Origin of the sequence: Streptomyces sp. ISL-99, assembly GCF_018614005.1 — a bacterium.
GTDB classification, from domain to species: domain Bacteria; phylum Actinomycetota; class Actinomycetes; order Streptomycetales; family Streptomycetaceae; genus Streptomyces; species Streptomyces flavidovirens.
The window spans coordinates 1-57671 of the sequence record NZ_JAGGPC010000024.1 but is presented as its reverse complement, the minus strand read 5'-3'; the positions used below and the strand labels follow the sequence as shown (position 1 = coordinate 57671).

Sequence of the window (57671 nt, the reverse complement as noted above, 5' to 3'; positions counted from 1 at the left end):
CGGCCCCGCGATGGCCGTCGCCCTGCTCCTCCCGGTCACGTACGGCCTGGAGCCCACCGGCGCCTTCATCATGTTCGCGGGCATCTACTACGGCGCGATGTTCGGCGGCTCGACCACCTCGATCCTGCTCAACACCCCTGGTGAGAGCGCGGCCGTCGTGGCGGCGATCGAAGGCAATCCGATGGCGAAGGCGGGGCGCGGCGCGCAGGCGCTGGCGGCCGCCGCCATCGGCCACTTCGCGGGCGGCATGATCGGCACGATCCTGCTCGTGGCCCTGGCCCCGACCGTCGCGTCCCTGGCCGTGGACATCGGCGCGCCCGACTACTTCGCCATCATGGTGCTGGCCTTCATCGCCGTGACGTCCGTACTCGGATCGTCCCGCATCAGGGGCGCGGCGTCGTTGCTGATCGGCCTGACCATCGGCCTGGTCGGCCTCGACCAGATGACCGGTCAGCAGCGCCTCACCTTCGGCTCGCTCCAGCTCGCCGACGGCATCGACGTGGTGATCGTCGCGGTCGGCCTCTTCGCGATCGGCGAGGCGCTGTGGGTCGCCGCGCACCTGCGGCGCGCGGTGGCCGAGCCCATTCCGGTCGGCCGCCCGTGGCTAGGCAAGGCGGACGTCAGGCGCACCTGGAAGTCCTGGCTGCGCGGTCCGCTGATCGGTTTCCCGTTCGGGGCGATCCCGGCCGGCGGCGCGGAGATCCCGACGTTCCTCTCGTACGTCACCGAGAAGCGCCTCTCGCGGCACAAGGAGGAGTTCGGGAAGGGCGCCATCGAGGGCGTGGCCGGCCCGGAATCGGCAGCCTCGGCCTCCGCCGCGGGCACCCTCGTCTCGATGCTGACGCTGGGCCTGCCGACGACGGCCGTCGCCGCCGTCATGCTGGCCGCGTTCCAGCAGTACGGCATCCAGCCGGGACCGCTGCTCTTCGAGCGCGAACCCGACCTGGTGTGGGGCCTGATCGCCTCGCTCTTCGTCGGCATGGTGCTGCTGCTCCTGCTCAACCTGCCGCTGGCGCCGCTCTGGGCGAAGCTGCTGCGCATCCCGCGTCCGTACCTCTACGCGGGGATCCTCTTCTTCGCGGCGGTCGGCGCGTACGCGGTGGGCGGTGAGGCACTGGACCTGGTGATCCTGTTCGTCATCGGCCTGATCGGGTTCGGCATGCGGCGGTACGGGCTGCCGGTGCTGCCGGCGGTGATCGGCGTGATCCTCGGCCCGGCGGCGGAGCAGCAGTTGCGGCGGGCGCTCCAGATCAGCGACGGAAGCGTGACGGGCCTGGTCAACACCCCCTTCTCGGTGACGGTTTACGCCGTGATCGTGATCCTGCTGGCCTGGCCCTGGCTGAAGAAAGTGGTGATGCGCGGCCGTCGTAACGTGTCGGTATGACAGACGCGACCATCCGCCCCGCCGCCTCCGCCGACGTACCGAGGGTGAAGGCCGTGACCGACGCGGCCTACCACCACTACATCGAACGGATCGGCGTCGTACCGGCCCCGATGGAGGCCGATCACGGCGCGAACGTCGCGGCGGGGCGGGTGGTCGTCACGGGCGACCCGGTCGTGGGTGTCCTGGTCCTCGTCCCGCACGAGGACCACCTCTGGCTGGACTCCATCGCGGTCCACCCCGACGCCCAGGGCACGGGGACGGGCCGCCGCCTGCTCGCCTTCGTCGAGGCGTACGCCCTCTCGCTCGGTCTGAACGAGGTGCGGCTGCTGACGAACGCGAAGATGTGGGAGAACCAGAAGCTGTACGAGCGGTACGGCTACGAGATGGTGGAGCGGCGGGTGGAGGGCGTGTACGACCGCTTCCACTACCGCAAGCCGCTGTCGGCGTGACTTTGAATGTGACTGTGAGCTTGATTGTCAGTGGTGGCTGCCAGGATCGGATGCATGACGACGAGGATTGACTGGAACGCGACCGCGGACTCCTTCGACGAGGAGGCGGACCACGGCCTGCTCGACCCCGCTGTGCGCGAGGCATGGGCGGCGAGGATGAGGACGTGGCTGCCGGCGGCCGGGCGCCCGGCCGATGTCCTCGATCTCGGCTGCGGCACGGGGAGCCTGTCGCTGCTGGCGGCGGAGCAGGGGCACCGGGTGACGGGGGTCGACCGCTCGCCCCGCATGGTGGACCTCGCCCGGATCAAGCTGGCGGGTGCGGAGGCCGAGATCCTCGTCGGGGACGCGTTCCGGCCGCCGGTCGGGGAGCGGAGGTTCGACGTGGTGATGGCCCGTCATGTGCTGTGGCTCCTGCCGGACGCGGGCGCCGCGCTGCGTCACTGGTGCTCGCTGCTGAGGCCCGGCGGGCGGCTGCTGCTGATCGAGGGCGTCTGGGCCGGAGACGGCATCCCGGCGGCCGAGGTGATGGAAGCACTGGCCCCGCTCACCTCGCACGTACGGCACGAACCGCTGTCCGCCGACGCGTCCTTGTGGGGCCGTACGGTCGACGACGACCGGTACGCGCTGCTCGCCCGCCCCGCGCCGCGACCCCGCCACACCGAAGTGGTCGACGTGCACCTCCTCCTGCGCCGGGGAGACGATGTACTGCTCGCCCGCCGGGCCGGCACCGGGTATGCGGACGGTCTGCTGCACGCGCCCTCCGGGCACGTCGAGGACGGCGAGGACGTACGGGTGGCGATGATCCGTGAGGCGGAGGAGGAGACCGGCATCACGCTGAGCCCGGACGACCTGCGCGTGGCCCTGGTCATGCAGCACCGGGGGCCGGGCGGCGACCCGAGAACGGGCTGGTTCTTCGAGGCGGAGTGCGGGGCGGGCTGCGAACCGTACAACCGGGAACCGGACAAGTGCTCCGAGCTCACCTGGCACCCCTTGAACGCCCTCCCCGCGGACATGGTCGCCTACTGCCGTGCGGGCCTCGACGCGTATCGGGCAGGGGAGCGCTTCGTCGTCCACTGGCACGAGGACGGCGATTCGATCGCCTACGACGGCAAGGGGGAGCGGCGAGCGATTCACCTACCGGCGACGGACACCCCAGTATGAGTACGGGCATGGGCATGGGCATGGGCGTGGGAAGGCGTACGCGTCAGCGCTGACGCGAACCTCGTGGACCGTGCCACCCTGCGGCGCGCCGCCGAGAAGGCGCACCGGGCCGACAACGAGGAGCTGGACGAGGTGCTCCCGCCGGCCGGTGAGGGCGTCGGCACCGGCACCGGCGCTGGTGCCGACGCCGACGAGATGCCCGAGCGCGGCGACCTGCCCCCGGTGGGGGACGGTGCCCCCAACAACGTGTGGGGGCTTCCGGCTGAGCCCGGCCTCGGGCTGCTTCCTTCAGTGGCTGAGCAGCTCGGCGAAGCCCGCCCCGCGGGCGCGGAGTTCGAGGGCGTCGAGGGCGCGGACGGCCTCGGCCGCCGCCTCCGGGTCGCGCGTCGCGAGCCCACTCGCCTCGAACTCGTCCTCGTCAAGACGCAGGACGGTGGCGCCGTCCGCCGACACCCACAGGTCGAGGTCCAGGTCCTCGACCTCCACCCGGCCACCGGCGACCACCGCCGGGCGCGTCACGTCGCAGTACCAGCCCTTCAGCGTGCCGTCGCCCGTCCTGACCTCCTTCACGGCGTACCACCGGTCCCGCCAGAAGTGCTCCGTGAAAACGTCGCCGGGCTCGAACCGTACGAAGCCGAAGTCCCGTACACCCGGCGCCGCCCACGGGGCGCGCACCACCAGGTGAGTACCGTCGTCGCAGAGCACCGACGCCGGGTAGCGGATCTTCGTACGGCCGGCCTTGATGAGGGCGATCTCGATTTCGCCGGCGACCTCAGCCGAGTTCGCGGACATGGCGTACCTCCGAGGCACAGATCTCGTATCCGAAACACTTGTTGACGGCGAGCATGGGCCGGTTGTCCGCGTCGTTGCTCGTGTACGCGTCCGTATAACCGGCGGCGCGGGCGCGGTACAGGGAGTCCGTCTTGGCGAGCTTCGCGAAGCCGCGGTTGCGGTGGGCGCGCACGGTGCCTGTCATGCCGGACCAGTAGCGGGTGAGGCCGTCCGTGTGGGCCGCCGTGAACGCCGCGACCTGACCGTCGGCCATCACCACCGTGGAGAGGCGGTGGTCAAGGAGCGGGTGGTTCCAGGTGTGGTTGAGCCAGTCGTCGTAGTCGGTGAAGTCCGTGCTGATGTCGCTCGGCTCGTCGGCGGTGGTCTCCGCGTCGGCCTTGAACATCGGCCTCGGGTCGTCCATGAAGTCCGCCGCGGTACGGAGCTCGACCCCGGCGGGAAGCGGCTGCCGCTGCGGGAGCGGGGCGTTCGCCAGGTCGAGGTGCTGGAAGTGCAGCGAGCGGGTCGGCCGGTAGCCGCGCTTCCCGGCGAACGCGCGGGACTCGGGTGTGTCCAGTACCCAGGCGTACACGGCCGTGGCGCCCTCGGCGGCCAGATGTTCCTCTGCTGCGCGCAGCAACAGCGAACCCGCGCCGCGGCCGCGACGGCGGGGGCTGATGTACGCCGTGACCGAGGACTGGCCCGGCTCCGTGCTGTCGTACGCGATGCCCGCGAAGGCCGTGCCGATGACTTCGCCGTCCTCCTCGGCCACCAGCATGCGCATCTTCTTGTCCGGGTGCGCGGTCTCCCGCTCGAAGGCCACGGACTCCCGGGTCGTCACCATGAAGGGAACCGCCGCGCGGCGCACCCGGACCCACGCATCGGTGTCGGCGGGCGTGAACTCACGAACGATCAGCGTCATGTGCGGCACGTTACGTGCGGGGTGTGTTCCGCTGCCTCCTAATTTTCTTCGGTGGGGGACAATCGGGCGGTGACCTTGAAGATCGCCATTGACGTGGACGCCGGTATCGCGCCGTACGAGCAACTGCGCGCCCAGATCTCGGAGCAGGCCCGCGCCGGTGCGCTGCCGGTGGGCTACAAACTCCCGACCGTACGCGGCCTCGCGGAGGAACTCGGTCTCGCCGCGAACACCGTCGCGAAGGCGTACCGCGCGCTGGAGAGCGACGGGGTGATCGAGACGCGGGGGCGGAACGGGACGTTCGTCGCGGCGGCGGGGAGTGCGGCGGAGCGGCAAGTGGCCGCGGCGGCGCGGACGTACGCGGAGCGGGCGCAGCGGCTTGGCCTCGGGCGGGGGGAAGCGCTGGCGGCGGTGGAGGATGCGGTGCGGGCGGCGTACGGGGGGTAGCGCGGCGAGGGGTGCGGTGCGGGTGGTGCGGGTTGCCTGCGGCGCTGTTCCCCTACCCGCCCCTTCCCGGCTGTGACATTTGCGGCTTCGCCGCGGGGGCGCTGCCCCAGTTCGGGAAGGGGCGGGGTGGGGAAAACCGCCGGAGGCCGCTACAGGTACAGGCCCGCGTCCGGGCCGGCCGGCTGGGGCGGGACCGACGCCGGGCCGGTGCCGCGGCGCAGCGCGTACAGCTCCGCCAGGGTCGCGCCGTCGCGCCCGACGCCCTCCTCCGTGCCCAGCCAGCTCACCGCCTCCGCCCGCGTCAGCGACCCCACCTCGATGCGCGCCATGCACCGCCCCGGCCGCACCACCGCCGGATGCAGGCGCTCCAGGTCCTCGTTGGTGGTGACGCCGACCAGGACATTGCGGCCCTGCCCCAGCAGACCGTCCGTCAGGTTCAGGAGGCGGGAGAGTGCCTGGCCCGCCGTGTGCTTGGCCTCGCCCCTGATCAGCTCGTCGCAGTCCTCAAGCAGGAGCAGCCGCCACCGGCCCTTCGCCGAGCCGTCGTCCTCGCCGATCGCGATGTCCATCAGATAGCCGACGTCGTTGAAGAGCCGCTCCGGGTCCAGTACGCAGTCGACCTGGCACCAGTCCCGCCAGGAGCGGGCCAGCGTGCGCAGCGCGGACGTCTTGCCCGTACCCGGCGGGCCGTGCAGCAGGAGCAGCCGGCCCGCGATGTCGTCCGGGGTCACCTTCATCAGCCGGTCCATGGCGTCGGCCACCGGCGCCGTGTAGTTGGGCCGCACCTCGTCCCACGTACCGGCGGCGATCTGCCGGGTGGTGCGGTGCGGGCCGCGGCGCGGGGAGACGTACCAGAAGCCCATCGTGACGTTCTCGGGCTGTGGTTCGGGCTCGTCCTGCATCCCGTCCGTCGCCTGCTTCAGGATCTTTTCCGCGAGGTCGGAGGTGGTGGCGGTCACGGTGACGTCCGCGCCGCGGGTCCAGCGCGACACGAGCAGCGTCCAGCCCTCGCCCTCGGCGAGCGTCGCGCTGCGGTCGTCGTCGCGGGCGGCGCGCAGGACCTTCGCGGACGGCGGGAGGAGTGAGGCGCCCGGTTTGACGCGGTCGATCGACTTGCTGTGGGAGTACGGCTGCTCGCCCGTCGCGAAGCGGCCGAGAAACAGCGCGTCGACGACGTCCGACGGCGAATCGCTGTCGTCGACGTTCAGCCGGATCGGCAGAGCGGCCTCAGGGTTTGCGGACATGGCGCCCATGATCCGGCACGGGGCCGCCCCGTGCACCCCGGTTTCCCACGTTCATCCGTTCCCGGAGCAGCGTGCCGTTACGTGCCTGTTCCTGCGATACCTGCCGGAATGCGAGCCCCCGCCGATACCCTGACCGGTGATGGGACGCCATGGGTGGGACTCCGGGGCAAGGCGGTGGCGGTTCACCGCACTGATCGGCGTGGGCATCGCCGCGATCGCCCTCGTACTGACGATGTGCGCGACCCTTCCCGACGGGACCGGAAGCGGAAACGACCGCGACGGCAACGCCGGCACCACCACCGACGGCGACAAGGTGCACGGCACCCCCGTACCGCCGCGCGCCGCACCGGAGCCCGAGCTCGGCTGGGGCTTCACGCACACCCAGTACAGCGCCGACGAGGGCGACGCGGGCGCCATGCGCCGGGCCGAGGACACGCTGTCCGCGCAGTCGCTGCCCCAGATCCAGCACATCATGGGATGGGGCGCCGAGAACCCGGAACCCTCTCCCGGCCGGTATCAGTTCGACGAGCTGGACAGCCGCGTCGACCTGATCCGCAGGACGGGCGGCACCCCCGTCATTACGCTGTGCTGCGCGCCCGACTGGATGAAGGGCGGCAAGGCGGGCGCGGACAACACCGACTGGAGCAGGCGGTCCCTGGAGACCGCCCCGAGCCCCGAGCACTACGAGGACTTCGCGAAGCTCGCCGGCACCGTCGCCAAGCGCTATCCCGACGTACGCCACTTCATCGTCTGGAACGAGTTCAAGGGCTTCTTCGACGACGGCAGGGGGCGCTGGAACTACGAGGGCTACACCCGCCTCTACAACCTCGTGTACGCCGAGCTGAAGAAGGTCGGCAAGGAGATCCTGGTCGGCGGTCCCTACCTGGTGATGGACAGTTACGAGCCGCGCGACACGACGTACGCCTCCGCTCTCAAGGGGCCCTGGGGCAGCGTCGACCAGCGCGTCCTCGACGCCTACACCTACTGGAACAAGAACAAGAAGGGCGCCGACTTCGTCGTCGTCGACGGCGCCGGCTACACGCGCGACGACGAGCTGCTGCCCGACGAGTTCCGCGCCACGGACAAGCTGACCGCGGTGAGTGAGTGGATCCGCGACCGGTCGGGCGGGCTGCCGGTGTGGTGGGCGGAGTACTACGTCGAACCGGGCGACGACGATGACGACCGCAACGGCTGGAGCGAACCGCACCGCACCGCCGTGCACGCCGCGGGGCTGATGGCGATGGCCCGAGGCGGCGCGAGCACGGCTTTCTACTGGAACCCGCAGAAGAGGGGCGCCGGCCAGTGCGCCGGATGCCTGTGGAGGCCGACTCAGCGGGCCGACGGCGGCGGGGCGCTGCCGATGATGAAGCTGCTCTCGCGGTTCGCGAAGGAGTTCCCGCCGGGGACCCGGTACGACGAGACCGTGCGGGTCGCCGCCGACGACGTACCCCATCTCCGCGTCCTCGCCGACGACGAGACCGTCCTGGTGGTGAACACCCTCGGCCGCCTCGTCAAGGCCGAGGCCGACGGGAAGTCCTTCGACATGAAGGGGTACGAGGTGAAGTGGCTGGCGCGCTGAAGCCGCGCCGGGCCGCCTCTCACCTCATGACATCGTCCAGAAGCGCTGCACCAGCGAGGCCAGCAGCACGGCCAGCAGCGGCAGCGAGAACCAGAACGTGCTCTGGAGCCACCGCAGCTGCCGCACGCCGGGTGCCACCGCCACCCGTACGACCTCGCGCGTCGCCAGCAGCACGATCAGCGCCAGTGCGGCCAGCGCGCCCACCACGGACCACGGCGTCCAGGTGATCTTCGGTCCCGCCGGGCCCGGTGCCGGCTTCTCGACCGGGCCGTCGGGCTGCTCGCGCAGCGCGTACATCGACACGTCCGCGTTCGACAGGACCTTGCTCAGTTCCGGCCGCTTGTCGAGATTCGCGGTCAGCCGCTTCTCCCAGGTGTCCGAGTAGCCCGCGTCGAGCCGCAGGTAGGTCGACTGGCTCCGGTTGATCATGAGGTACGAGTTCGGGCCCGCGTCCTTGAGCGACTTGACCAGGCCCGCCACCAGCACCGGATCCACGGGTGCGAGTGTCGGTACGTAGGTGACCTTCTCCATGTCCCGTGCGCCCCACGGCATCGCGGGCGTGACTTCGTCAACGGGGTCGTTGCTCATCCACAGCAGCCGCACCGACGGATCGTCGTGCGCGTACACGAACTCCATCGCCGCGACCTCGCCGGTCCTGATCCGTTCGAAGGATTCGTTGCCCCAGCGGGAGACGAGGAAGCCGCCCATCAGGAGCAGGCCCGTCAGCAGCGCGGCCAGCGGCGCGAGGCTCTTGCGGTCGGCCTCCCGCTCGGCCGCCGTGACGCCGGTCCGCGGAAAGAGCGCGAGCCCGGCGAGCAGGGCCGCGCCCGGCAGCGCGAACATGAAGACACGCAGGGCTATTTCACCGCCGTACGACTGCATGCCGAAACCCAGGAACGGCACGAAGGCCAGCACGAGCAGTGAACGCTCGCTGTAGCCGGCGAAGCGCCGCCGCCACCAGCCCCAGCACGCGAAAGCCATCACACCGCCGGCCATCGCCACCCGGACGTACAGCACCAGCTTGTGGGTCGAACTGCCGCCCTCGATACGGCCCGAGACGGACGACGTCACATTGCCGCCCACCCCGCCCACCCCGCCGAACAGCTCGTCGAAGTGCCCCGACCAGTACGGCTCGGCGAAGAAGCCGATCCAGACCGCCACCAGTACGGCGAACAGCATCGGCAGACCACGCAGCGTCGACCGGCCCGCCATCACCAGGACGGCGAGCACCCCGAGCATGACGAACGGCGTGAGCTGGTGGGCGGGGACGGTGGCCGCGAAGAGGCCGACGAGCACCAGCAGCAGCACCGCCTTCTCGCGCCGCCCCGCCGGCCTGACCTCCGCCTCGCCCGGGCGCCGCTTCGTCCCCAGCACGCGTGGCTCACGGAACCAGACCAGCAGCACGGCGACGAAGGCGAGATACATCCCGTACGTGAAGCCCTGCGGCGAGAAGTAGTCCTGTCCGACCCAGCCGCTGAGTACGAAGATCCACGCCCCGGCCCACTTGGCGCGCCAGCTCGCCCGCATCGAGCGCGTCAGGAGGAAGAGCGGCGGCAGATAGAGCAGTTGCATGGCCGTCGGCCACCAGCGGATCACCGACGACATGTCCGAGACGCCGCACGCCTCGGCGACGAAGGTGGCCACGGCGAAGAACCCGGGCCAGCTCCAGCGCGCGTCGAGGTCGGGCACCGCCGTGCCGGTCCTGTCGATGTAGTCCATGAAACCGAGGTGCTGCCAGGCCGTCGGGAAGCGCGGTTCGGCCTCCAGTACGGCGGGCAGCGCGTGCAGCGACACCACCGTGGCGAGCAGCACCGCTGTCAGCAGTACGGTCCGTGGCCGGTCCAGCCACAGCAGCGAGGCGAAGGCCAGCGCGAGCAGGCCCGCGCCGAGCAGCGTCGCCGACGGCAGTACGGAGATCAGCCCGAGGCCGCCCATGCGGTCGAGACCGGCCTCGCCGAGGTCACGCACCGGCAGCCAGTAGAGCGCGAGGGCGGCCAGGAGCAACAGTCCGACGCCGAGTTCGGGGACCTGGAGGCGCAGGGCGCGCAGTGAAGCCGCTCGCCGCTCGCGTTCCTCTCGCTCGTCGCTCGCCTCGCTCGCCTCGGAGGATGGTGTGGCAGCCGGTACGGACGAGGGGGAGCGGGGCGACGGAATCACCCTCGGCAGCGGCGACTTGAGCGCCCACGTCGGCCGGTGGTCACGCTCATCGGCCTTGCCGCCCCCCGGCACCGGCGTCCCGGCGGCCGGAGTCTCCGGCCCCGGCCGCACATCGGGCCGGCGCTCCGGGTGGTCGAAGTCCAGCCGCGCCCCGAGCGGCATCGTGGGCGCGTCGAGCGCCGAGCGCAGCGCCCAGCGCGTCCCGAACTCGCCGCCGGCCGCCGTTTCCGCATCCGTACGGTCGCCACGGGGGGAGCCGGCCGCGTCGCCGCGGTCACCGTCGACCGCCAGGTCCGCCAGGTCGCCGTCCGGGGCCGCCGCGTCCGCGCCCGACGGCCCGGCGGGCGGCGCCGAACGCACGACGCGGTACAGCATCACGCCCGCGACCGAGGCCACGACCGCCAGGCTGGAGATCTCCGCGATTCCCGCCCCGACGAGCCCCATGCGCGGCAGCAGCAGCAGTGTCAGGCCGAGCACCAGAACGCACAGCCCGCCCTGGAGGTAGGCGAGCGGGGAGGTGCGGCTCTGGGCGCGCAGGACCGCGAAGTACACCTCTATGACGACGCGCAGCAGCGCGCCGACGGCGAACCAGCGCAGCAGCGGCGTCGCGGCGTCCGCGTACCCCTCGCCGAACACGCCCAGGATGTACGGGGCGCCGAAGAACAGGATCGCCGCGACCGGCAGCATGATGCGCGCCATGCGGCGCAGCGCGGCGCGGCAGTTCCGGGCGAGTGTGCTGGGGTCGTGCGCGCCTTCCACCGTCAGCGAGGCACCCATGTTGATCGCGAGCAGGTTGACCGTGCCGCTGATGGTGGTGGTGATGTAGAAGTACGCGTTGTCCTCGGAGCTGACCTGCGAGGCGACGATCACCGGCACCGCGTAGACGACGGCCAGCGAGAACAGCGACCCCGTGTAGTCGCCCGCCAGGAACCGGCCCATCTGCCGCAGCGTCGGCGGCTGGGCGCGGTCCTCGGTGGCCGCCACGTGCCGCGGCGCCAGACGCCGGAAGACCAGCCACCCCAGCGGGATCACGGACACGGCGATCGCCGCGACCCATGACACGAAGACGCCCGCAGTGGGGACCGAGGCCGCGATCACGATGAGCAGCACCAGCTTGACGGCGGAGAAAACGGTATTGCCGACGGGCACCCACAGCGCGCTGCGCAGGCCTGTCAGTACCCCGTCCTGGAGCGTGAGCAACGACCAGGCGACGACGGCGAGCACGAAGCCGATGCCGTTCACGGGGCCGTCCAGGAAGCTGTACGAAGGGCCCCACAGGCTGAGCGTGGACAGGAAGACCAGCGCCGCCACCGCGACCACCACGGAGCTTCCCGCGTACGTCTGCCAGACCAACCGCCCGGTCCTGCGCCCCGCCACCGGTATGAAGCGCGCGAGCGCTCCGGTGAGCGTCAGTGCGGTCAGGCCGGCCAGCAGCTTCATCGCGGCGATGGCCGCCGAACCCTGACCGACCGCGGACTCCGAGTAGTAGCGGGCCGCTGCCAGCCAGAAGCTCAGGCCGAGCAGCGCGCTGATGCCCGTATTGAGCATCAGCGCGTAGGCGTTGCGGAAGAGCGGATTCCCGCCGCCCTTCCCCGGCAGCCGCAGGCGGCGCCCGGACGACGGCTGCCGTGTCGCCGGGCTTTCGGCGCTCCCGGCCCGGGCGGTGGTCGTGTCAGACACGGCTCCTGCTTACCTTCCGGCCGGCCGCTCGGACCCTGCGGACCACGGCGTACCCCTTGGTGAGGAGCCGGTCCCCGGCGAAGTCACGGCCGGCCGGCCGGCCCTCCACCAGCCGCTCGAACTCCTCGATACCGGTTCTGCGCCGTACGGTCACCCGCTCCAGGGCGTACGGCCCCTGGCGCCGCTCGGCGAGGGCGTTGCCCACGGCGAGCGACTGCGCGAAACCGGCCTCGCGTACGGTGCGGCGCACGCGCCGGCTGGAGTAGCCGTACGGATAGGCGAAGGAGACGGGCCGGGTGCCCAGCTCCTCCGTGAGGATCTCGCGGCAGCGCACCGTCTCGGACCGCAGCTCGGCGTCGGCGAGCTGGTCCATCTGCGGGTGCGTGTGACTGTGGCCCCCGATCTCGGCCCCAGCGGCCGCGAGTTCCCGTACCTGGTCCCAGTCGAGCATGGTGTCGATCGCGCCCCCGCCGTCGTACGGGCCGCGCAGCCAGCCCGTCGAGACGAAGAGGGTGGACGCGAAACCGTGCTTGGCGAGGGCGGGGAGGGCGTGCCGGTGCACGCCCTCGTAGCCGTCGTCGAAGGTGATCAGCACAGGACGCTCGGGCAGCTTGCCGCCGCCCCGCCAGGCCGCGCCCAGTTGGGCCGTGGTGAGCGGGGTGAAGCCGCGCTCGCCGAGCAGTTCCATCTGCTCGGCGAACGCCTCGGGAGAGACCGAGAGGGCGTACGCCGCCCTGGCGGGCCGGTGCCCCACCGCGTGGTACATCAGAATCGGAACCGACCCGTTCACCGCCCCTCACCTCGCACCTGCGGTCTCCCGGCGGCGAGCCAGGGCGCCGAGCCCTGGCCCGCTACCGGGTCTGTGCCCGGTACTTGCGGGTCTGTGCCCGCTACCGGGGCTGCGCCCGCGACCGGAACAGAGCTCCGGACCGCGTCCCGGGTCGGCGCCGAGGTCGGCTCGGGTACCGAGAACGCGCCCCCGGTCCTGCGGGCGCGGATGCTGCCGAGTACGTATCCACTCGCCGCTGCCGCCACCCCGGCCACAATGGCCCCGGCCCGGCCCGCGCCGCCCGGTCGCCCGAGGGCCGCGTCGCGCAGCCCTCGGGCGACACCGGCGGGAAGCACCCGTGTCGTGTAGCGGCGTTCGGACTCAAGTCCTCTGGCCGCGCCCACACTTCGCGTCACGAGTGCCTTCGACAACCCCTCGGCGTACGCACGCGTACGGAAGTAGCCGAAGCGCTCCCGGACGGCCGGGACCTTGTGGTGGATCACCGAGCGGTCGTCGATCAGCAGCACCGCGTCCGGCAGGACCCGGGTGAGCCTGATGCACAGCTCCGTCTCCTCGCAGCCCAGCGGCCGCTTGTCGCCGTCCCTGCCGATGCCGGTGGCGAAGCCGCCCGCCGCGTCGAACGCCGACTTGCGGAAGGAGGCGTTCCCGCCCAGCACATTGCGGACCCGCACCCGTCCCGGCGGCAGGCCCTTGTACGTACAGCCGACGACCCAGTCGAACTCCTCGGGGAACCAGTCCGGTCTGCGGCCGGACGCCCAGGCGGGCATGGTCCTGCCCCCGACGGCCATCACGCGCGGGTCCTCGTACCCCTCGGCGAAGTGCCGCAGCCAGTCGCGCTCGGCCACGGCGTCGTCGTCGAGGAAGGCGACGATCTCGCCGCGGGCGGCGGCGATACCGGTGTTGCGGCCCGCGGAGAGGCCGCGGGGGCCCGCGTTGGCGAGCACCCGCACCTCCTCGTGTGCCTCTTCGTACTCCTTGCCCAGCCGCTCCAGCAGTGCCGGATTGTGGTCCACGACCAGCAGTGTCTCGGCGGCGGGCCGTGACTGGCGGCGTACCGAGCCGACCGCCGCGAGGATGTCCTCCCAGCGGTCCTCGGTGTACACGCAGATCACCACCGAGATGTCCAGGTGGCTCAAGACACCTCTCCCCGGCCGGCGCCGGGCGCGAAAGCCGGCGGGCGCCGCCGTCCGGTGCGCCGCTTCCCCTGCTCCTTCAGAATCACTCTGAGGACGCGCAGTCCGTCCCGTACGGCACTGAGGTTGCTCATGCCGTGGATGCGGACGTACTCGTGGCTGGGTATCTCCTGGACCCGCAGGCCGGCCTTGACGACCCGGATGTTCATCAGGGTCTCCACCTCGAAGCCCGTGCAGTCGAGGTCGATCTTGTCGAGGCAGTGCCGCCAGAAGGCGTTGTAGCCGTAGCACAGGTCGGTGTAGCGGGCGCCGAACTTGGCGTTGACCACGGCGCACAGCACCCGGTTCCCGAGCTTGCGGATCGGCGTCATGTCGTCCGTGCCGCCGCCGTTGGCGAAGCGCGAGCCCTTGGCGAAATCGGTCCCCGAGACGAGCGCCGACACGTAACTGACGATCTCGTGTCCGTCGGCCGAACCGTCCGCGTCGACCATCACGATGATTTCGCCGGTGCTGGCGGCGAATCCGCTGATCAGTGCGTCGCCCTTGCCTTTCCCGCGCTGTCTGACGACCTTGATTCCGGGCCAGAGATCACGGGCCACCTGGACGGTGTCGTCGGTCGAATTCCCGTCTACCAGGATCACTTCGTAATCCACGCGGGAAGGGTCTTGAAGACGTACGGGAGATTCTCCGCCTCGTTCATGGCGGGTATGACGACGCTCACCGGTGGTGCTATGGCGAGATGCGAAGAGATTGGCCGGTAGTGGCCGTACTGGTTGCCGGATATTAAAGGATCTTGCCCCTCGATCGCAGGGCGGAGGAATGAGCTCATGAGTCTTTTCCCTCTCCACCGGTGGACCGCCCGCCCCCGGGCGGTCCGGATGAGTTTCCGGTTCGAAAGGGGGGTTCTCACCCGGCCCATGACGACATGTCACTCCGTACTGGACGGGCAAGCTGGCATTGCTGATCGCGCGGCCCGTGACTCGGCACAGTGGTCGCCGAGCACGGTACCCCCCTACCGCGCCCCCGCCCCGGACACCATCGCGACGCTTGAGCCCTCCCCTGAGCCGCTTTGATGATGGACCGATGCGGGTGGATGTACGACGGTATTGACGATTGGGCCTGTATGGCAAGACCTGGAACGCGACCTTGCTTTTTTGTGCTTTTGTTCTTACGCCGACGGCCGCGTACGGAAGCGTCCGGATCTGAATTCGCCGATCCGCTTCAGCAGTTTATCGGCGGGCTCGAACAGTTCCCGCCGTTCGACAACTGTATTGCGCAGCGCCCGGACCGGGGCGCGGTGCGCCCAGTGTCCGAGAGCGACCGGGTGATGTCGCATCACCCACCCCTCAGAGACCATGATTTCGCGGGTCTTGAGGGAATCCTTGTACTGTTTCTGGCCGCGGCCGAGATCGACGTACGCGATACCGCCGGCGGCCGCCGCTTCGGCAATACGCAGGTGCAGGAGCAGGCCGGGCGAGAATTTCGCGAACTCCGGGTCATAGGCCGGAAACCAGCAACACATGATCCTTTCCGAACGTGGACCGAAATGCGCGGCGATCGGCCGGCCGTCCGCGTAGAGCACCGAGAGCAGGCCGCTGAAGGACGGGCTCCTGGTGTGGAACAGATGCCGCACGAGCCCGACGATCCAGGGCTGGGTGAAGCGGTCGCTGCGCCCGGTCCTGCGGTACTGCGCAGACTTCCAGCGCATCAGCGTGCGCAGCGCCGCCGGGTCGCGCTCGTCGTGCACGTAGGTCAGTTCACCGACCGCCCGGAGCAGCTTGCGCTCCTTGGCGAAGGTCGACTTGAGGAATTTCGGCGAGTTCTTCCGCAGGTGGGCGAGGTACGCCTCGTAACCGTCCTGCGTGTCGATCACGGGGGAAGGGAACGCACCCGTGACGCCTGCCTCGAACGGCCGCTGCCCCTGCGCCAGATGATCGAATTCCCACACCGCGAGCCCGCACCCCCGCAGCAGTTCCCGCGCGTCCCACTCGAAGCCGGGTCTGTGTACGAGCCCCTGACTGTCCGAGACGCCGAGACCGATGGCCCGGCCGACGCCGGTGGCGGATCTGTGGTGCGGGAAGAAGGCCGCGGGCTCACCGCCTTCTTCGCGTACGACGGCTATGCGCACCCCGCGCCGGTACCGGCCCATGGCCAGTGTGAACTCGGGGGAGAGGAAAGGGTTCGCCAGCTCCGGCGAACCGTGGAGGTGGGCCTTCGACTGTATGGCGGTCCAGGCCGCCCGGTCGGCGGCGCTGAGCTCGCCGGGGCGGTGCACGCTGATGTCCATGTCAGGAGGTCCGCCTTCTCGCCGTAGGACTGCCGGGGCGCCGTACCAGTGCCAGGAGGAAGAGCGGGGCGCTGATTGCGGCGACCGCCGCGACCCCGCCCCTGACCGACCAGTTGTGCGTGGCCAGCATCGCCTGGGCCACCAGCAGGTTGAGCGCGACGGCTCCCGCCGCCGATGCGACCATGCGGCCCAGTGGCTCCAGGCCCCGAAGTGCCGCGGCCACGGCCGAAGCCGGCGCCACGATCAGGAAGAAGAGAGTGAACGGCGCGCGCAGTGGCGACGCCAGGTCGGCGAGCGCCAGCACGGCGCCGACCCCCGATACCGCGAGCGCCGCGCCCGCGAGAACGGGCAGCGAGTCCGCGGCAGCTGCTAATGGCTTGTTACCGATGGTCCGCATTGGCGACTTTGCCCCCCGACGCGCCGGATGCCGGGCTTCAATGTCGCTCAGCCCACACGGGTGCGTCAAGGATGCGGAGAGAATGTGCGGAAGATCCCAGGCGAAAGTTCTTGGCATGGACACTTCCGGTGATGTATGGGGGCTGCTACGAAAGTTGAGGCGGAAATCCTGCTAAGGGAGGTTCCATGAAACTGTCCCGAATCGCGGCATTCTCATCCTCACTCCTGCTCACCGCCGCCCTCGCCCTCACCGGGGCGAGCGCGGCGCAGGCGGCCCAAGAGGCCGAATCCCTGGACTATGTGGCCCTCGGCGACTCCTATTCCTCGGGTGTCGGCGCCGGCAACTACGACAGCGCGAGCGGCGCCTGCAAGCGCACCCCGCGCGCCTACCCGGCCCTGTGGGCGGCGTCCAACTCACCCTCGACGTTCGCGTTCACCGCTTGCTCGGGCGCTCGTACGGGTGATGTGACAGCCGGTCAGCTCGGCCCGCTCACCCCCTCGACCGACCTCGTCTCCCTCACCGTCGGCGGCAACGACGCCGGCTTCGCGGACGTCATGACGACGTGCGTCACCCAGTCCGAATCCGCCTGCCTGGCCCGGATCGCCGAAGCACGCGCCTACGTCGACTCCACCCTGCCCGGCAAGCTCGACTCCGTGTACGCGGCGATCAGAGCGAAGGCCACAACGGCGCACGTCGTCGTGCTCGGCTACCCCCGCTTCTACAAGCTGAACGGCGGTTGCGTCGCCGGGCTCACCGAGCGGGAACGCGCCGCGATCAACGACGCCTCCGACTACCTCAACACCGCCACCGCCAAGCGCGCGGCGGACCACGGCTACACCTTCGCGCAGGTCACTCCGGCCTTCACCGGCCACGAGATCTGCTCGTCGGCGCCGTGGCTGCACAGCGTGAAGTGGTCCAACATCGGCGAGTCGTACCACCCGACCGCGGCCGGCCAGTCGGGCGGCTACCTGCCCGTCTTCACCTCCGCCGCCTGATCTGCGTATCCGCCGAATTGCCGGCCGTGTAGGAGGCCTCGTCCGTAGGGCCAGGGGTCTCCTGCTCGCACGTCACCGAGAACGACACGGAGTTGGAAGTGGCCCGCACCGGACTCCTGACCTCCACGCTGATCCCGTCGCGACGGGTCTCGCCCTCCTTGTACGTCAGCTCCGTGTGGTTCACCTGCTTCGACTTCTCCTCGCCCGCGCCGAAGCTCAGCGTCTTCCACCCGGAGTCGGAGGACTCACCGCTCGCGGTCACCCACCGGTAGCCGACCTCGACGGGGACGCGTCCGACCGTGAACGTCGCGGTGAAGGACGGCGCCTCGGCCTCGGGCGGCGGGCAGGTGCCGGAGTAACTGCCGTTCACCGTCGTGAGGGTGACTTTCACGGACTGGTGCGGCGGGGTGGTCGTACCCCCGTTGCCGCCGCCGTGGCCCCCGGTCCCGCCGTTCCCGCCGGTGGCGCCGCCGCTGTTCCCCCCATTCCCGCCGGTCCCGCCGTTGCCTCCGGTGTCCCCGCCCGTGGAGCCGCCGGTACTGGCGCCGTCCGTCCCGCCGTCGTCCGAACCGCCGCCGGACCCGCCGCCGTCATCGCCCCCGCCGGATCCGGTGCTGCCTCCGTCGCCGCCGCCGGTGGTGCCGGACGAGGTGCCGCCCGCAGCCGCACCCGGGTCGTCGTCGGCGTTCATCAGCGCCCACGTGACGCCCCCGACGGCGAGCAGCAGCGCCGTCACCCCCGCCACCAGCACCACGACGCCCCGCCGCCGCGACCCGTCCCGCGTCGTGGTGGAGGCCGTCGCCGCGGGGAGGGGCTCGGGCGGCGGAAGAGGCGTGGGGCTGCCGTACGGGGACGACCCCGAGACCGGCGTGGAGCCCGTGACGGTCGGGCTGTACGGACCGGCCGCGAACGCCGCGGCCCCGGTGCCCGGCGTACCCCCGGACCCCACGGCCCGCAGCATGCGCTCCGCCTCCCCGGCGGACATCCGCTCCGCCGGATCCTTGCGCAGCAGCCCCTCGATCACCGGCGTCAGCGCACCCGCCCGCGCCGGGTACGGCAGTTCCTCGTCGACCACGGCGCGCAGGGTGGAGAGCGGAGTGTCGTGCCGGAACGGCGAATTGCCCTCGACCGCGGCGTACAGCAGCACCCCCAGCGACCACAGGTCCGACTCGGGCCCGGGCGTACGTCCCATCGCACGCTCCGGCGCCAGGAATTCGGGCGACCCGATCAGCTCGCCGGTCATCGTGAGCGCCGAGCTGCCCTCGACCATCGCGATACCGAAGTCCGTCAGTACGACACGGCCGTCATTGGCGATCAGTACGTTGCCGGGCTTCACGTCCCGGTGCAGTACGCCCGCCTCGTGCGCCGCGCGCAGGGCGGCCAGGACCTCGGTGCCGATCCGGGCGGCCCGCTGCGGGGAGAGTCGCCCCTCCCCGTCCAGTACGTCGGAGAGCGACAGCCCGCGCACCAGCTCCATCACGATCCACGGGCGGCCCTCGTCGGTCGCCACGTCGTACACGGTGATCACATTGCGGTGCGAGACACGGGCCGCCGCCCACGCCTCGCGCTCCAGCCGCGCGTACAGCCGCTGTCCGTCGGTGGCGCCGAGCCCGGACGGCGCCCTGACCTCCTTCACGGCGACCTCGCGGCCCAGGACGTCGTCGCGGGCGCGCCACACGACGCCCATTCCGCCCTCGCCCAGCGGTGCCAACAGGCGATACCGGCCCGCGATCACCCGCTGCTCATTGCCCGGCTGTTCACTCACTGGCGAGCCCCCTATCCGCAGCAGAGCGGCATCGCGGTAGAAACCACTCCAAGCTAGCTCAACTCCGGTCCGCTGCCGCCCCCTTGGGCGTCAATCCGCCCGCCGAGAGGATCGCGGCGCGCAAACTGTCCAACTCGCCCTGGAATCGGACGTATGCGATGCGTAATCGCCGAGTGGTCGTCAACCCCCGTACAGGCGTGGTGAATCACACGGGCGGGATACACGAGTGTCTCGACGGGGCGATAGGGTTAACCTGCCCGGGCCGGGTGCCCTCGTACGGGTGGGGAGTGACATGGAACAGATAACGGTGCGCAGGCCTCGAGTGCCTGCGATCACATGCGGGAGCGGTGCGACCAGTTCGCGCCTCGACCGCCATCTCGCGGTGCTCGGTGGACCAGCCGTCCCGCGTGGTGAGGCGGCCGAGGCGACGCTGCTGATGCGCGAGCTCACGTCACGTGATGTCGCGCACTCGCGGACGAGCAGGAGCGCGCGTGTCTCGCTCTTCGCCCCGCTGCGACGGCTGCGTCGATCGCTTTTCGGCAGCCGCCACTGACAGGGCGCGGACCAGAGTTACGGACCGCTCAGGCGACCACACCGTCCCGGCGCAGCGCTGATACCTGTACGTCCGTCATCCCCAGGCCGTGCAGCAGCGCGTCGGTGTGCTCGCCGAGGGCGGGAACCGGGCCCATCAGCGGGTCCGGCCCGCCCGGCATCGTGATCGGCGGCAGCATCGCCCGCAGCGGCCCCGCCGGTGAATCGATCTCCCGCCAGCGGCCGCGCGCCGCCAACTGCGGATGCGCCGCCACATCGGCCACCGTGTTCAGCCGGGCACAGGCGATCCCGGCCGCCTCCAGCGCCGCGATCGCCTCCGGAGCACTCATCACTGCCAGCGCCTCGGCGACGACGGCGTCCGTCTTGACCCGGTTGCCCGTCCGCGCGGTGTTCGTGGCGAAGGCGGGATCGTCGGCCAGTTCCGGCCGCCGGAGCACCTGCCCGGCGAGGCGCCGCCACTCCCGGTCGTTCTGCACCGACAGCAGCACCTGACCGCCGTCCGCCGTCGGGTAGGCGTCGTACGGGCAGATCACGGCGTGCGCGACCCCGGTGCGGGCGGGCGCCTCACCCCCATGCATCCCGTGGTGCAGCGGATGCCCCATCCACTCACCGAGCGCCTCCAGCATCGAGACCTCGACCGGCCCGCCGAGACCGGTGTTCGCGCGCCGCAGCAGAGCGGCAAGCACACCGGAGAACGCGTACATCGCCGCCGCGATGTCGGCCGCCGGGATGCCGGCCTTCACCGGCTGCCCGGGGGTGCCGGTCACGGACACGAGCCCCGCCTCGCACTGGACGAGCATGTCGTACGCCCGCTTGTCGGCGTACGGCCCGTCGGGGCCGTATCCCGAGATGTCGACAGCGACCAGGCGGGGATGCGCCGCGCACAGGGTCGCGGCATCAAGACCGAGCCGTGCCGCCGCCCCGTTGGCGAGGTTCTGCATGAACACGTCCGCCCCCGCGACGAGTTGCCGTACCACGTCGAGCCCGCGCGGGTCCTTCAGATCCACGGCGAGGGACTCCTTGCCCCGGTTGCACCACACGAAGTGCGACGCGAGGCCGCGCGCGGCGGTGTCGTAGCCACGGGCGAAATCGCCGCCGTCCGGGCGCTCGATCTTGATGACACGGGCGCCGAGGTCGGCGAGCTGTCGGGTGGCGAAGGGCGCCGAGACTGCTTGTTCGACCGCGACGACGGTGATCCCGTCCAGGGGCAGGGGCTGAGTGCTCATGAGAGAACTGACTATCGTGTACGTCACACCTTTGTCACCCGGACATGTTGGCGGAGAACCCCGGGGAGCCGGCGTGCGAATCGGCCGCCCCGTACAACAACGGCCCGGCGCCCGGGCCGCCGTTCACCGCCCGCTGTTCGCGTACTTGCGGACGGCGAGCGGCACGAAGACCGCGAGCAGCACCAGCGACCAGGCGATCGTCCCCGCCACGGGGTGGGCGACGGGCCAGGCGGCGTCCACTGCCGGTGCGGCGTTCCCGCAGAGGTCGCGCACGGCCGTGGCCACGGCGCTGATCGGGTTCCACTCGGCGACCGGACGCAGCCAGCCCGGCAGGTTGTCGGTGGGGATGTACGCGCTGGAGATCAGCGGCAGGATGAAGGTGGCGCTGCCGAGCTGGCCGGCCGCCTCCTCGTTGTGGATGAGCAGGCCCAGGTAGCAGCCGAGCCATGCGGTGGCGAAGCGGAACAGTACGAGGAGACCGAAGGCGCCGAGCGCCGCGAGCGCCCCGCCCTCGACGCGCCAGCCGACCGCGAGCCCCACCAGGGCCAGCGGCACCATGCCGGCGGCCGTGATCAGCAGATCGGCGGCGGTCTGGCCGAGCGGCACCGCCGCCCGGCTCATCGGCATCGTACGGAAACGGTCCATCACGCCGCGGTGGGAGTCCTGGGCGGCCTGGAACATGCCGCTCATGATGCCGTTGGCGGCGGTCGCGGCGAGCAGCCCCGGCACCAGGAACGCGCGGTACTCCTGGCCCGGCACGGCGAGCGCGCTGCCGAAGACGTAGCCGAAGAACAGCAGCATGGTGACCGGCATGGTCTGCATGAGGATCGGCACGCCCGGAGCGTGCTTGACGCGCTGGAGGTGACGGCCGAGCATCGCGGTGCCGTCGTACACGATCGTGCTCATGCGGCGTGCTCCTCAGGGGTGTTGCGGCCGGGGCCGGGGGCAGGGCTGCGGTGAGGGCCTCGGTCGGTGAGGCGCAGGAAGACTTCGTCGAGGGTCGGCGGGCGCAGGCTCGCGTCGACGACCGGCACGCCCGCCGCGTCGAGTTCCCGGACGATACGGGGGAGGGTGAGCGAGGGGTCGGCAGCGACGGCCCCCACGGTGCGGCGCTCGTGGTCGAGTACCGGCTCGGCGCCGGTGAGCTGGTCGAGTACGGCGGCCGCGGGGAGCATCGCGGACCCGTCGGCGACGACCACTTCCGCGTACGCGCCGATACGGGCCTTGAGTTCGGCGGGGGTGCCGGTGACGGCTGCCCGGCCCTGGTCGATGAGCACGATGTCGTCGGCGAGCCGGTCCGCCTCCTCCAGGTACTGCGTGGTGAGCAGCACGGTCGTGCCCCGGTCCGCCAGGTCGCGTACGGCGTCCCAGATCTGGTTCCTGCTGTGCGGGTCGAGTCCGGTGGTCGGCTCGTCGAGGAACAGCACCTCGGGCCGGGTGAGCAGGCTGGCCGCGAGGTCGAGGCGGCGGCGCATGCCGCCCGAGTAGGTGCGGGCGGGGCGGTCGGCGGCGTCCGTGAGCTCGAAGCGTTCGAGGAGTTCGTCGGCGCGGGCGGGGCCGGCCGCGCCCCTGATGCGCAGCAGCCGGGCGAACAGCCGCAGGTTCTCGCGGCCGGACAGCTCGCCGTCGACCGACGCGGACTGGCCGGTGACGCCGATCGCGCGGCGCACGGCGCCGGGGGCGTCGCGGACGTCGTGGCCCGCGACGGTGGCCGTGCCGGAGTCGGGGGTGGTGAGCGTGGTCAGGACGCGGACGGCGGTGGTCTTGCCGGCGCCGTTCGGGCCGAGGATGCCGCAGACGGTGCCCTCGGCGACTGCGAGGTCGAGGCCGCGCAGGACGCGGACGGCGCCGAACCGCTTCTCCAGACCCTCACTAAAGTACAGCGTACGTAGTTGTCATGCGCTCACGGTACCGCACTACGTACGCCGTACGTAACTAGGATGGTGGGCGAGGTGATGATCCATGGCAGTCGGCGGGCGTTCCGCGACACCCGAGGTGATCTGGGCCCGCCCCGAACGGGCCGGCCGCGGACCCAGGCCGGCGTACAGCCGCGCCGACATCGCGGCCGCGGCGGTGCGGATCGCGGACGCGGAGGGGCTCGACGCGGTGTCGATGCGCCGAGTGGCGGCGGAGATCGGCTGCGGCACGATGTCGCTCTACAACTACGTGCCGCGCAAGGAGGACTTGTACGAGCTGATGGTCGACGCGGTCGGCGGCGAGTACGAGTTCCCCGAGCGCCCGTCGGGGGACTGGCGCGCCGACATGCTGGCGCTGGCGCACCAGACGCGGGCACTGATGCACCGGCACCCGTGGCTGCCGGGCCTGATGTCGCCGGTGTACGGCTTCGGTCCCCACGTGCTCCGGTACCTGGAGCACTGCCTGACCTGCCTGGACGGGCTGGATGCGGCGCAGGGCACGAAGCTGGAGCTGGTGGCGACGGTCAACGGCATGGTCACGACGTACGTCGGCAACGAGCTCGCCACCGCCGAGCGCGCGCGCTCCCTGCCCTGGTCGCCGGAGCAGGAGAACGCGGCGCGGGCCGCCTATCTCGGGCGCGAGATCGCCACGGGCAAGTACCCGCGGGTGGCGCGGGCGTTCGCGGAGGACTCGGGTCCGGTGGACCTGGACGCGGCTTTCGACCGGATGCTGGGCCGAGTCCTGGACAGCTTCATGTAGCGACCGGCGGTCCCGCAGCCCCTGCGACCCGTAGCCACCGGCGGCCCCGTGGCCCCTGCGACCCGTAGCCACCGGCGGCCCCGTGGCCCCTGCGGGGCATTTCCCCACCCCGCCCCTTCCCGAACTGGGGCGCTGCCCCAGACCCCGGCCCTCAAGCGCCGGGCGGGCTGGAGGGAGCCGGGGGCGGCTGGGGCTCCGCCCCAGGCCCCGCTCCTCAAACGCCGGAGGGGCTGGATGATGCAGCAGCGAAATCCAGCCCGTCCGGCGTTTGAGGACACGCCCGTAGGGCGTCCGGGGGTCTGGGGGCTTGCCCCCAGTTCGGGAAGGGGCGGGGTGGGGAAGGAGCCGCCCGCAGGGCATGTGCCGGTGGCCAGGTTAGAGCAGGGCGAACTGGCCCTCCGGGCCCTCCTCCTGGTGGTCCAGGACCGACGCGGGGCGCCGCGCCGCATCCGGGACCGGCAGCACGCCCGCCTCCGTCAGGTCGTCGCGGGTGATCCCGGCCCCGGCCCCCGCGACCGCCTTCCGCAACTCCTCCCGGCCGGCCTCCAGCTCACCCAGCAGCGCCAGCACCGTGATGAGTTCGAGCAAGTCGGACGTCCACTCCTGCGGCCACTCCGCAGGGCGGATCGCCTCCAACGTGCCCGGCTCACCCCGCGCGGTACGCCGCTCGAACCACATCTCCAGCACCCGCACTCCGCCCACCTGAAAGTCCCAGGCCGCGGCCGGTACGGGCGACACCCGGCCCTCGCCGAGGTGCAGCGCCTCCGTCTCCGCGTCGTACCGCAGCGCGGAAGGCCACGCCGGGACCGCCGCCCGTACGTACGGGCGGCGGCCACCCGGCAACCGGGGTCGCTCTCCGCCCCGTGCCCCCCGCACCTGCACCGCGGTCATCCGCCGCCCGAGCTCCACACCCGCCGCCCAGACGTCCGGCCCCGCGGGCAGCGGCACCACCGCGCCGGCGGGTGAGGGTTCGGCAGCGGCGAGCGCCCAGGCCAGTACGTCGCCGGCAGCGACTGCGTGCCCGTAACGCGCGCTCAGCAGCGGCAGCAGCCCCGGTGCCAGGTTCGGCTCACGGCCGCCGGGGCGGCGGTGCAGCGGGCGGATGCGGCCGGGGCGCCCGGCGGGGGAGCGGCCGTCCGGCAGCAGCGCGCTGACCAGCACACACGGCCCCGGCGTCGCCTGGGGCACGTAACCCGGCTCCACGGCGAAGAGCTGATGCGAGTCGTCGGCCACCCGCCACAGCTCCGGCCGGGCGGCGTCGATCAGCCGGTGGTCGGGGATCAGCCACTGCTCGTCGAACGGGCCGTGCATGACGCGCACCGGCTCCGGGCAGGGGCCGCTCTCGCGCGCCAGGCGGCCCGTGCCGGTGCGCTGCCCCGGCAGCGCGGCCACCGAAGTACGCGTCGTACGCGCCCGCGTGGACGAGAAGAGCTCCTCGCGACGCCCGGCGTCCTCTGCCCGTACCAGCGCCTCCCAGCGGGCCCGTAGCGTACGCCTGTCCGGTGCGAGCACCCAGTCGCGGCCCAGCCGCATGGGCGCCACCGACCAGGGCATGAGTTCGCCGAGCAGCGGGGCTTCGGACCGCGTCGTGCTCATGCGGCCAACCATGCGGGCAACCATGCGGGCAACCATGTCGGCATCGTAACCACGGCGGGCGGCGCGCCGGTCAGTGCGCGTCCACCGTCACCGAGAAGGAGAAGCGGTCGCCCCGGTAACGGATACGCGCCACATCCACCACCCGGCCGTCCCCGTCGTACGTCACACCCGTGTAATGCAGGATCGGGCTGAGCAGCGGGACCTTGAGGAGGTCCGCCGTCTCCGGGTCGGCGAGCCGCGCCTCCACCGTGTCCGTGATCTTGCTGATGCGTACGCCCATCACGTCCCGCAGCACCTTCGTCATCGGCCAGCGTTCGAGATCGGCCACATCGAGCCCGGCGGCGATCTCCGGCCGCACCGCGTTCTGCGCCCAGTTGGTCGGCTCGCCGCTCTCGCCGTCGCAGCGCAGCCGCCGGTAGGTGACGACCTGGTCCGTGTCCGGGAAGTACTCGACGAGTTCGCCGGGGACGGGCGTGGGCCCGTGCCCCAGGATCGTCGTCAGCTCGCCGGACTGCTGGGCCACGATCGCGTCGATCGAGCCGAGCAGCCGGCGCGGGGCTCCGCGCCTGGCGCCCGGCTCGATGAACGTGCCGCGCCGCCGGTGCCTGCTGATCAGGCCCTCGGCCTCCAGCTCCTTGAGGGCCTGGCGCATCGTGAGCACGCTCACGCCGTAGTGCGTGGCGAGCTGCTCCTCGGTGGGCAGCCGCAGCGACGCGTCGGGCGTGCGGCCCAGTATGGAAGCGCGCAGGGACTGCGAGACCTGATACCAGAGCGGCAGCTTCCGGTTCAGGACCAGCGAGTCGGGGGCGAATGCGGTCACGGTCTCATTTCTCCGGTACGTACGTACTACGACCTGAAGTGGCGTTGCAGACCTTGCCACACGTCGTCGTACGACGCCTGAAGGTGGTCGGCGGCAGCCGCCTGCGCGGTCGCCGTGACCGGCCAGCGCGTCTCGAACATAAAGGCCAGGCCGTCGTCGATCTTCTGCGGCTTCAGCTCGGCGGCGCTCGCCTTGTCGAAGGTCTCGCGGTCCGGGCCGTGCGCCGACATCATGTTGTGCAGCGAGCCGCCGCCCGGCACGAAGCCCTCGGCCTTCGCGTCGTACGCGCCCTCGATCAGGCCCATGTACTCGCTCATCACATTGCGGTGGAAGTACGGCGGCCTGAAGGTGTCCTCACCGACCAGCCAGCGCGGCGCGAAGACGACGAAGTCGACGCCCGCCAGGCCCGGTGTGTCGGACGGCGACGTGAGGACCGTGAAGATCGACGGGTCCGGGTGGTCGTAGCTGATGGTGCCCATGACGTTGAAGCGGCGCAGGTCGTAGACGTAGGGGACGTGGTTGCCGTGCCAGGCGACGACGTCGAGGGGCGAGTGGTCGTACGTCGCCGACCAGAGGTTGCCGCAGAACTTGTTGACCACCTCCACCGGGCCCTCGATCTCCTCGTACGCCGCCACCGGAGCCAGGAAATCGCGGGCGTTCGCGAGGCCGTTGGCGCCGATCGGGCCGAGGTCGGGGAGCTGGAACGGCTGCCCGTAGTTCTCGCAGACGTAACCGCGGGCGGTCGCGTCGAGCAGCTCGACGCGGAAACGCACCCCGCGCGGGATCAGCGCGATGTGGCCGGGCTCGCAGCGCAGCAGTCCGAACTCGGTGCGCAGGAGCAGGCCGCCGCGCTCCGGGACGATCAGCAGCTCGCCGTCGGAGTCGCTGAACACCCGGTCCTCCATGGAGGAGTTGGCGTGGTACAGGTGAATCGCCATGCCGGTGCGCTGGGTCGCGTCGCCGTTGCCGCCGACCGTCCACAGACCGGCCAGGAAGTCGGTGCCGGGAGCCGGCTCGGGCAGCGGGTTCCAGCGCAGCCGGTTCGGGTCGGGGACGGTCTCGGTGAAGGGCGCGGTGCGGATGCTGCCGTTGTCGGTGCGTACGAACGGCGGGTGCGCGGCCGACGGCCTGATCCGGTACAGCCACGAGCGCCGGTTGTGGGCGCGTGGCTCGGTGAACGCCGAGCCGCTCAGCTGCTCGGCGTACAGCCCGAGCGGTGCGCGCTGGGGTGAATTGCGGCCGTGCGGCAGGGCGCCCGGAACGGCCTCCGAGCTGTGTTCGTTGCCGAAGCCCGAGGAGTGGGCCAGTCCCTCAGCCGCTTTCCTCGCCTGCTCGATGCCGCTCATCGTCCGCTCCCTGGGGTGCCGAAGAAAACCTACGGTGAATCCTATGGTTGACAGTAGGATTCCAGAGGGTCGCGCGTCAACGGGTGCCATGCCCGTAGGGGGCGTCGGCATGATGGGACCCGTGCCCCCAACGAACTCGCTCCGCCGAGCCCCCGTGCAGCAGCGCAGTGCCGACCGGCTCGCCCGGATACTGGACGCCTGCGCCCAACTCCTCGACGAGACCGGTTACGAGCAGCTGAGCACCCGGGCCGTCGCCGCCCGCGCGGGCGTGCCCATCGGGTCCGTCTACCGCTTCTTCGGCAACAAACGCGCCATGGCCGACGCCCTCGCCCAGCGCAACCTCGACCATTACGCCGAGCGGATCAGCGGCCGCATCGCCGCGATGCCGGGCGAGGACTGGCGCGGCACCATCGACGCCGTGCTCGACGAGTACGTCGCCATGAAGCGCACCGTGCCGGGCTTCCGCCTCGTCGACTTCGGCGTGCAGATCCCGGTGGGGGGCCGGGTGGACGACCCCGGCGCCGAGATCGACTACCGCGTCACCGACCGCCTGACCGACCTCCTCTCGGGTCACCTGGGCCGCACCCCTGACGCGGCGTTGCGCCGGACGGTCCTGGTCGCGGTCGAGGCCGCCGACGCCCTGCTCCAACTTGCCTTCCGCGTGAGCCCGTCGGGCGACCCGGACCTGATCACGGAGACCCGCGCCGTCCTGCACGCCTATCTGGCGCGGATCTTCGACTGACCGGTTCCGCCGCCCAGCTCCGTTGCTAAGGTCACAAGCCGAGGCGGCGGGGAACAGGGGGACGGGGAACCAGTGGCTCGCGTGATCTGCGTTCACGGAATAGGCCAGCAGTTCAGCGGGGAGCGGGACCAGCACCTGCGCTGGTGCGCCGCCATCGCCGACGGACTGACCCGCGCGGGGGTATCGGCCGCCGGCTCCGCTCTCGCCCCCGCAGACGTCTCGTGTGTCTTCTACGGAGACCTGTTCCGTCCGCCGGGGCGCGTACTCGCGGCGCAGGACCCGCCCTGGGACGCCTCCGACGTGGACGACGCAGGGGACGACGCGTACGAGGCCGAGCTCCTGTTCGCGCTGTGGGAGGAGGCGGCCCGTACCGACAGCGCCGTAGTACCGCCACAGGCCCGGACGCTCGCCCGCACCCCGCGCTCCGTACAGATGGCCCTCGACGCGCTCAGCCGGTCGCGGTTCTTCGCCGGTCTGGCCATGCGCGGCCTGATCGCCGACCTCAAGCAGGTGCGCGGCTACCTCTGCGACCAGGACACGTACGCCCGCGTGCAGCAGCGAGTCGCCGCCGCCGTGACCGACCGCACGCAGGTGGTGATCGGCCACTCGCTGGGCAGCGTCGTCGCGTACGAGGCGCTCGCGGCCCACCCCGAATGGTCCGTACGTTCCCTGCTCACCCTCGGCTCACCGCTCGGTATCCGCAATCTCGTGTACGACCGGCTCCGGCTGCCCACCGGCGGCGCGCCCGGTGACTGGCCCGGCCCCGTCACCGACTGGACGAACCTCGCGGACGCGGGAGACGTCGTCGCCCTGGTGAAGGACCTGCGGCCGCTCTTCGGCGACCGCGTCGAAGGACAGCTGGTGCACAACGGATCACGCGCCCACGACGCCACCCGGTACCTGTCCACGGACGGGGCCGGCCGGGCGGTGGCCCGTGGCTGCGGCCTCCTCTGACGGCGGGCCGCGCGGCGCGGCGCGCGGCGGCGTCCCGGCGCGCCGGTACCTGCTGGCCACCGCCGTCCCGCGGATCGCCGGCCACCCCGAACTCGACACCCCGCAGCTCGCCGACGACGTACGGCGCGTCGAGGGGCTCTTCCTCGGCGAACTCGGCTACGAGAAGGCGGCGGCGGTCGGCCTCGGCCCCGGCCGGGACGAACTGACCCGGGCGCTGCGCGCCTTCGCCCGCTCCGGCGAGCGACGCCCCGACGACTACCTCGTCTGCTACATCGCCGCCCACGGAGTCGTCTCCCCGGACAGCGGCGCCCACCACCTGCTGCTGTCCGACAGCGACCCGGACGACCTGCGCGGCTCCGCGCTGCGTACCGAGGACCTGATCGCCCAGGTGTGGGAAGGCACCCCGCTGGAACGGGTCCTGCTGCTCCTCGACGCCTGCCACGCCGAGGCGGGCGGGGACGACGCCCTGCACACCGCGCTCCAGGTACGCCGCTACCGCACGCCCGCCACCGAGTCGACCGGTACGGGCCTGGCCCTCGTCTCCTCGTCCCGGCGCAAGGAGTACACCCGGCCAGGGGCCCTGTCGGCGGCCTTCGACCGCGCGGTGCGCAGCAGGGCCACCGCGGGCAACGCACCCGCGTCGATCAGCCTCGAACACGTCATGGCCGCCATCAGCGATGACCCCGAAGTCCCGGACTGGCAGCGGCCGGTGTGGACCGTCACCCATGTCTCGGCGGCCATCCCCGACTTCCTGCCCAACCCCCGGTACGTCCCCGACACGGCTGATCTCAAGCTCGACGAGATCGACCGCGTCATCTCCCTCAGGAGCCGGGAGCGTACCGCCCGGGAGGCCGAACTCCTCGGTCACTTCCTGCCGCGGGCGCGGGGCACGGACGTACCGGCCGAAGAGGTCTGGGACTTCACCGGCCGGCATCAGGTACTCCGCGACCTGGCCGGGTGGCTGGCCTCCGGCCGGCCCGCCGACCGGCTGTCCGTCGTCACCGGCGATCCCGGCTCCGGCAAGTCCTCGGTGCTCGGCATGGCGGCTCTGCTCGCCGACCCGGTCCGGCGCGCGGCGGTCCCCCTGGACGATCTGCCCGCCGACGCCATCCCGGACCCCGGCGCCATCGACGCGGCCGTACACGCCAGCCACAAGTCCACCCGGCAGGTCCTCGACGCGATCTCCGCGGCCGCCGAGTGCGACGCCGAGTCCGTCGGCGCCCTCATCGCGGCCCTGCAGACCCGGACCGCCCCGCTGGTCGTCCTCGTCGACTCCGTCGACGAGGCCCTCGCCCCGCGCGAGGTCACGGACGAACTCCTGTTGCCGCTCCTCGAACCGGGCCTCGGCCTGCCCCTGCGGCTGCTGGTCGGAGCCCGCCGCCATGTCGCCGACCGGCTGCCGCCCACCGCTCTGCGCATCAATCTCGACGAGCCCCGCTATGCCGACCCGGCGGCGGTCCGCGCGTACACCAGGAAACTGCTGACCGTCCCCGGCTCCGTGCTCGCCCGCGCCGACGGCGCGCGCGTGGACGCCGTCGCGGACGCCGTCGCCACCGCCGCCGGCCGCTCGTTCCTGGTCGCCAGGATCACCGCGCGCACCATCGCCAGGGAGGTCCGCGCACCCGATCCGTACGACCAGCGCTGGCGCGACGCACTGCCCCGGCTGCCCGGTGACGCCATGGAACGCGACCTGAGCCAGCGCCTCGGTGCCCAGGCCGGGCGGGCCCGTGACCTGCTGCTGCCGCTGGCCTACTCCCAGGGCGCCGGGCTGCCCTGGGCGGGCGTCTGGCCGCGGCTCGCGGCGGCGGTGGCGGGGCGGGACTACGGCGACGAGGACATCGTCTGGCTCCGCGAGGCGGCCGGGTCGTACGTGGTGGAGAGCGTCGAGAACGGTGGCTCGGTCTACCGCCTCTACCACCGGGCGCTCATCGAGTACTTACGGGAAGGGCGCGACGCGCGGGCCGTGCAGCGGACCATCACCGGCGTACTGCGGCGGACCGTCGAGGACAGGCCGGACCAGAGCTGGCAGTCGGCCCACCCCTACCTGCGGCGCTACCTCGCGCTGCACGCCGCCGAGGGCGGGGAGCTCGACGCCCTGGTGCAGGACGCGGAGTACGTACTGGCCTCTGATCCCGGTCAACTGATGTCCGCGCTACCGCAGTTGCGCACCCGGCCGGGGCGCCGGGCGGGGCAGGCCGTACGAGAACTGGAGCGCCTGCTGCGGGCCCAGGCCGGCAGCGGCGGCAGCCCCGAGATCCGGGCGAGGCTGCGGCTGGCCGCGCTGTGCCGCGGGGCCCGGACACTGGCCGACTCCTGCGACCGGGCGCGGGACGGGTCGGCGCTGCCGTGGCGGGCGCGGTGGGCGTCGTGGAACCCCAACAAGGGGGAGCGGACGTATCCGGGACTGGTCGCGGGGAACGGGGCGGTGGCGTCGCTGGCGGGGGGCGGGGGAGCGTTCGTCGGGGGGCAGGTACGTGGCAGCGGGGTGGAGAGCTGGGACCTGGAATCGGGGGAACGGACGACGATGCCCGGCTCGCTGTCCGGCGAGCTGTTCCGGCGCTGGACGGCGGTTCCCCAGGTCGGGGCCTGTGCGGCGGTGATGTCGGTGGACCTCTACAAGGACCGGCTGGACCCGGCGCGTCTGCTGTCCGTGTGCGACCGGGACGGCGGGATCACGACCTGGCGGCTGCCGCCGCTGCTGACGGACGACAACTTGCAGTACCCGCGGTGGGACCCCTCGTTGCCGGAGCACGGACTGTTCACTCCGGACCGGATCGCCGTCGGCGGCACGTGGGGCAAGGCCGTCGTCGCCGCTCTGTGTTTCCAGGGGCCCAGGGCCCTGATCTACGCACTCACCGAGGCGCCGGTGCTGCGCGGGCTCACCAGACGCGGGCGCAGGGACGCCTCCGACTACGAACTGGAGCGGTACGCCGAGCGTCAGCGGCAGCGAAGCGGCCAGCTGCTGGCGGTCTACGACGCGGGAGCGCCCATCACGGCATGCGCGGCCCCCGGCGCGTTCCCGGGCGGAGCCTTCCTGTTCGGCTGCGCCGACGGAGACGTGGTCAGGCACTGGGCGCTCGTCGCGGGGAGCGAGAAGCGACTTCGCGCGGTGCATCAGGGAGCGGTGCGTGCGATGGAAGTGGTCGATCCGCATCCGCTCGGCAGGCTCCTGGTGAGCTCGGGTGACGACGGCACGGTACGGCTCACCGCGTTCGACGGCGGGGAACCGGTACGTACGCTCCTCACCGCGCCCGAGCCCGTTGTCTCGCTGGCGGTCCATCAGGCCGACAGCCAGTGGCTGGTCGCCGCCGCGACGCGGAGCGGCACGCTGCACCGGATCGACCTGGACAGCGGGCGGCCCATCGGAACGCCCCTGCGGATCGGCCCGCGCGGCGACGTACGGCTCGCGGCCTTCCGGCTCGGATCGCTGCACTGCGTGTCCGTACAAGGGTCCGAGCGCGGGCTCCAGTTGTACGACCTGGTGTCCGGCGAGCGCGTCGGCGGCAAGGAGTACGCGCACGCGGCGTCCCAGGTGGCCGAGGCGTCGGCCGGGCTCTGCGTGGGCGGTTCCGACGGGATCATCCGGGTCTGGCCGACCGAGCACGCGGCGGACGCGTACGACTTCGACGCCCACGACGGCCCCATCCTCGCGTTGGGCGAGGTACGGGGACCGGGCGGGGCCCCGGCGGTCGTCACGGTGGGGGAGGACCGCGAACTGCGGTGCTGGGATCTGGAACGCCGCCGCGAACTCTGGCGCCGCCGCCTGCCGCCCGCACTGCTCTACCGGGACCGGCTGAGGATGTGCGCGGCCCTCGGTGGGGCGGCGGACGGCCGGGACCTGGTGGTGACGGGCGACGCGGGCGGGCAGTGCCGGGTCCTGGTGCTCGACGGCGGACTCGTCGTGGCGGAACAGGAGTTCAAGGTCCCCGACCTCGTGACCGCGGTGTGCGCGGGCCGGATCGGTGGCCGTGACGTGGTGGTGGCCACCGGCGGATCCGGACGGATCCACTGCTGGGACGTCACGCACGGCCGCTGGTACGCCCAAGGGCCCGGCGGTGCGCGCGAGCCGTCCTGGGCGACGGGCGTCGCGCTCGCGCCCGACGGTTCGGGACGGCTCGCCGTCGCCCGCGACGACGGCACGTTCCGGCTCTGGTCGCTGCCCGCATGCCGGCCGCTCGGTGCCCCGGTCCCCGCTCACCAGGGGCACATCGGTGCTGTGGCGTTCACCCGGACACCGGAAGGGCTCCGGCTCATCACCGCCGGCGACGACCACCGGCTCGCGGTGTGGCGGCTCGGCGGCGACACGCCGGCGCCGTGCTGGGAGCAGCGCATGCCTGTCCCGGTCTGTTCGCTCCGTACCGCGACGGACGGGGTGGTCTGCGGCGACGACGACGGCGACGTGTGGCGGCTGCGCACCGGCCGGGGCAAGTGGGAGGTGGAAGAAGCGGTCCAGGAGGTGCCGCACATCGCCACCGTGGCGATGGCGTCGCACGCCGGGCGGGAGGTGGTCGTCTCCGCGGCGGCGGTCGGACCGCTGTGGGTGCAGGACGCGGCCGACGGCACGCTGCTGCGCAGGCTGCGGTCCGTGTGCGACAGCGGCCTTGAACAGCTGGTGTCGGTCCGGTGGCGCTCGCCGGGGCGCCCGCCGCGCTCGCTGCTCTTCTCGCTGAGCGACCGGGGCGTACTCGAGTACTGGGACGTGGAGGACCCCGACGCGCTGCGGACCTACGGAGTGCCGCTGAGGGTCCCCGTACCGCACGGCCATGGAGAGGACGTGTTCTCGGTGGTGCCGGAGGAGAGCGGGGACGCGGACGCGCTGCTCATGTGCGGCCTGCGCAAGGGGCTCTTCGCCGTCCACGACGTCGCGCACGGCCCGCTGATGAACGACTGGGTGGTGAAACGGACCCGGCGGGAAGCAACCGGTCTCCTCGATGTGGGCGGAGCAGGCGTGGTGCGCTGCGGGAAGCGCAGGCTCGCCGTCGCGGAGGTGGAACCCGGGCGGTTGCGCGTCGTCGACGTCGACAGCGGGGTCTGGTCCCGCAGTTGGATCGCCGCCGGTGAGGTGGTGGAGGTGATGTCCGCGCGGGGGCGGGGCGGGGACCGCCTCGTGGTGGTCTGCCGGAACGGCACCTCGGTGTTCCTGCCGGAGACACTGCGGACCGCCCCGGAGGGAGCGCGGCCGGTCCCCGCGACGGGCCTGCGGCGCCCGGGCCGCGACGGTCCGCCGCCGCCGGGGCGGAAGGCCGGGGTCCTCGTCCACCACACACCGCCCGGCGGAATGACCGTGCGGCACGCCCTCCTGCTGCCCGGCGGCGCCGAGTACGCCGTCGCGGGCGGCCGCGACCTGGCCGTGGTGGGGGTGTTCGGCGGGGAGGTGCTCCGGCGGATCGAGCTGCCGTCGTCCTGCACGGGGCTGGCGGTGGGTCGTCCGGCCGGCGGCCTGGCGGTCGCGACCGTCAACGGTCTGATTGTCTTCGACTGACACTCCCCGCCATGCCTACCGGTCGGTATGCTCGGCTGTGCCCGCGCGCCACCGTCGCCGCCCCTGGAGGGCCCCATGTCCGGTCAAGACGAAGCCACAGCGCCCCGTACCGCCCTGCGCGTCTGCCCCCTCTGCGAAGCCACCTGCGGCCTGACCCTCACCATCGAGGGCACCAAGGTCACCGGCGCGCGCGGCGACCGCGACGATGTCTTCAGCCAGGGGTTCATCTGCCCCAAGGGCGCCTCCTTCGCGGAAGTCGACTCCGACCCCGACCGGCTGACCGGACCACTCGTCCGCAAGGACGGCACCCTCCAGGAGGCGACGTGGAGCGAGGCATTCGACCTCGTCGCCGCCCGGATGCGGCCCCTGATCGAGGAGTACGGGCCGGGCTCCGTCGGCGTCGTACTCGGCAACCCCAACGTCCACACCATGGCCGGCGCGCTCTACCCGCCCGTACTGCTCTCCCTGCTGCGCACGCGGAGCCTCTTCACGGCCAGCACCGTCGACCAGATGCCCAAGCACGTGTCCAGCGGCCTGCTCTTCGGCGACCCGCTCGCCATCCCGGTGCCCGACCTGGACCGTACGGACCATCTGCTGCTCCTCGGCGCCAACCCGCTGGATTCGAACGGGAGTCTGTGCACCGCACCCGACTTCCCCGGCAAGCTCAAGGCGCTGCGCCGTCGCGGCGGCACGCTCGTCGTCGTCGATCCGCGCCGCACCCGCACCGCGAAGATCGCCGACCGGCACGTCCCGATCAGGCCCGGTACGGACGCGCTGCTGCTTGCGGCGCTCGCCCAGGTCCTCTTCGAGGAGAAGCTGACCGACCTGGGTGTCCTGGAGGAGCAGGTCGAGGGTCTGGCCGAAGTCCGCGAAGCCGTACGGGACTTCACGCCGGAGGCCGTGGCGGCGGCCTGCGACGTCCCCGCCGACGAGATACGGCTGCTGGCCCGTGGGCTCGCCGCCGCGCCCACCGCGGCCGTGTACGGCCGGGTCGGCAGCTCCACCGTCGAGTTCGGGACCCTGGCCAACTGGCTCGTCGACGTACTGAACATCATCACCGGCAATCTCGACCGCCCCGGCGGCGCGCTCTTCCCGCTCTCCGCCACCGCGCCTTCGCCGCGCCCCGCCGGACCCGGCAAGGGTTTCGCGCTCGGCCGCTGGAGGAGCCGGGTCGGCGGACATCCCGAGGCCAAGGGCGAGCTGCCGCTGGCCGCGCTCGCCGAGGAGATCGACACACCGGGGGAGGGGCGGGTGCGCGCGCTCATCGCCATCGCCGCCAACCCCGTGCTCTCCGCGCCCGACGGACTCCGCCTGGACCGCGCCCTGAGCGAGCACCTCGACTTCATGGTCAGCGTCGACCCGTACCTCAACGAGACCTCACTCCACGCCGACGTCGTCCTTCCTCCTCCGCCGCCGTCCCAGAGCGCTCACTTCGACTTCGCTTTCAATGCCTTCGCCGTGCGCAACCAGGCGCGTTACAGCCCGCCCGCCGTCCCCCTGGAGGGCGGACGCATGGACGAGAGCGAGATCCACGCCCGGCTGATCCTCGCGGTGAGCGGCATGCACGGCGCCGACCCGTCCGCCGTCGACGATCTCGTCATCGAGCGCGCCCTCACCAAGGCCGTCGCCGAACCGCACTCGCCCCTCCACGGCGGCGACCCCGAGCACCTCGCCGCTCTGCTCGCCGGGCGCGGCGGGCCGGAAAGGCGCCTCGACCTGATGCTGCGCCTGGGTCCGTACGACCTGGTGCTGGAGGATCTGCTGGCGAACCCGCACGGCGTCGACCTCGGCCCGCTCAAGCCGCGCCTCCCGCAGGTCCTCAAGACCCGCAGCGGGAAGGTGGAGCTGCTGCCAGGGCCCATCGCCGCCGACCTGCCGCGGCTGCGGCGGGCGCTCGACGAGCGGCCCGGGGCCGGGCTGGTGCTGGTCGGCCGCCGCCACCTGCGGTCCAACAACAGCTGGTTGCACAACATCCCGTCGCTCAACGGCGGCAGCAACCGCTGCACCCTCCAGGTCCACCCGGACGACGCGGCGCGCCTCGGCCTCACGGACGGCGGGGGCGCCCGCATCAGCGCGGAGGGAGGGGAACTGGAGGTTCCGGTGGAGGTGACGGACGCGGTGCGGGCCGGAGTGGTGAGCCTGCCGCACGGCTGGGGGCACGACCGGGAGGGCGCCCGGATGGCCGTCGCGGCGGCCAGCCCCGGAGTCAACGTCAACCAGCTCCTCGACGGGAGCCGACTGGACCCGCTGTCGGGCACCGCGGTGCTCAACGGATTTCCCGTCGACGTAACACCCATATCGTGACCTGGGGTTTTGCGCTTATTGCTCGCTCGTCAACATCTTGTTAACGCGTCGGAACGGGACCTAACGTCAACGAACCGCCTGGTCTGGTGGGAGTTCAAGGGCGAACGTTAGGTACCCCAAATGCTGACAATCCTCGGATTCGTCATGATCGCGACCTTCCTGGTCCTGATCATGATGAAGAAGATGTCGCCGATCGCGGCGCTCGTGCTGATCCCGGCACTCTTCTGTGTGCTGGTAGGACAGGGCGCCAAGCTCGGGGACTACGTCCTCGAAGGCGTCGGAAATCTCGCGCCGACCGCCGCGATGCTGATGTTCGCCATCGTGTACTTCGGCGTGATGATCGACGTGGGTCTCTTCGACCCGATCGTGCGCGGCATCCTGCGCTTCTGCAAGGCCGACCCGATGCGGATCGTGGTGGGAACGGCCGTGCTCGCCGCCATCGTCTCGCTCGACGGCGACGGCTCGACCACCTTCATGATCACCGTCTCGGCGATGTACCCGCTGTACAAGCGGCTCGGGATGAGCCTGGTCGTGATGACCGGCGTCGCCGCCACGGCGAACGGCGTCATGAACACCCTCCCGTGGGGCGGGCCGACCGCCCGCGCCGCCACGGCGCTGAAGCTGGACGCGGCGGACATCTTCGTACCGATGATCCCGGCGCTCGCCGTGGGCCTGGCCTTCGTCTTCGTCCTGGCGTACGTGCTGGGGCGGCGGGAGCGCAAGCGGCTGGGGTACCTCACGCTGGACGAGGTGGTCGAGGCGGAGCCCGAGGTCCTCGTCACCGCGGGTGGCGGTGGCACCGAGCCGCGCAAGAGCCTTGGCGGCGGCGGCGCCGGTTCGGGCGCGGGCACCGACGCGGACGCCGGTCCGGCGTACGCCGCCGACGGCGGGGGCTTCCAGGGGCTCGACCCCAACCGTCCGACCCTGCGGCCCAGGCTCTACTGGTTCAACGCCGGGCTCACCGTCGTACTGCTCGCCGCGATGATCCTGGAGCTGCTGCCGATCCCGGTCCTCTTCCTCATCGGCGCGGCCCTCGCCCTCACGGTCAACTACCCCAACATGACCGACCAGAAGGCCCGCATCGCCGCCCACGCCGACAACGTCCTCAACGTCGCCGGCATGGTCTTCGCCGCCGCCGTCTTCACCGGCGTCCTCACCGGCACCGGCATGGTCAAGCACATGGCGGACTGGCTCGTCGGCGCGATCCCCGAGGGCATGGGCCCGCACATGGCGATCGTCACCGGCCTCCTGAGCCTCCCGCTCACGTACTTCATGTCGAACGACGGCTTCTACTTCGGCGTACTGCCCGTACTCGCCGAAGCCGGCGCGGCGCACGGTGTGTCGTCGCTGGAGATCGCCCGCGCCTCGCTCGTCGGCCAGGCACTGCACATGTCGAGCCCGCTCGTTCCGGCCGTGTACGTCCTGGTCGGCATGGCCAAGGTGGAGTTCGGCGACCACACGAAGTTCACCGTCAAGTGGGCGGCGCTCACCTCGCTGGTGGTGCTCGGCGCCGGAATCGTCTTCGGCATCATCTGATGCGCGGCGGGGGGACGACCGGCCGGGGCTGGCTGCTGCGCCTCGTCATCGCCTTCGGCTTCGCGCAGGCGGCGGTGTCGATGGCGCGTCCCGCCGTCTCGTACCGCGCCCTCGCCCTGGGCGCGGACGAGCGCGCGGTCGGCGTGATCGCGGGCGTGTACGCGCTGCTTCCCCTGTTCGCCGCCGTACCTCTGGGCCGCAGGACGGACCACGGACGATGCGCGCCCCTGCTGCCCGCCGGTGTGGTCCTGATCGCCGCCGGATGCGCCCTCAGCGGTACGGGCCACTCCCTGGCGGCGATGGCGGCCTGGAGCGGGGTGATGGGTCTCGGCCACCTCTGCTTCGTCATCGGCGCGCAGTCGATCGTCGCCCGGCAGTCCGCCCCGGCCGAACAGGACCGCAACTTCGGTCACTTCACCATCGGAGCCTCCCTCGGCCAGCTCGTCGGCCCGGTGGCGGCAGGCCTGTTGGTCTCCGGCCAGGACGGCGCGATGGCCCGTACCAGCGCGCTCGCCCTGGTCGTCTCGGCGGGCCTCGCGGCGGTGTCGTTCACCTCGCTCTGGCGGATCGAGCGCCGGGCGGACGGCGTGGTGCGCGGGGAGGCGGCGGCGAAGGTTCCGGTCCACCGGATCCTGCGCACGCGCGGCGTTCCGGCCGGGATCTTCATCAGCCTTGCCGTGCTCTCCGCGACCGACATCCTCACCGCGTACCTTCCGGTCGTCGGTGATCACCGGGGGATCGCCCCCTCGGTCATCGGCCTGCTGCTCAGCCTGCGGGCCGCGGCGACGATCGCCTGCCGGCTGGTGATGACGCCGATGATCCGGCTGCTCGGCCGCACGGCACTGATGACCGTCACGTGCCTGCTGGCCGCGCTGCTGTGCGCGGGCATCGCGCTTCCCGTGCCGGTGTGGGCGCTGGCGCTGATCCTTGGCGCCCTCGGGTTCTGCCTGGGTGTGGGACAGCCGTTGTCGATGACGACGGTGGTGCGGGCGGCCCCGCCGGAGGCGCGCTCGACGGCGCTCGCCCTGCGCCTGACCGGCAACCGCCTCGGGCAGGTCGCGGCCCCGGCGTCGGCGGGTCTGGTGGCCGGAGTGGCGGGCACGGCGGCCCCGTTCCTGATGCTGGGGGTACTGCTCACGGGCGCGTCGGCGCTTGCCCTTCGGGACCCCGCGGCGGGGAACCGGCGCGGGAAGCCGAGCACGGACGGCCGCGCCGCGCCCAGGCCGCCTCGCCGTACGGACGTCTGTTAGCTCTTGCGGCAGACACCGACTGTCGGCCAGTCAGGTCATATCTGACCCTTTCTCAGCGTTTCAAGGCTTCTTCGCGCCCGATATGTGACATCTAATCAGGCGATCGAGTGATCAGTACGACAATCATCTCGGCTTGAAGGAGCCCGCATGACCACCTCGACATCTCCTCGCTCCCACGGTGTCCGCTCGGGCACGGCAGCCCTCGCCGCGCTGGCCCTCGCGGGGGTGTCCCTGTGGGGCGCGTCCGCGGCGTTCGCCGTGGAGGGCGACAGCGGAGAGATCAAGATCCACAAGTCCGGAACCCGCGCCGCCGACACCAAGGACCACTACGAGGTCTGTACGTTCAACCTGTCCGCGACCAACTTCGAAACGGTGAAGATGGTCAACTGGACCGTCACCCCGCCGCAGCCGAAGACGCCCGTCGAGCCCATCCTGTCGGGTGGTCTCGTCCTCATGAACGGCAAGGGGAGCACTGCCGACTACTCGCTCCCGGACGGTCACTATCAGCTCAGCTGGACGTTCCCCGGCGGCGTCCCGAAGCAGAAGATCTTCAAGGTCAACTGCGCGAAGAAGCAGGACGACAAGCCCGCTCCGCGCGGCGCCGTACCCGCGGGCGGCGGCGGGGCGGCGGACATCGGCACCGGCACGGGCACGGGCACCGAGACCGACGACGGTGCGTCGGCAGGCCTGGCGCCCGCGCTGGTCGCGGGTGCTGCGGGAGTGGCCGGGCTGATGTTCGTCCGTCGGGCCCGCCGCCGCGCAAATGGCGCCGCGTAACACCCGCTACCGCCGTCGGCGCGGTCCGAGCCGGGGCATCCGCCTCGCGATGACTGCCACTGGGACGGTGATGTTGGTGACCGGTGTCGCCCGGGGGTGCGGCGATTCGCCCCCCGACGCACCGGTCACCGCAGCTCACGACACGGCTGCTCACGACACCGCCGCTCACGACACGGCCGCCAAGAATCCGGCGCCGGAACCTGCGGCGAATGCCGCGAAGCCACGGGAGCCGACGCCGGCACAGGTGTCGAAGCCGGCTCCGGCACCGGTGCCCAAGCCGGTCCAGAAGCCGGCCACCGAGCCGGTGCCCAAGCCGGTTCCGAAGCCGGTCCTGAAGCCGGTTCGGAAGCCGGTGCCCAAGCCGGTCCCGCAGCCGGTCCAGGCGACGCATCCGCCGCTGCCCGCCTCGACCCCGCTGAGCGTGGCCGTCCCCGCCATCACCATCGAGTCGCCCATCACCGGGCTCGGACTCGACCCGCAGGGCCACCTGTCCGCCCCGCCGGTCGACAACCCGCGCCTGGTCGGCTGGTACCGGGACGGCCCGACCCCAGGAGAGGCGGGAACATCCCTCCTCGTCGGCCACCGGGACACCCGGACCGGACCGGCCATCTTCCTCAACCTCAACGCACTCGTCCCCGGCGACGTCGTCCACGTCGTACGGGAGGACCGCCGCACCGCGGTGTTCACCGTCGACGCCGTGCGGACGTACAAGAAGGAGGCATTCCCCGACGCCGAGGTGTACGGCGCCAAAGCCGGCCGAGCGGAGCTGCGGATCCTGACCTGCGGCGGCAGCTTCGACAAGAAGACCGGCTACGCCTCCAACGTCGTCGTTTTCGCCCATCTCACGGACGTGAAGTACGCGTAACAGAGCCCCTCGACCAACCAGGCGGCCGCCCCGTCGGCCCGGTCGAGGGGCTTGCGCGCGCACAGTCTCCACCGAAGGGACTTCACCATGCCTGTCCGGATCACAGCCACCCGCCTGGCCACCGCCACCGCCAGTGTACTGCTCGCGGCCGGCGCCCCCGCCGCGTACGCCGCGCTCGGCGACGGCGCCCCGCCGCCCCGTGCCGCTGCCCGCGGGGAGGCGTACGTGGAAACACGGCTGTTCTTCGGGACGGAACGCCCCGACGGCGGCCCGGACGTCACCGACCAGCAGTTCATGCGCTTCGTCGACCGGCACGTGACGGGCAGCTTCCCCGACGGCCTCACCGTGCAGGACGGCCGGGGCCAGTGGCGGGACGCCAACGGCACGATCGAGCGCGAGCGTTCGTACGAGCTGATCCTCCTCTACCCGGCGTCGCAGGCGAAGGCCCGCGACCCGCACATCGAGCGGGTCCGCGACGCCTACAAGCGCGCCTACGCCCAGGAGGCCGTGGCCCGCCTCGACGATCCGGTCCGCGCCGACTTCTGATCACGACCGGAGCGTCGCCCACACCGTCTTGCCGACCTGCCGTTCCGTTACGCCCCAGGTCTCGGCCAGCGCCGCCACGAGCAGCAGCCCGCGCCCCGCCTCCGCGTCGGTAGGTGGCGTGAGGGGCGGTGGCGCGGGCAGGCGGCGTTCGGTGCGGGTGTCGGTGACCTCGATGCGCAGGAGGCCGCCCGCGTCGAGCACGAGCCGCAGCTCGAAGTCGCGGCCCGGTACGCGGCCGTGGGTGACGGCGTTCGCTGCCAGCTCGGCGACGATCAGCGCGGCGATGTCGGAGGAGTCACTGCCGTACAGGATGCCCCACTCGTCGAGCTGGTGCACGGTCAGCAGCCTCGCCAGCCTGGCGGCTTTCCGGGTGGCGGAGAACCTCTGCCGGAACACACGTACGGTAATGGTCGGTTGGGCCTCGGACGGCTGTGTCTCGGTATGCATGGGGCAACCGTGGCGGCCCACCACCGCTGTCCACCAGCGAACACGTCCGTACGCTGCGCCACCGTACGGACGTGTTCGCTGGTGGACAGTACGGTCGCGCATGCCGTAACCCTGGGTGAGCTGAGTGCGGGGAGAGTTCAGGCACTGGGAGGTGGCCGGGTATGGCCGGGGACTGGGAACGCGAAGAGCCGGAATCATCGGACAGCCTGAAGACCTTCGGGGCTTTCGTCCAGGGGTTGCGAGAACACGCGGGCTACACGAGAGAGGAGTTCGGGCCGCTGGTGCAGTTCTCCAAGCACACGATCGAGTCGATCGAGCTGGGGAGGCGGATGCCGGACAAGGACTTCGTGGAGCGGGCGGAGCCGGTGCTGGGGGGTACGGGAGCGCTGCGGAGAGCGTTCGGACATCTGACACGGCAGCCGGGGTTGGCGGCTTGGTTCAAGAAGTGGGCGAAGCTGGAGCGGGTGGCGGTGAGCCTGTGCGCATACGAGTGCAGGGTCGTGCCGGGGCTTCTACAGCCGGAGGCGTACGCACGGGCCGTGTTCCGGAACCAGGTGCCGCCCCTGGATGACGAACAGGTCGAGCAGCAGCTCACTGCCCGGCTGGAACGACAGGAACTCCTGCGTACCAGGCCGAACACCGCCTACAGCTTCATTGTCGAGGAGGCGCTGTTTCTCCGGCAGGTGGGTGGGGCTGAGGTCACGCGCGGGCTCATCGACCATGCGCTTGCTGTGTGTCGGGATTTTCGGAACGTCGAGGTCCAAGTAATGCCGCTGCGGCGGTGGGACCATGCCGGTTCGGACGGCCCTCTCCAGTTGCTAGAGACCCCGGAGCGCCGGTGGATCGCCTATGTCGAGGGGCAGCGTGGTGGCTGGCTGCACTCCGACGCGAAAGAGGTGAGCATGCTCCAGATGCGCTATGCCAGGATGCGCACACAGGCCCTTACCCCTGAGGACACCGTGGGCCTGCTGGAGCGACTGCGAGGAACGCTATGAGTGACACTGAACTCGCCTGGTACAAGAGCAGCTACAGCGGCGGTGACGGCGACAGTTGCGTCGAAGTAGCCCTGACCTGGCACAAGTCGAGTCACAGCAGCGGGGACGGCGACAGCTGCGTAGAGGTGGCCCTGCCGTGGCACAAGTCCAGTCACAGCGGCACGGCGGGCGACAACTGCGTCGAGGTAGCCGCCTGCCCCGGCACCGTCCACGTACGCGACTCCAAGGACAAGTCCGGCCCCGTCCTCGCCCTCCCGCCCCACGTCTGGGCGGCCTTCCTCACACTCGCGGGGGCCTCTGGCGCGTAAAAACTAACAGCGCTAGTTTGGGGTACGGACGACTACCTCGGCTCGGCGCTCTGGAGGATTGCGATGAAGGCCCATGACGCGATGTACATCGGTGGCCAGTGGCGCCCCGCCGTCGGCCAGGACACGATCGCCGTCGTGAACCCGGCCGACGAACAGGTCATCGGCCACGTCCCGGCCGGTACCGCCGAGGACGTCGACACGGCCGTACGCGCCGCACGCGACGCCTTCGCCGGCTGGGCCGCGACGCCGCCCGCCGAGCGCGCCGCGAAGATCGCCGCGCTGCGCGACGTACTGGTGGCCCGCAAGGACGAGATCGCGGCCACCGTCACCGCCGAGCTGGGCGCGCCGCTCGGCTTCTCGCAGATGGTGCACGCGGGGGTGCCGATCCTGGTCGCCGGTTCGTACGCCGAGCTGGCGGCGACGTACTCCTTCGAGGAGAAGGTCGGGAACTCGACCGTGCTCCTGGAGCCGGTGGGTGTGGTCGGCGCGATCACGCCGTGGAACTACCCGCTGCACCAGATCGTCGCGAAGGTGGCCCCCGCACTGGCGGCCGGCTGCACGGTCGTCCTCAAGCCCGCCGAGGACACCCCGCTGACCGCTCAGCTCTTCGCCGAGGCCGTGGACGAGGCGGGCATCCCCGCCGGGGTCTTCAACCTGGTCACCGGCCTCGGCCCGGTCGCCGGGCAGGCGCTCGCCGAGCACGAGGGCGTTGACCTGGTGTCGTTCACCGGGTCAACCGCCGTCGGCAAGCAGATCGGCGCGACGGCGGGCGCGGCCGTCAAGCGGGTCGCGCTGGAGCTGGGCGGCAAGTCGGCCAACGTCATCCTGCCGAGCGCGGACCTGGCCAAGGCGGTCAGTGCCGGCATCGCCAACGTCATGGGCAACTCCGGCCAGACGTGCAGCGCCTGGACCCGGATGCTGGTTGACGAGGACCAGTACGACGAGGCGGTGGCCATCGCCGCGGCTGCTGTGGCGAAGTACACCGTCGGTGACCGTGTCGGCCCGCTGGTCAACGCCAAGCAGCAGGCGCGCGTGCGCGGTTACATCGAAACGGGCATTGAGCAAGGCGCGCGCGTCGTCGCGGGCGGCCCCGAGGCCCCGCTCGATACCGGCTACTACGTCGCCCCGACCGTCTTCGCGGACGTCACCCCGGACATGACCATCGCGCAGGAGGAGATCTTCGGCCCGGTCGTCTCCATCCTGAAGTACGCCGACGAGGCCGAGGCGCTGCGCATCGCCAACGGCACCGTCTACGGGCTCGCGGGCGCCGTCTGGGCGGCGGACGAGGCTGAAGCCGTCGCCTTCGCGCGCCGCATGGACACCGGACAGGTCGACATCAACGGCGGCCGCTTCAACCCGCTCGCTCCCTTCGGCGGCTACAAGCAGTCGGGTGTCGGCCGCGAGCTGGGGGCGCACGGCCTCTCCGAGTACCTCCAGACCAAGTCCCTCCAGTTCTGATCCCAGGGAGCAACGCACACCATGGCAGCCCGCGTCCGCGCCGCAGTCCTGTCCGCCGTCGGTGCCCCACTGGAGATCACCGACATCGACCTTCCGGCCACCGGCCCCGGCCAGGTGAGGGTCCGTCTCGCCGCCGCCGGGGTCTGTCACTCCGACCTCTCGCTGTCCAACGGCACCATGCGCGTGCCGGTCCCCGCCGTACTCGGCCACGAGGGTGCGGGCACCGTCGTCTCCGTGGGGGAGGGCGTCACGCATGTCGCCCCCGGCGACCCCGTCGTCCTCAACTGGGCGCCCTCCTGCGGCACTTGCCACCACTGCGGCATCGGCGAGGTGTGGCTGTGCGCCAACGCCCTGTCCGGCGCCGGCCATGTGTACGCCCGTACCGCCGACGGCACCGACCTCCACCCGGGTCTGAACGTCGCGGCGTTCGCGGAGGAGACCGTCGTCGCCGCGAACTGTGTCCTGCCGGTCCCGGACGGCATCCCGCTCACCGACGCGGCTCTCCTCGGCTGCGCGATCCTCACCGGTTACGGGGCCGTCCACCACAGCGCACGGGTCCGTGAGGGCGAGTCGGTCGCGGTCTTCGGAGTCGGCGGGGTCGGTCTCGCCGTCCTGCAGTCGGCACGTATCGCGGGTGCGGGACAGATCGTCGCCGTCGACGTCTCGCCGGAGAAGGAGGAGCTGGCGCGGGCCGCCGGAGCCACCGACTTCGTGATCGCCTCCGAGACCACCGCCAGGGAGATCCGCAAGCTCACCGGCGGGCAGGGGGCGGACGTCGCCATGGAGTGCGTGGGCCGGGCCGTGACGATCCGTACGGCCTGGGACTCGACCCGGCGCGGCGGCCGCACCACGGTCGTCGGCATCGGCGGCAAGGACCAGCAGGTCACCTTCAACGCCCTGGAGATCTTCCACTTCGGCCGTACGCTCTCGGGCTGCGTCTACGGAAACTCCGACCCGGCGCGCGACCTGCCCGTACTCGCCGAACACATCCGCGCCGGCCGCCTCGACCTGGGCAGCATGGTCACCGAGAAGATCGGCCTCGACGGCATCCCCGCCGCCTTCGACAACATGCTCGCGGGGAAGGGCGGCCGCGCCCTGGTCGTCTTCTAGGGCGAATCCCCCAGGACGAATCGCCCACTTCAGCACCCCGGTCGCCGCTGCGCGGCCGGGGTGCTCGTGCTGCCCGCACGCCATTTCGGTACGGGCGGAGGGGGCGGCGAAAAGTCCCGGGGCCAGACCCGTTGACCTCCGTACCATCCGGTCGGTACGGTCCCGGCACGTCTCGGAGCCACCCCCTTGCTCGTCCCCCTCTTTCGCCCCGCACCCACCGGAGTGTGCACCGCATGGACACGGCATCTTCCCCGCTCACGGGCACCACGGCAGCCGCACCGGACGACCGGAACCGGCGCAAGGTGGCCACCGCCGCCGCCCTCGCCTCAGCCGTCGAGTGGTACGACTACTTCGTCTTCGGCATCGCCGCGGCCCTCGTCCTCGGCGACCTGTACTTCCCGTCCGGCAGCTCGTCGGCCGGCGTACTCGCCGCCTTCGCCACCTTCGCCGTCGGTTTCCTCGCCCGCCCCGTCGGCGGCGTCATCGCCGGCCACTTCGGCGACAAGCACGGCCGCAAGCCGATGCTGGTCCTGGCCCTGACGATGATGGGCCTGGCCACCACCGGCATCGGCCTCCTGCCGACGTACGAGACCATCGGCATCGCCGCACCCGTCCTGCTCGTCCTGTTCCGCGTCCTCCAGGGCATCGCTGTCGGCGCCCAGTGGGGCGGGGCGATGCTGATGGCCACGGAGTACGCCCCCGAGGGCAAGCGCGGTCTGTACGGCAGCCTGGTGCAGCTCGGGGTCCCCATCGGTGTCGTCACGGCGAACACCGTCTTCCTCGTCGCGGGTGCCACGACCAGCGAGAGCGCGTTCGCCTCGTGGGGGTGGAGGGTGCCGTTCTTCGTCGGCGTGCTGGTGCTCGTACTCGCCTGGTACATCCACACGCGGGTCGAGGAGACACCGGCGTTCCGCGAGGCGGAGCGTGCGCTGGCCGAGCAGGAGAAGGGCGCGGCGCGCTCTCCGCTGCGTACGATCCTGACCAAGCACCTCGGCACGGTCTTCCTGGCGGGCGGATCGTTCGCGGTCAACACCGCGACGTTCTACATCATCATCACCGGGGTCCTGGACTACGCGACCCGCGAACTGGAGATGGAGCGCAGCGCCGTCCTCACCGTCTCGCTGTGCGTCAGCCTCACCCAACTGGCCCTGATTCCCGCGTCGGCGGCCCTCTCCGACCGCATCGGCCGGCTGCGGATCTACGCCCTGGGCGCGGTGGGGCTGCTGGTGTGGGCTGTCCCATTGTTCCTGCTCATCGACACGGGGTCGCTGCTGTGGCTGGCGGTCGGCACGTTCGTGACGAGCTGCTTCCTCAGCATCATGTACGGGCCGCAGGCGGCGCTCTTCGCCGAGCTGTTCACGGCGGAGATGCGCTACACGGGGGCGTCGCTGGGGTACCAGATCGCGGCGGTGTTCGGGGGCGGGCTCGCGCCGTTCATGATGGTGCTCCTGCTGGAGGCGACCGGCACGTCGATGGCGGTATCGGCGTACATCATCGGCCTGGCCGTGATCGCCCTGGTCTCGATCAAGATCCTGGCGAACCGGGCGGCGGCCGCGCCCCGCTGAGGCGCCCGGCCTCAGCGCGGGCCTCGGCCCAGGGCTGTCCCGCCGCCACCGCTCGCGGGAGCAGGCGCGGGACAGCCCTCAGCCCGAGCGGCGATCAGTGCGCCTTGCCAGGCAGTCGTCGCCGTGGAGACCCGGCGAAGCCCGGCTCTACCTCCCGTACGCGTCCGCCCACCCGTCCGCGACCGCGTACCCCGGCACACCCACCGCATCCACCTCACCCCGGGCCACCGTCCCCGCCACATCCACGGCGTGCTGAACAGCCGCCCGGAACAGCAGTGAACCCGTGCTGACCCTGGCCACCCCCAGCGCCGCCAGGCGCGCGACCGTCAACCGGCCCGGCGCGTACAGGATGTTGAGCGGCGCCTCGTACTCGGCCGTCAGGGCCGCGATGACCGACTCGTCCTGGAGCCCCGGTACGAACAGGCCGTCCGCGCCCGCCTCCTGGTAGGCGGACAGCCGCCGCGCCGTCTCGTCCACCTGGCCGGGCAGCCAGTACGTGTCCGTGCGCGCGTTGACGAACAGGGCCGGCGCCGCCTCCTTCACCGCACTGATCAGTTCCCGCTGGAAGGCGAGCGGCGCGAGCGTGCCGTCCGGGCGGCCGTCCTCGATGTTGACCCCGGCCACCCCCGCCCGTACGAGATCCGCCGCCAACTCCGCGACCCCGGCCGGGTCGGCGCCGAAGCCGCCCTCGATGTCCACGGTGACCGGCACCGGCAGCCGTGCGAGGCGACGCCCGAGGTGGAGTGTCTCCTCGCGTGCCGTGCCGGTAGCGTCCGGTTTTCCGGCGGCCGACGCGACCCCGAGGCTGGTCGTCCCGATCGCCTCGAAACCGGCTTCCGCGAGCGCGGCGGCCGAGGCGTGGTCCCAGGCGTTGGGGAGGACGAGGGGGATGCCGGGGCGGTGGTGCAGAGCGCGGAACGCGTCGCAAGGGGTCATGGGTCAGCTTCCTCCAGGAGTACGACGACGAGTAGGTGCCAGGATGCGTCAGTGACCCTTCGGCGACTGCCGAACCGTCCCCAACTGCTCGTACTGCAACGCCAAGCCGTCGATCAGCGCCCGCAGCCCCGTCTCGAACGCGCCCTCGTCGACCTTCTGCCGCCGCTGCGCGAGCAGATGCGCCTGACCGAGGTGCGGATAGTCCGCCGGGTCGTACGCCGTCTCGTCGTCGACGAACCCGCTCGCGAACGAGCCCAGCGCCGAGCCGGTGATGAAGTACCGCATCAGCGCACCGATGTACGTCGCCTGGGCGGGCGGCCACCCCGCCCTGACCATCGCCCCGAACACGGCGTCGGCGACCCGGAGGCCGGCCGGCCGCCGGCCCGGCCCGCGGGCCAGTACCGGAACGATGTTGGGGTGCTCGGTGAGCGCCGCGCGGTAGGAGACGGCGTAGTCGTGCAGCGCCGTCCGCCAGTCGCGGCTGTCCGCCGGGTCGAACATCGACAGGTCGACCTTGGCGCTCACCCCGTCGGCGACCGCGTCGAGGATCTCGTCCTTGTTGTGGAAGTGGTTGTAGAGCGACGGCCCGCTGACCCCGAGCTCGGCCGCGAGCCGGCGCGTGGACACCGCGTCGAGACCTTCCGCGTCCACGAGCGCACCCGCCGCGCCCACGATGCGGTCACGGCTGAGGAGGGGCTTGCGCGGTCGGGCCATGCGGCACATAGTAGGCCGTGCGGCAAGAAACTAGCAGTGCTAATTAAACGATGGTCAAAGGTGGGGTGCCGGGATGAATCTGGAGCTCAGCGAGGAGCAGACCGCGGTGCGGCAGCTCGCCAAGGACTTCACCGACCGCGAGATCACTCCGCACGTCGTCGAGTGGGACCGGGCCGAGAGCGTCGACCGGGCCATCGTGCGGAAGCTCGGCGCTCTCGGGTTCCTCGGCCTGACGATCCCCGAGGAGTACGGGGGCTCCGGCGGCGACCACCTCGCGTACTGCCTCGTCACGGAGGAACTCGGCCGCGGCGACTCCTCGGTGCGCGGCATCGTGTCCGTATCGCTGGGCCTGGTCGCCAAGACCGTCGCGCACTGGGGCACCGAGGAGCAGAAGCGGCAGTGGCTGCCCGGCCTCACCTCCGGCGAGCTGGTCGGCTGCTTCGGGCTCACCGAGCCCGGCACCGGCTCCGACGCCGGCCACCTCACCACCCGCGCCGTGCGCGACGGCGACGACTACATCATCAACGGCTCCAAGATGTTCATCACCAACGGCACCTGGGCCGACGTCGTGCTGCTCTTCGCCCGCTCCACCGACGCGCCGGGCCACAAAGGCGTCTCCGCGTTCCTGGTGCCCACCGACACCCCCGGCCTCACCCGCCGCGAGATCCACGGCAAGCTCGGACTGCGCGGCCAGGCCACCGCGGAGCTGTTCCTGGAGGACGTACGGGTCCCCGCCTCCGCGATGATGGCAAGCGAGGGCAAGGGCTTCTCGGTCGCCATGTCGGCGCTCGCCAAGGGCCGTATGTCGGTCGCGGCGGGTTGTGTGGGCATCGCCCAGGCCGCTTTGGACTCGGCTGTGAAGTACGCGACCGAGCGCGAGCAGTTCGGCAAGACCATCGCGCACCACCAGCTCGTACAGGAACTGATCACCGACATCGCGGTGGACGTGGACGCCGCCCGCCTGCTGACCTGGCGCGTCGCCGATCTGATCGACCGCGGTCAGCCATTCGTCACCGAAGCGTCCAAGGCGAAGCTCTTCGCCTCCGAGGCCGCCGTACGCGCCGCGAACAACGCCCTCCAGGTCTTCGGCGGCTACGGCTACATCGACGAGTACCCCGCGGGCAAGCTGCTGCGCGACGCCCGCGTGATGACGCTGTACGAAGGCACCAGCCAGATCCAGAAGCTCGTCATCGGCCGCGCGCTGACAGGAGTCTCAGCTTTCTGATCGCCGAACCAACCGACGCTATAGGCTGCGTGGGATGACAGGGGTGACTGTGAAGCTGCGCTGTGCCGTGCTCGACGACTATCAGGACGTCGCGCTGTCCACCGCCGACTGGTCCCGCGTGACCGACGCGGTGGAAGTGACGTCGTTCCAACGGCACTTCGAGGCCGAGGACGAACTGGTCGAAGCGATCGGCGGCTGCGAGATCGTCGTCGTCATGAGGGAGCGCACGCCGTTCACCGACCGGCTGTTCGCCCGGTTGCCCCGGCTCAGGCTTCTGATCACCTCAGGCATGCGTAACGCGTCCATCGACCTCGGCGCCGCCGCGCGGCACGGTGTCACGGTGTGCGGGACGGCGAGCAATTCCGAGCCGCCCGTCGAGCTCACCTGGGCGCTGATCCTCGGGCTGGCCCGGCAGGTGGTACGGGAGAACACGGCCCTGCGCGAGCGCGGCCCCTGGCAGAGCACCGTCGGCACCGACCTGTACGGCCGCCGCCTGGGCCTGCTCGGCCTCGGCAAGACCGGCAGCAAGGTCGCTCGCATCGGCCAGGCCTTCGGCATGGACGTCATGGCCTGGAGCCAGAACCTGACCGCCGGGCGTGCCGACGCCGTCGGCGTCCGGCTCGCGGCCACCAAGGAGGAACTGCTCGAAAGCAGCGACTTCGTCTCGGTCCATCTCGTACTCGGCGACCGGACCCGGGGGCTGCTCGGCCCCGACGAGCTGAAGCGGATGCGGCCCTCGGCCTACCTCGTCAACACCTCGCGCGCCGCCATCGTGGACCAGGCGGCGCTCGTCCGGGCGCTGCGCGACGGCTGGATCGCCGGCGCCGGTGTCGACGTGTTCGAAACGGAGCCGCTGCCCGATGGGCATGAGTTCCGCTCGCTGCCGAACCTGCTCGCTACGCCGCACCTCGGTTACGTGACCGAGCGCAACTACCGCGGCTACTACGAGCAGACGGTCGAGGACATCGCCGCCTTCCTGGCGGGAGACCCGGTCCGCGTTCTGAGTACCTGAGGTAAGTACGTGAGCGGATGTGACGCGCGTCGCATCCGGCCATGCTGTCGGTCATGAGCGACACACCGGTAAAGCAGCAGAACACAACGGCGTACTACGGGCAGGCGGTCGCCGCCTTCGTGACGGCGCTCGGAGCGGTGACCCTCGGCATCCTCTACATGGACGCCGACGCCTGGGTGCGAGCGTTCCTCGGCATCGGCGTCCTGTACTTGGTGACCTCGGCGTTCACCCTCGCCAAGGTGATCAGGGACCGGCAGGAGGCCGGGCAGATCGTGAGCCGCGTCGACCAGGCCCGCCTGGAGAAGCTCCTCGCCGAGCACGACCCCTTCCAGAAGCTCTGAGCAGACCCTAAGCGCTTGCTCACCTTCGGGGTATGGTGTTCGTTCCTGTCGGACGGAAGGGGCGAGCCATGAGTGCGGCGGACGAGATGACCGACGGCGCGGACCAGCCATGGGGCGAGGTCAGCCCCGAGGCGGCCAGGAAGCTGCTGGTCGCCGCCGTCGAGGCGTTCGCCGAGCGCGGCTACCACGCGACGACGACCCGCGACATCGCGGGCCGCGCGGGGATGAGTCCGGCCGCGCTCTACATCCATTACAAGACGAAGGAAGAGCTGCTCCACCGGATCAGCCGCATCGGGCACGACAGGGCCCTGGAGATTCTCCAGGCCGCGGCGGAAGGTCCGGGCTCGGCCGCCGAGCGGCTCGACGGCGCCGTACGCCGCTTCGTCCGCTGGCACGCGGAACGGCACACCACGGCACGCGTTGTCCAGTACGAACTCGACGCGCTCAGCGACGAGCACCGCACCGAGATCGTCGAGCTGCGCCGGCGCACCGACGCCGCCGTACGCCGCATCCTGAACGACGGCGTGAAGGCGGGGGAGTTCGACGTACCGGACGTGCCCGGCACCACGCTCGCCGTGCTGTCGCTGTGCATCGACGTGGCGCGCTGGTTCAACGCCCAGGGGCGCAGGACGCCCGACGAGGTCGGCGAGCTGTATGCCGGCCTCGTCCTGCGGATGGTCGCCGCCCAGAAGTAGCGGCGGCCGGGGGAGTGGCCGTCCGGGGGCGACGGCCGATTGGGAGCGGCGGCTCAGAAGTAGTAGCGGGACACCGACTCCGCCACGCACGCCGGCTTGTCGCCGCCCTCGCGCTTCACCGTGACGACGGCCGTCACCTGTACGCCGCCGCCCGCCTCCGTGACCTCCTTGAGCACCGCCGTAGCGCGCACCCGCGAGCCGACCGGCACGGGGGACGGGAAGCGCACCTTGTTGGCGCCGTAGTTGATGCCCATCTTCATGCCCTCGACCCGCATGATCTGGGGGACGAGCGCCGGCAGCAGCGACAGCGTCAGATAGCCGTGCGCGATCGTCGTCTTGAAGGGGCCCGCCGCGGCCCTCTCCGGGTCCACGTGGATCCACTGGTGGTCGCCGGTCGCCTCGGCGAACAGGTCGATCCGCTTCTGGTCGACCTCCAGCCACTCGCTGTGCCCCAACTGCTCGCCCACCCCGGCGAGCAGCTCCTCGGCGGAAGTGAAGATCCTCGGCTCTGCCATGTCCCGGCCCCTGCCTCTCATGCGGCTGCACATTCACGTTCCGACAGCCAGTTCCCACAGCTTGTCTAAGCGCTTGCTCAGCATGGTTCGGCTCTTGTGTTCTGTCAACGACAAGCCCAGTAGGGTTCGAGGAGTGCCGCAGATACCAGAGAAGATCCACGAGCTCACGGTCGGCCAGCTGTCCGCGCGCAGCGGCGCCGCCGTGTCCGCCCTGCACTTCTACGAGTCCAAGGGTCTGATCTCCAGCCGCAGGACGGCGGGCAACCAGCGACGCTACGGCCGTGACGCGCTGCGCCGCGTCGCCTTCGTACGCGCGGCCCAGCGCGTCGGCATCCCGCTCGCCACGATCCGGGACGCCCTGGCCGAACTCCCGGAGGAGCGCACGCCCAACCACGAGGACTGGGCGCGGCTCTCCGAGGCGTGGCGCTCCGAACTGGACGAGCGCATCAAGCAGCTCGGAAGGCTCCGCGACCACCTCAGCGACTGCATCGGCTGCGGCTGCCTGTCGCTGGAGACCTGCGTACTGTCCAACCCGGACGACGTCTTCGGCGAGCGCATGACCGGCTCCCGGCTGCTCCCGGAACGCCGGAGCGCGCCGGACCCCAAGGAGAAGCGGGAGAAGCGAAGCGCCTGAGCTTCGGCCGGACCACCGCGCGTACCAACTCCGCTCCGGAGAGGGCCGGCCGGTTGTCGGGCAGCAGCAGGTGGACCTCGGGACCGGCCGGTCGATGGCGACAGCCACCACTGACAACGCGGAGGCACGGCAGCCGGGTGAACCGAGCGCCGCGCCCCCGCGCGCTCAGGCCACCGACGCCAGTTCCCTGCGCCGTACCCGCTTGGACTCCGCCAGCGCCTCGGCTGTCAGAACGGGCTGCGGCACCAGAATGCCGCAGCCCGTGCACACCGGCCCGAACCACGGGTCATGCGCCAGCCCCTGCTTCCAGACGATCCTGCTCTCCGCACACACAGGGCAGTTCGCCCCGGGCTCGGACTCCAGTGCGGAGATCAGCCGGCGCAGTACGTCGCCGAGCGGCGCCACCGGATGGATCCCGGGTTCGTCGCACCAGGCAACTCCGCACCCTCCCCAGGTGCGGCGGTGCCAGTCGTCGAAGGAGCCCGGACGCCGCAGCCCGTCGTGCTTCTCGCGCTTGCGGCGCCGGGCGAATTCCACTTCGTAGGCGAGCCAGACAGCCCGCGCTTCCTCCAATTCGTCGAGCGCGGCCACCAGCCGCGCCGGATCGGGGGCCCTGTCCTCCGGTTCGATCATGTGCCTGGAGCACAGATGGTCCCAGGTCGCCCGATGCCCATAAGGGGCAAACCGTTCCAGGCATTTGCGCAGCGAATACCGCCGCAGTGCCAGGTCGCACCGCGGGTCGCGCACCTGTCTCGCAAGACTTCGGAAACCGGCCATTGCACTTGCCACCTCCGTCGCTGGTACTTCGGCGTCACAGAGTGGACGTACGGGTGCCCCGATCGGCTCCATCGAAAATCGAATGGACGTCATCAGTGGGGATTCAGAAAAGGTGACGCCTATTCACCTTCCGGCGGCCGCGTACCGCCAGTAACGTCCGCCGCACCGGTCGGCCTCCCCCCAAGGAGCACCCATGCGACGACGACGTCCCAGTGCCGCACCCCACCCACAGCACAGAACAGCCCTGGCGGCAGCGGTCATCGCACTCGCCGCGGGCCTGCTCTCCCCCCTGCCGCAGGCCACGGCGGACGACACCCGCAAGGCCACCGCAACCACCGCCACCGCCGTCACGGATCACTGCGGCGGCCAGTGCGACGACATCCTGCCGCCGGGCCAGAACGGCAACGCCACCCTCGCCGAGATCCTCGCCCACCGCACGCTGGGCACCCGCCCCGCGCACAGTTCCGACCAGATAGCGAAGTACGACGCTCTCGTCGCGGGCCACCAGGGCCTCACCGACGAGAGACTCACCGACTTCTTCAACGACGGTTCCTTCGGAGTCCCCGAGGACCAGGTCGCCTCCGTGATCCGCCCCCGTGACGACGTCACGATCACCCGCGACAAGGCGACCGGCGTCCCGCACATCAAGGGCACCACCCGTTACGGCACCGAATTCGGCGCCGGTTACGCGGCGGGCCAGGACCGGCTCTGGCTGATGGACCTCTTCCGCCACATCGGCCGCGGCGAACTGACCTCGTTCGCGGGCGGCGCCCTCGCCAACCAGGGCCTGGAGCAGCAGTTCTGGCCGCAGGCCCCGTACACCGAGGAAGACCTCCAGGCCCAGATCGACTGGATACGGACCACCAAGGGCGCGCGCGGCGAGCAGGCGATGGCCGACGCGCAGGCGTACGTCGACGGCATCAACTCCTACCGCGAGAAGGCCAAGAAGGGCCGCTACTTCCCCGGCGAGTACGTCCTCACCGGAAAAATCGACGCGATCACCGACGTCGGAGAGATCAAGCCCTTCAAAATCACCGACCTGATCGCGCTCGCCTCCGTCGTCGGCGGCCTCTTCGGCGGCGGAGGGGGCGGCGAGGTCCAGTCCGCGATCTCGCTGCTCGCGGCGCAGCAGAAGTACGGCGTCGCCGAAGGCACCGAGGTCTGGGAGTCCTTCCGCCAGCGCAACGATCCCGAGGCCGTCCTCACCGTCCACGACGGCACCAGCTTCCCGTACGCCGGCAAACCGGGGAACCCGCGCGGCGCGGCCATGCCCGACCGCGGCTCCGTGACACCCGAGCAGCTCGTGTACGACCGCGAAGGCTCCGCCCGGACCGGGCAGGCAGGGCGGAAGGATCCGGTCGAGGCGCCGAAGAAGCTCAAGCCGCTCCAGGGCATGTACGACGACGGTGTGCTGCCCGGCGCCGACTTCTCGAAGAAGCGCGGCATGTCCAACGCCCTGCTGGTCTCCGGCGAGCACACCGCGAGCGGAAACCCGGTCGCCGTCTTCGGCCCCCAGACCGGCTACTTCGCCCCGCAACTGCTCATGCTCCAGGAACTCCAGGGCCCCGGCATCAGCGCCCGCGGCGCCTCCTTCGCCGGCGTCGGCATGTACGTCCAGCTCGGCCGTGGCCAGGACTACGCCTGGTCGGCCACCTCCGCCGGACAGGACATCACCGACACGTACGCGGTGGAGCTGTGCGAACCGGGCGGCGGCAGGCCGGACAAGTCCTCGGCGCACTACCTCTTCCGGGGCGCCTGCACCCCCATGGAGAAGCTGGAGAAGCGCAACGCGTGGAAGCCGACGCTGGCCGACTCCACGGCCGCGGGCTCGTACCGGATGCAGGTCTGGCGCACGAAGTACGGCACGGTCACCCACCGCGCCACCGTCGGCGGCAAGCCCGTCGCGTACACGTCTCTGCGCTCCACCTACCGGCACGAGGCCGACTCGATCACCGGCTTCCAGATGTTCAACGACCCGTCGTACGTGAAGGACGCCGCGTCCTTCCAGAAGGCGGCGCAGAGCATCGACTACGCCTTCAACTGGTTCTACGCCGACTCGCGCACCGCCGCCTACTACAACAGCGGCATGAACCCGGTGCGCGCCGAAGGCGTCGACGCCTCACTCCCGGTCAAGGCGGAGAAGACGTACGAATGGCGGGACTACGACCCGCGGGCCAACACCGCCGCCTACACCCCACCCGCCCAGCACCCGCAGTCCACCGGCCAGGACTACTACATCTCGTGGAACAACAAGCAGGCGAAGGACTTCACGGCGGCCGGCTTCGGCAACGGCTCCGTGCACCGGGGCGACCTCCTCGACGACCGGGTGAAGAAGCTGGTCGCCGACGGCGGCGTCACCCGCGCCTCGCTCACCCGGGCCATGGCGGAGGCGGCCGTCACCGACCTGCGCGGCGAGGACGTACTGCCTGAGCTCCTGAAGGTGCTGCGCTCGCAGCCCGTCACCGACCCGGACCTGGCCAGGGGCATCCAGCAACTGGAGTCCTGGCGCTCGGCGGGGGCCCAGCGCAAGGAGACGGCGCAGGGGTCACGCACCTACTCCCACCCCGACGCGGTTCGGATCATGGACGCCTGGTGGCCGCTGCTCGTCGAGGCCGAGTTCAGGCCCGGGCTCGGTGACGACCTGTACGGCGAGCTGGCCAAAAGCCTCTCCATCGACGAGGCGCCGTCGGCCGGGCACGGGCCGACCGGGGCGCACGCGGGCTCGGCCTTCCAGTACGGCTGGTGGAGTTACGTCGACAAGGACCTCCGCAAGGTCCTCGGGCAGGAGGTCAAGGGCCCACTGGCGAAGGCCTACTGCGGCGGCGGTGACCTGTCCGCCTGCCGCGACACCCTCCTCGCCACCCTGAAGCAGGCCGTTGCCACGCCCGCCGCCGAGGTCTATCCCGGCGACGACAGTTGCAAGGCCGGGGAGCAGTGGTGCGCCGACTCGATCGTGCACCGCGCGGTCGGCGGACTCACCCACCCCACGATGCACTGGCAGAACCGCCCGACCTACCAGATGGTGATCGAGTACCCGTCGCGACGGTGAGGGGTGCGGGGTGGGGTGGGCGCCTGCGGCGGGCTTTCCCCACCCCGCCCCTTCCCGAAC

The 57671-nt window shown here is 71.4% G+C and carries 46 protein-coding genes and 3 pseudogenes (1 of these 49 running past the window's edge); 28 read left to right on the top strand and 21 right to left on the bottom strand.

Annotation, left to right across the window (positions count from 1 at the left end; all coding sequences use genetic code 11):
- From J7E91_RS15625 to J7E91_RS36760, 3 genes and pseudogenes are all read left to right on the top strand, one after another.
- Positions 1-1384 carry the 3' portion of a tripartite tricarboxylate transporter permease gene (locus J7E91_RS15625; protein WP_214904103.1) on the top strand. It extends 116 nt beyond the left edge of the window, so only the last 1384 of its 1500 coding nucleotides appear in the window; its start codon lies off the left edge, out of view; the stop codon is at positions 1382-1384.
- Positions 1381-1833 (top strand): GNAT family N-acetyltransferase, encoded by a 453-nt coding sequence (locus J7E91_RS15620; RefSeq protein ID WP_214904099.1) that lies wholly within the window; start codon positions 1381-1383, stop codon positions 1831-1833. The genes J7E91_RS15625 and J7E91_RS15620 overlap by 4 nt, the downstream gene beginning before the upstream one ends.
- Before the next feature lie 54 nt (positions 1834-1887).
- A pseudogene (locus J7E91_RS36760) lies at positions 1888-2976 on the top strand (methyltransferase domain-containing protein); the annotation flags it as partial.
- A gap of 306 nt (positions 2977-3282) precedes the next feature.
- Here J7E91_RS36760 and J7E91_RS15610 read toward each other — a convergent pair.
- Together J7E91_RS15610 and J7E91_RS15605 are read right to left on the bottom strand one after the other, a co-directional pair.
- Positions 3283-3786 carry a DUF402 domain-containing protein gene (locus tag J7E91_RS15610; RefSeq protein WP_214904092.1) on the bottom strand — a complete coding sequence of 168 codons (504 nt, stop codon included), beginning with the start codon at positions 3784-3786 and terminating at the stop codon, positions 3283-3285.
- Complete coding sequence (locus tag J7E91_RS15605) at positions 3767-4687, bottom strand: GNAT family N-acetyltransferase (RefSeq protein ID WP_214904089.1); 921 nt, start codon at positions 4685-4687, stop codon at positions 3767-3769. The genes J7E91_RS15610 and J7E91_RS15605 overlap by 20 nt, the downstream gene beginning before the upstream one ends.
- A gap of 69 nt (positions 4688-4756) precedes the next feature.
- Between J7E91_RS15605 and J7E91_RS15600 the strand changes: the two genes are divergently transcribed.
- On the top strand, positions 4757-5131 hold the full coding sequence (locus J7E91_RS15600; RefSeq protein WP_214904086.1) for a GntR family transcriptional regulator: 375 nt from the start codon (positions 4757-4759) through the stop codon (positions 5129-5131).
- A gap of 149 nt (positions 5132-5280) precedes the next feature.
- Here the strand turns inward: J7E91_RS15600 and J7E91_RS15595 are convergent, their stop codons facing one another.
- Positions 5281-6375 carry a DUF5925 domain-containing protein gene (locus J7E91_RS15595; RefSeq protein ID WP_214904083.1) on the bottom strand — a complete coding sequence of 365 codons (1095 nt, stop codon included), beginning with the start codon at positions 6373-6375 and terminating at the stop codon, positions 5281-5283.
- A gap of 139 nt (positions 6376-6514) precedes the next feature.
- Between J7E91_RS15595 and J7E91_RS15590 the strand changes: the two genes are divergently transcribed.
- Positions 6515-7954 (top strand): xylan 1,4-beta-xylosidase, encoded by a 1440-nt coding sequence (locus J7E91_RS15590; RefSeq protein WP_214904080.1) that lies wholly within the window; start codon positions 6515-6517, stop codon positions 7952-7954.
- 24 nt (positions 7955-7978) lie between these two features.
- Here J7E91_RS15590 and J7E91_RS15585 read toward each other — a convergent pair whose 3' ends face one another.
- The 6 genes and pseudogenes from J7E91_RS15585 to J7E91_RS15560 form a co-directional block, all read right to left on the bottom strand.
- The gene (locus J7E91_RS15585; RefSeq protein ID WP_214904077.1) at positions 7979-11791 is read right to left on the bottom strand and encodes a lipopolysaccharide biosynthesis protein; all 3813 of its coding nucleotides are present in this window, start codon (positions 11789-11791) and stop codon (positions 7979-7981) included.
- On the bottom strand, positions 11784-12557 hold the full coding sequence (locus J7E91_RS15580) for a polysaccharide deacetylase family protein (RefSeq protein WP_214904129.1): 774 nt from the start codon (positions 12555-12557) through the stop codon (positions 11784-11786). Before J7E91_RS15580 ends, J7E91_RS15585 begins: the two co-directional genes overlap by 8 nt.
- A gap of 20 nt (positions 12558-12577) precedes the next feature.
- A complete protein-coding gene (locus J7E91_RS15575) occupies positions 12578-13717 on the bottom strand; it encodes a glycosyltransferase family 2 protein (protein ID WP_214904074.1) in 1140 nt (379 codons plus the stop codon).
- Positions 13714-14543 (bottom strand): annotated as a pseudogene (locus J7E91_RS15570) (glycosyltransferase family 2 protein). Before J7E91_RS15570 ends, J7E91_RS15575 begins: the two are co-directional and overlap by 4 nt.
- 339 nt (positions 14544-14882) lie before the next feature.
- Positions 14883-16001, bottom strand: a complete 1119-nt coding sequence (locus tag J7E91_RS15565; RefSeq protein WP_214904071.1) for a GNAT family N-acetyltransferase — start codon at positions 15999-16001, stop codon at positions 14883-14885.
- Position 16002: 1 nt separating this feature from the next.
- On the bottom strand, positions 16003-16398 hold the full coding sequence (locus J7E91_RS15560) for a hypothetical protein (protein WP_214904068.1): 396 nt from the start codon (positions 16396-16398) through the stop codon (positions 16003-16005).
- A 185-nt stretch (positions 16399-16583) separates the two neighbouring features.
- Here J7E91_RS15560 and J7E91_RS15555 point away from each other — a divergent pair, with 185 nt between their 5' ends.
- The gene (locus J7E91_RS15555) at positions 16584-17393 is read left to right on the top strand and encodes an SGNH/GDSL hydrolase family protein (RefSeq protein WP_214904065.1); all 810 of its coding nucleotides are present in this window, start codon (positions 16584-16586) and stop codon (positions 17391-17393) included.
- Here the strand turns inward: J7E91_RS15555 and J7E91_RS15550 are convergent.
- Positions 17377-19158, bottom strand: a complete 1782-nt coding sequence (locus J7E91_RS15550) for a serine/threonine-protein kinase (RefSeq protein ID WP_214904064.1) — start codon at positions 19156-19158, stop codon at positions 17377-17379. The genes J7E91_RS15555 and J7E91_RS15550 overlap by 17 nt on opposite strands.
- Before the next feature lie 292 nt (positions 19159-19450).
- Here J7E91_RS15550 and J7E91_RS35960 point away from each other — a divergent pair, with 292 nt between their 5' ends.
- Positions 19451-19711, top strand: coding sequence for a hypothetical protein (locus J7E91_RS35960; RefSeq protein ID WP_251015716.1), 261 nt, complete (start codon positions 19451-19453; stop codon positions 19709-19711).
- Between the two features lie 28 nt (positions 19712-19739).
- On the opposite strand, the gene J7E91_RS15545 is transcribed toward J7E91_RS35960, so the two are convergent.
- From J7E91_RS15545 to J7E91_RS15535, 3 genes and pseudogenes are all read right to left on the bottom strand, one after another.
- Positions 19740-20936: a CaiB/BaiF CoA-transferase family protein gene (locus J7E91_RS15545; protein WP_214904062.1), complete on the bottom strand. Its 1197-nt coding sequence runs from the start codon at positions 20934-20936 to the stop codon at positions 19740-19742.
- A 123-nt stretch (positions 20937-21059) separates the two neighbouring features.
- Positions 21060-21842 (bottom strand): ABC transporter permease, encoded by a 783-nt coding sequence (locus tag J7E91_RS15540; RefSeq protein ID WP_214904060.1) that lies wholly within the window; start codon positions 21840-21842, stop codon positions 21060-21062.
- Positions 21839-22835, bottom strand: a pseudogene (locus J7E91_RS15535) (ATP-binding cassette domain-containing protein). The gene J7E91_RS15540 and the pseudogene J7E91_RS15535 overlap by 4 nt, the downstream one beginning before the upstream one ends.
- A gap of 63 nt (positions 22836-22898) precedes the next feature.
- Between J7E91_RS15535 and J7E91_RS15530 the strand changes: the two are divergent.
- On the top strand, positions 22899-23612 hold the full coding sequence (locus tag J7E91_RS15530; protein WP_214904058.1) for a TetR/AcrR family transcriptional regulator: 714 nt from the start codon (positions 22899-22901) through the stop codon (positions 23610-23612).
- Between the two features lie 375 nt (positions 23613-23987).
- Here the strand turns inward: J7E91_RS15530 and J7E91_RS15525 are convergent, their stop codons facing one another.
- From J7E91_RS15525 to hmgA, 3 genes are all read right to left on the bottom strand, one after another.
- Positions 23988-25208 carry a type ISP restriction/modification enzyme gene (locus tag J7E91_RS15525; RefSeq protein WP_251015715.1) on the bottom strand — a complete coding sequence of 407 codons (1221 nt, stop codon included), beginning with the start codon at positions 25206-25208 and terminating at the stop codon, positions 23988-23990.
- Between the two features lie 70 nt (positions 25209-25278).
- The gene (locus J7E91_RS15520; protein ID WP_214904057.1) at positions 25279-26028 is read right to left on the bottom strand and encodes a GntR family transcriptional regulator; all 750 of its coding nucleotides are present in this window, start codon (positions 26026-26028) and stop codon (positions 25279-25281) included.
- Between the two features lie 26 nt (positions 26029-26054).
- On the bottom strand, positions 26055-27374 hold the full coding sequence (gene hmgA / locus J7E91_RS15515; protein WP_214904055.1) for a homogentisate 1,2-dioxygenase: 1320 nt from the start codon (positions 27372-27374) through the stop codon (positions 26055-26057).
- Positions 27375-27486: 112 nt separating this feature from the next.
- Here hmgA and J7E91_RS15510 point away from each other — a divergent pair, with 112 nt between their 5' ends.
- The 9 genes from J7E91_RS15510 (at position 27487) to J7E91_RS15470 (ending at position 41830) form a co-directional block, all read left to right on the top strand.
- Positions 27487-28116: a TetR/AcrR family transcriptional regulator gene (locus J7E91_RS15510; RefSeq protein ID WP_214904124.1), complete on the top strand. Its 630-nt coding sequence runs from the start codon at positions 27487-27489 to the stop codon at positions 28114-28116.
- A gap of 72 nt (positions 28117-28188) precedes the next feature.
- Entirely contained in the window at positions 28189-29070 is an 882-nt protein-coding gene (locus J7E91_RS15505) for a GPI inositol-deacylase (protein ID WP_214904053.1), read from the top strand.
- On the top strand, positions 29051-34552 hold the full coding sequence (locus tag J7E91_RS15500; protein ID WP_214904051.1) for a caspase family protein: 5502 nt from the start codon (positions 29051-29053) through the stop codon (positions 34550-34552). The genes J7E91_RS15505 and J7E91_RS15500 overlap by 20 nt, the downstream gene beginning before the upstream one ends.
- A 75-nt stretch (positions 34553-34627) precedes the next feature.
- Positions 34628-36856, top strand: coding sequence for a molybdopterin oxidoreductase family protein (locus J7E91_RS15495; RefSeq protein WP_214904048.1), 2229 nt, complete (start codon positions 34628-34630; stop codon positions 36854-36856).
- Between the two features lie 120 nt (positions 36857-36976).
- Positions 36977-38392, top strand: a complete 1416-nt coding sequence (locus tag J7E91_RS15490) for a CitMHS family transporter (protein ID WP_214904045.1) — start codon at positions 36977-36979, stop codon at positions 38390-38392.
- On the top strand, positions 38392-39642 hold the full coding sequence (locus J7E91_RS15485) for an MFS transporter (protein ID WP_214904041.1): 1251 nt from the start codon (positions 38392-38394) through the stop codon (positions 39640-39642). The genes J7E91_RS15490 and J7E91_RS15485 overlap by 1 nt, the downstream gene beginning before the upstream one ends.
- A 147-nt stretch (positions 39643-39789) precedes the next feature.
- Positions 39790-40419 carry a hypothetical protein gene (locus J7E91_RS15480; protein WP_214904038.1) on the top strand — a complete coding sequence of 210 codons (630 nt, stop codon included), beginning with the start codon at positions 39790-39792 and terminating at the stop codon, positions 40417-40419.
- Positions 40420-40750: 331 nt separating this feature from the next.
- Positions 40751-41284 (top strand): class F sortase, encoded by a 534-nt coding sequence (locus tag J7E91_RS15475; RefSeq protein WP_374224715.1) that lies wholly within the window; start codon positions 40751-40753, stop codon positions 41282-41284.
- A gap of 87 nt (positions 41285-41371) precedes the next feature.
- Positions 41372-41830, top strand: a complete 459-nt coding sequence (locus tag J7E91_RS15470; RefSeq protein WP_214904035.1) for a DUF3574 domain-containing protein — start codon at positions 41372-41374, stop codon at positions 41828-41830.
- Here J7E91_RS15470 and J7E91_RS15465 read toward each other — a convergent pair whose 3' ends face one another.
- Positions 41831-42277, bottom strand: coding sequence for an ATP-binding protein (locus J7E91_RS15465; RefSeq protein ID WP_214904033.1), 447 nt, complete (start codon positions 42275-42277; stop codon positions 41831-41833).
- A gap of 161 nt (positions 42278-42438) precedes the next feature.
- On the opposite strand from J7E91_RS15465, the gene J7E91_RS15460 reads away from it, so the two are divergent.
- From J7E91_RS15460 to J7E91_RS15440, 5 genes are all read left to right on the top strand, one after another.
- Positions 42439-43272 (top strand): helix-turn-helix transcriptional regulator, encoded by an 834-nt coding sequence (locus J7E91_RS15460; RefSeq protein ID WP_214904031.1) that lies wholly within the window; start codon positions 42439-42441, stop codon positions 43270-43272.
- Positions 43269-43580: a DUF397 domain-containing protein gene (locus J7E91_RS15455; protein WP_214904029.1), complete on the top strand. Its 312-nt coding sequence runs from the start codon at positions 43269-43271 to the stop codon at positions 43578-43580. The genes J7E91_RS15460 and J7E91_RS15455 overlap by 4 nt, the downstream gene beginning before the upstream one ends.
- A gap of 63 nt (positions 43581-43643) precedes the next feature.
- The gene (locus J7E91_RS15450) at positions 43644-45038 is read left to right on the top strand and encodes an aldehyde dehydrogenase family protein (RefSeq protein WP_214904017.1); all 1395 of its coding nucleotides are present in this window, start codon (positions 43644-43646) and stop codon (positions 45036-45038) included.
- A gap of 21 nt (positions 45039-45059) precedes the next feature.
- Positions 45060-46148, top strand: coding sequence for a Zn-dependent alcohol dehydrogenase (locus tag J7E91_RS15445; protein ID WP_214904014.1), 1089 nt, complete (start codon positions 45060-45062; stop codon positions 46146-46148).
- A gap of 233 nt (positions 46149-46381) precedes the next feature.
- Positions 46382-47713: an MFS transporter gene (locus J7E91_RS15440; RefSeq protein WP_214904011.1), complete on the top strand. Its 1332-nt coding sequence runs from the start codon at positions 46382-46384 to the stop codon at positions 47711-47713.
- A 147-nt stretch (positions 47714-47860) separates the two neighbouring features.
- Here the strand turns inward: J7E91_RS15440 and J7E91_RS15435 are convergent, their stop codons facing one another.
- Positions 47861-48649 (bottom strand): isocitrate lyase/phosphoenolpyruvate mutase family protein, encoded by a 789-nt coding sequence (locus J7E91_RS15435; RefSeq protein ID WP_214904008.1) that lies wholly within the window; start codon positions 48647-48649, stop codon positions 47861-47863.
- 48 nt (positions 48650-48697) lie between these two features.
- Entirely contained in the window at positions 48698-49363 is a 666-nt protein-coding gene (locus J7E91_RS15430; protein ID WP_214904005.1) for a TetR/AcrR family transcriptional regulator, read from the bottom strand.
- Positions 49364-49436: 73 nt separating this feature from the next.
- Between J7E91_RS15430 and J7E91_RS15425 the strand changes: the two genes are divergently transcribed.
- From J7E91_RS15425 to J7E91_RS15410, 4 genes are all read left to right on the top strand, one after another.
- On the top strand, positions 49437-50588 hold the full coding sequence (locus tag J7E91_RS15425) for an acyl-CoA dehydrogenase family protein (protein WP_214904002.1): 1152 nt from the start codon (positions 49437-49439) through the stop codon (positions 50586-50588).
- 49 nt (positions 50589-50637) lie between these two features.
- Positions 50638-51600 carry a D-2-hydroxyacid dehydrogenase family protein gene (locus J7E91_RS15420; protein ID WP_214904118.1) on the top strand — a complete coding sequence of 321 codons (963 nt, stop codon included), beginning with the start codon at positions 50638-50640 and terminating at the stop codon, positions 51598-51600.
- A gap of 53 nt (positions 51601-51653) precedes the next feature.
- Positions 51654-51941 carry a YiaA/YiaB family inner membrane protein gene (locus J7E91_RS15415; protein WP_214903999.1) on the top strand — a complete coding sequence of 96 codons (288 nt, stop codon included), beginning with the start codon at positions 51654-51656 and terminating at the stop codon, positions 51939-51941.
- Positions 51942-52009: 68 nt separating this feature from the next.
- The gene (locus tag J7E91_RS15410) at positions 52010-52636 is read left to right on the top strand and encodes a TetR/AcrR family transcriptional regulator (RefSeq protein ID WP_214903996.1); all 627 of its coding nucleotides are present in this window, start codon (positions 52010-52012) and stop codon (positions 52634-52636) included.
- Positions 52637-52689: 53 nt separating this feature from the next.
- Here J7E91_RS15410 and J7E91_RS15405 read toward each other — a convergent pair whose 3' ends face one another.
- Positions 52690-53151, bottom strand: coding sequence for a MaoC family dehydratase (locus tag J7E91_RS15405; RefSeq protein WP_214903993.1), 462 nt, complete (start codon positions 53149-53151; stop codon positions 52690-52692).
- Positions 53152-53284: 133 nt separating this feature from the next.
- Here J7E91_RS15405 and soxR point away from each other — a divergent pair, with 133 nt between their 5' ends.
- Positions 53285-53785: a redox-sensitive transcriptional activator SoxR gene (gene soxR / locus J7E91_RS15400; RefSeq protein WP_214903990.1), complete on the top strand. Its 501-nt coding sequence runs from the start codon at positions 53285-53287 to the stop codon at positions 53783-53785.
- A 165-nt stretch (positions 53786-53950) separates the two neighbouring features.
- Here the strand turns inward: soxR and J7E91_RS15395 are convergent, their stop codons facing one another.
- On the bottom strand, positions 53951-54562 hold the full coding sequence (locus tag J7E91_RS15395; protein WP_214903987.1) for a hypothetical protein: 612 nt from the start codon (positions 54560-54562) through the stop codon (positions 53951-53953).
- A 193-nt stretch (positions 54563-54755) separates the two neighbouring features.
- On the opposite strand from J7E91_RS15395, the gene J7E91_RS15390 reads away from it, so the two are divergent.
- Positions 54756-57611: a penicillin acylase family protein gene (locus J7E91_RS15390; RefSeq protein WP_214903984.1), complete on the top strand. Its 2856-nt coding sequence runs from the start codon at positions 54756-54758 to the stop codon at positions 57609-57611.
- Positions 57612-57671 lie beyond the last annotated feature (60 nt).

Excerpts from the sequence above, each read along its gene's own strand:
- J7E91_RS15620 (WP_214904099.1), top strand. The coding sequence starts at position 1,381 with ATGACAGACGCGACCATCCGCCCCGCCGCCTCCGCCGACGTACCGAGG.
- J7E91_RS15610 (WP_214904092.1), bottom strand. The coding sequence starts at position 3,786 with ATGTCCGCGAACTCGGCTGAGGTCGCCGGCGAAATCGAGATCGCCCTC.
- J7E91_RS15605 (WP_214904089.1), bottom strand. The coding sequence starts at position 4,687 with ATGACGCTGATCGTTCGTGAGTTCACGCCCGCCGACACCGATGCGTGG.
- J7E91_RS15595 (WP_214904083.1), bottom strand. The coding sequence starts at position 6,375 with ATGTCCGCAAACCCTGAGGCCGCTCTGCCGATCCGGCTGAACGTCGAC.
- J7E91_RS15590 (WP_214904080.1), top strand. The coding sequence starts at position 6,515 with ATGGGACGCCATGGGTGGGACTCCGGGGCAAGGCGGTGGCGGTTCACC.
- J7E91_RS15580 (WP_214904129.1), bottom strand. The coding sequence starts at position 12,557 with ATGTACCACGCGGTGGGGCACCGGCCCGCCAGGGCGGCGTACGCCCTC.
- J7E91_RS15565 (WP_214904071.1), bottom strand. The coding sequence starts at position 16,001 with ATGGACATCAGCGTGCACCGCCCCGGCGAGCTCAGCGCCGCCGACCGG.
- J7E91_RS15560 (WP_214904068.1), bottom strand. The coding sequence starts at position 16,398 with ATGCGGACCATCGGTAACAAGCCATTAGCAGCTGCCGCGGACTCGCTG.
- J7E91_RS15555 (WP_214904065.1), top strand. The coding sequence starts at position 16,584 with ATGAAACTGTCCCGAATCGCGGCATTCTCATCCTCACTCCTGCTCACC.
- J7E91_RS35960 (WP_251015716.1), top strand. The coding sequence starts at position 19,451 with ATGGAACAGATAACGGTGCGCAGGCCTCGAGTGCCTGCGATCACATGC.
- J7E91_RS15545 (WP_214904062.1), bottom strand. The coding sequence starts at position 20,936 with ATGAGCACTCAGCCCCTGCCCCTGGACGGGATCACCGTCGTCGCGGTC.
- J7E91_RS15540 (WP_214904060.1), bottom strand. The coding sequence starts at position 21,842 with ATGAGCACGATCGTGTACGACGGCACCGCGATGCTCGGCCGTCACCTC.
- J7E91_RS15530 (WP_214904058.1), top strand. The coding sequence starts at position 22,899 with ATGGCAGTCGGCGGGCGTTCCGCGACACCCGAGGTGATCTGGGCCCGC.
- J7E91_RS15525 (WP_251015715.1), bottom strand. The coding sequence starts at position 25,208 with ATGAGCACGACGCGGTCCGAAGCCCCGCTGCTCGGCGAACTCATGCCC.
- hmgA (WP_214904055.1), bottom strand. The coding sequence starts at position 27,374 with ATGAGCGGCATCGAGCAGGCGAGGAAAGCGGCTGAGGGACTGGCCCAC.
- J7E91_RS15510 (WP_214904124.1), top strand. The coding sequence starts at position 27,487 with ATGGGACCCGTGCCCCCAACGAACTCGCTCCGCCGAGCCCCCGTGCAG.
- J7E91_RS15495 (WP_214904048.1), top strand. The coding sequence starts at position 34,628 with ATGTCCGGTCAAGACGAAGCCACAGCGCCCCGTACCGCCCTGCGCGTC.
- J7E91_RS15490 (WP_214904045.1), top strand. The coding sequence starts at position 36,977 with ATGCTGACAATCCTCGGATTCGTCATGATCGCGACCTTCCTGGTCCTG.
- J7E91_RS15485 (WP_214904041.1), top strand. The coding sequence starts at position 38,392 with ATGCGCGGCGGGGGGACGACCGGCCGGGGCTGGCTGCTGCGCCTCGTC.
- J7E91_RS15480 (WP_214904038.1), top strand. The coding sequence starts at position 39,790 with ATGACCACCTCGACATCTCCTCGCTCCCACGGTGTCCGCTCGGGCACG.
- J7E91_RS15470 (WP_214904035.1), top strand. The coding sequence starts at position 41,372 with ATGCCTGTCCGGATCACAGCCACCCGCCTGGCCACCGCCACCGCCAGT.
- J7E91_RS15465 (WP_214904033.1), bottom strand. The coding sequence starts at position 42,277 with ATGCATACCGAGACACAGCCGTCCGAGGCCCAACCGACCATTACCGTA.
- J7E91_RS15460 (WP_214904031.1), top strand. The coding sequence starts at position 42,439 with ATGGCCGGGGACTGGGAACGCGAAGAGCCGGAATCATCGGACAGCCTG.
- J7E91_RS15455 (WP_214904029.1), top strand. The coding sequence starts at position 43,269 with ATGAGTGACACTGAACTCGCCTGGTACAAGAGCAGCTACAGCGGCGGT.
- J7E91_RS15450 (WP_214904017.1), top strand. The coding sequence starts at position 43,644 with ATGAAGGCCCATGACGCGATGTACATCGGTGGCCAGTGGCGCCCCGCC.
- J7E91_RS15445 (WP_214904014.1), top strand. The coding sequence starts at position 45,060 with ATGGCAGCCCGCGTCCGCGCCGCAGTCCTGTCCGCCGTCGGTGCCCCA.
- J7E91_RS15440 (WP_214904011.1), top strand. The coding sequence starts at position 46,382 with ATGGACACGGCATCTTCCCCGCTCACGGGCACCACGGCAGCCGCACCG.
- J7E91_RS15435 (WP_214904008.1), bottom strand. The coding sequence starts at position 48,649 with ATGACCCCTTGCGACGCGTTCCGCGCTCTGCACCACCGCCCCGGCATC.
- J7E91_RS15430 (WP_214904005.1), bottom strand. The coding sequence starts at position 49,363 with ATGGCCCGACCGCGCAAGCCCCTCCTCAGCCGTGACCGCATCGTGGGC.
- J7E91_RS15425 (WP_214904002.1), top strand. The coding sequence starts at position 49,437 with ATGAATCTGGAGCTCAGCGAGGAGCAGACCGCGGTGCGGCAGCTCGCC.
- J7E91_RS15415 (WP_214903999.1), top strand. The coding sequence starts at position 51,654 with ATGAGCGACACACCGGTAAAGCAGCAGAACACAACGGCGTACTACGGG.
- J7E91_RS15410 (WP_214903996.1), top strand. The coding sequence starts at position 52,010 with ATGAGTGCGGCGGACGAGATGACCGACGGCGCGGACCAGCCATGGGGC.
- J7E91_RS15405 (WP_214903993.1), bottom strand. The coding sequence starts at position 53,151 with ATGGCAGAGCCGAGGATCTTCACTTCCGCCGAGGAGCTGCTCGCCGGG.
- J7E91_RS15395 (WP_214903987.1), bottom strand. The coding sequence starts at position 54,562 with ATGGCCGGTTTCCGAAGTCTTGCGAGACAGGTGCGCGACCCGCGGTGC.
- J7E91_RS15390 (WP_214903984.1), top strand. The coding sequence starts at position 54,756 with ATGCGACGACGACGTCCCAGTGCCGCACCCCACCCACAGCACAGAACA.